The sequence below is a fragment of the Dyadobacter jiangsuensis genome (assembly GCF_003014695.1).
Taxonomy (GTDB): domain Bacteria; phylum Bacteroidota; class Bacteroidia; order Cytophagales; family Spirosomataceae; genus Dyadobacter; species Dyadobacter jiangsuensis.
This window is the reverse complement of the sequence record NZ_PYAS01000001.1, coordinates 57,672-115,342: the sequence shown is the minus strand read 5'-3', so window position 1 is coordinate 115,342 and position 57,671 is coordinate 57,672. Positions and strand designations below refer to the sequence as shown.

At 50.4% G+C, this 57,671-nt stretch carries 44 protein-coding genes (2 of these 44 cut by a window edge); 21 read left to right on the top strand and 23 right to left on the bottom strand.

Annotation, left to right across the window (positions count from 1 at the left end; genetic code table 11):
- The 3 genes in view from CLV60_RS00435 to CLV60_RS00425 are tightly spaced (at most 27 nt apart) and all read right to left on the bottom strand, a layout consistent with a single transcriptional unit that may run on beyond the window.
- Positions 1–1,059 carry the 5' portion of a Gfo/Idh/MocA family protein gene (locus tag CLV60_RS00435; RefSeq protein WP_106593421.1) on the bottom strand. The gene continues 255 nt to the left of window position 1, outside the view, so 1,059 of the gene's 1,314 nt are visible here — the first part of the coding sequence; its start codon is at positions 1,057–1,059; its stop codon lies off the left edge, out of view.
- A 15-nt stretch (positions 1,060–1,074) separates the two neighbouring features.
- On the bottom strand, positions 1,075–2,637 hold the full coding sequence (locus tag CLV60_RS00430; RefSeq protein WP_106593420.1) for a SusD/RagB family nutrient-binding outer membrane lipoprotein: 1,563 nt from the start codon (positions 2,635–2,637) through the stop codon (positions 1,075–1,077).
- Positions 2,638–2,664: 27 nt separating this feature from the next.
- Positions 2,665–5,850 (bottom strand): SusC/RagA family TonB-linked outer membrane protein, encoded by a 3,186-nt coding sequence (locus CLV60_RS00425; protein WP_106593419.1) that lies wholly within the window; start codon positions 5,848–5,850, stop codon positions 2,665–2,667.
- A 290-nt stretch (positions 5,851–6,140) separates the two neighbouring features.
- Between CLV60_RS00425 and CLV60_RS00420 the strand changes: the two genes are divergently transcribed.
- The 8 genes from CLV60_RS00420 (at position 6,141) to CLV60_RS00385 (ending at position 14,726) form a co-directional block, all read left to right on the top strand.
- Complete coding sequence (locus tag CLV60_RS00420; RefSeq protein WP_211302167.1) at positions 6,141–7,217, top strand: dihydrodipicolinate synthase family protein; 1,077 nt, start codon at positions 6,141–6,143, stop codon at positions 7,215–7,217.
- A gap of 86 nt (positions 7,218–7,303) precedes the next feature.
- A complete protein-coding gene (locus tag CLV60_RS00415; RefSeq protein ID WP_106593418.1) occupies positions 7,304–8,338 on the top strand; it encodes a thiamine-phosphate kinase in 1,035 nt (344 codons plus the stop codon).
- 89 nt (positions 8,339–8,427) lie between these two features.
- Positions 8,428–9,483, top strand: coding sequence for a DUF3419 family protein (locus CLV60_RS00410; protein WP_106593417.1), 1,056 nt, complete (start codon positions 8,428–8,430; stop codon positions 9,481–9,483).
- On the top strand, positions 9,480–10,427 hold the full coding sequence (locus CLV60_RS00405) for a hypothetical protein (protein WP_106593416.1): 948 nt from the start codon (positions 9,480–9,482) through the stop codon (positions 10,425–10,427). Before CLV60_RS00410 ends, CLV60_RS00405 begins: the two co-directional genes overlap by 4 nt.
- Before the next feature lie 11 nt (positions 10,428–10,438).
- On the top strand, positions 10,439–11,371 hold the full coding sequence (locus tag CLV60_RS00400) for a diacylglycerol/lipid kinase family protein (RefSeq protein ID WP_106593415.1): 933 nt from the start codon (positions 10,439–10,441) through the stop codon (positions 11,369–11,371).
- An 80-nt stretch (positions 11,372–11,451) separates the two neighbouring features.
- Positions 11,452–12,354 (top strand): UbiA family prenyltransferase, encoded by a 903-nt coding sequence (locus tag CLV60_RS00395; protein WP_170118670.1) that lies wholly within the window; start codon positions 11,452–11,454, stop codon positions 12,352–12,354.
- 353 nt (positions 12,355–12,707) lie between these two features.
- Positions 12,708–14,069, top strand: a complete 1,362-nt coding sequence (locus tag CLV60_RS00390; protein ID WP_211302166.1) for an aminotransferase-like domain-containing protein — start codon at positions 12,708–12,710, stop codon at positions 14,067–14,069.
- A 132-nt stretch (positions 14,070–14,201) separates the two neighbouring features.
- Positions 14,202–14,726: an N-acetyltransferase gene (locus tag CLV60_RS00385; protein WP_106593413.1), complete on the top strand. Its 525-nt coding sequence runs from the start codon at positions 14,202–14,204 to the stop codon at positions 14,724–14,726.
- Here the strand turns inward: CLV60_RS00385 and CLV60_RS00380 are convergent.
- The 6 genes from CLV60_RS00380 to CLV60_RS00355 form a co-directional block, all read right to left on the bottom strand.
- The gene (locus CLV60_RS00380) at positions 14,716–18,744 is read right to left on the bottom strand and encodes a choice-of-anchor Q domain-containing protein (RefSeq protein WP_106593412.1); all 4,029 of its coding nucleotides are present in this window, start codon (positions 18,742–18,744) and stop codon (positions 14,716–14,718) included. The two genes, CLV60_RS00385 and CLV60_RS00380, sit on opposite strands and share 11 nt — an antisense overlap.
- Positions 18,745–18,804: 60 nt before the next feature.
- Complete coding sequence (locus tag CLV60_RS00375; protein ID WP_106593411.1) at positions 18,805–19,425, bottom strand: response regulator; 621 nt, start codon at positions 19,423–19,425, stop codon at positions 18,805–18,807.
- Between the two features lie 30 nt (positions 19,426–19,455).
- A complete protein-coding gene (locus CLV60_RS00370) occupies positions 19,456–22,461 on the bottom strand; it encodes a ligand-binding sensor domain-containing protein (RefSeq protein ID WP_170118669.1) in 3,006 nt (1,001 codons plus the stop codon).
- A 109-nt stretch (positions 22,462–22,570) separates the two neighbouring features.
- Positions 22,571–22,969: a MauE/DoxX family redox-associated membrane protein gene (locus CLV60_RS00365; RefSeq protein WP_211302165.1), complete on the bottom strand. Its 399-nt coding sequence runs from the start codon at positions 22,967–22,969 to the stop codon at positions 22,571–22,573.
- A gap of 131 nt (positions 22,970–23,100) precedes the next feature.
- Complete coding sequence (locus CLV60_RS00360) at positions 23,101–24,180, bottom strand: calcium:cation antiporter (protein WP_106593409.1); 1,080 nt, start codon at positions 24,178–24,180, stop codon at positions 23,101–23,103.
- A 175-nt stretch (positions 24,181–24,355) separates the two neighbouring features.
- Positions 24,356–26,674: a hypothetical protein gene (locus CLV60_RS00355; RefSeq protein WP_229210754.1), complete on the bottom strand. Its 2,319-nt coding sequence runs from the start codon at positions 26,672–26,674 to the stop codon at positions 24,356–24,358.
- 248 nt (positions 26,675–26,922) lie between these two features.
- On the opposite strand from CLV60_RS00355, the gene CLV60_RS00350 reads away from it, so the two are divergent.
- The 5 genes from CLV60_RS00350 (at position 26,923) to CLV60_RS00330 (ending at position 32,756) form a co-directional block, all read left to right on the top strand.
- On the top strand, positions 26,923–29,304 hold the full coding sequence (locus CLV60_RS00350; RefSeq protein ID WP_106593408.1) for an ABC transporter permease: 2,382 nt from the start codon (positions 26,923–26,925) through the stop codon (positions 29,302–29,304).
- Positions 29,305–30,047: 743 nt separating this feature from the next.
- Complete coding sequence (locus CLV60_RS00345) at positions 30,048–30,677, top strand: hypothetical protein (RefSeq protein ID WP_146151495.1); 630 nt, start codon at positions 30,048–30,050, stop codon at positions 30,675–30,677.
- Between the two features lie 93 nt (positions 30,678–30,770).
- Positions 30,771–30,911 (top strand): exo-beta-N-acetylmuramidase NamZ domain-containing protein, encoded by a 141-nt coding sequence (locus CLV60_RS34950; protein WP_106593406.1) that lies wholly within the window; start codon positions 30,771–30,773, stop codon positions 30,909–30,911.
- 145 nt (positions 30,912–31,056) lie between these two features.
- Entirely contained in the window at positions 31,057–31,407 is a 351-nt protein-coding gene (locus CLV60_RS00335; protein WP_106593405.1) for a hypothetical protein, read from the top strand.
- Positions 31,408–31,526: 119 nt separating this feature from the next.
- Complete coding sequence (locus tag CLV60_RS00330; RefSeq protein WP_106593404.1) at positions 31,527–32,756, top strand: exo-beta-N-acetylmuramidase NamZ family protein; 1,230 nt, start codon at positions 31,527–31,529, stop codon at positions 32,754–32,756.
- A gap of 22 nt (positions 32,757–32,778) precedes the next feature.
- Here the strand turns inward: CLV60_RS00330 and CLV60_RS00325 are convergent, their stop codons facing one another.
- The gene (locus tag CLV60_RS00325; protein ID WP_106593403.1) at positions 32,779–33,372 is read right to left on the bottom strand and encodes a hypothetical protein; all 594 of its coding nucleotides are present in this window, start codon (positions 33,370–33,372) and stop codon (positions 32,779–32,781) included.
- Positions 33,373–33,610: 238 nt separating this feature from the next.
- Between CLV60_RS00325 and CLV60_RS00320 the strand changes: the two genes are divergently transcribed.
- On the top strand, positions 33,611–35,878 hold the full coding sequence (locus CLV60_RS00320; protein WP_106593402.1) for a T9SS type A sorting domain-containing protein: 2,268 nt from the start codon (positions 33,611–33,613) through the stop codon (positions 35,876–35,878).
- 88 nt (positions 35,879–35,966) lie between these two features.
- Positions 35,967–36,851 carry a DUF808 domain-containing protein gene (locus CLV60_RS00315; protein ID WP_106593401.1) on the top strand — a complete coding sequence of 295 codons (885 nt, stop codon included), beginning with the start codon at positions 35,967–35,969 and terminating at the stop codon, positions 36,849–36,851.
- A 145-nt stretch (positions 36,852–36,996) separates the two neighbouring features.
- Here CLV60_RS00315 and CLV60_RS00310 read toward each other — a convergent pair whose 3' ends face one another.
- From CLV60_RS00310 to CLV60_RS00285, 6 genes are all read right to left on the bottom strand, one after another.
- A complete protein-coding gene (locus tag CLV60_RS00310; protein ID WP_170118668.1) occupies positions 36,997–37,527 on the bottom strand; it encodes a discoidin domain-containing protein in 531 nt (176 codons plus the stop codon).
- 13 nt (positions 37,528–37,540) lie between these two features.
- Positions 37,541–38,836, bottom strand: coding sequence for a DUF3472 domain-containing protein (locus tag CLV60_RS00305; protein WP_170118667.1), 1,296 nt, complete (start codon positions 38,834–38,836; stop codon positions 37,541–37,543).
- 42 nt (positions 38,837–38,878) lie between these two features.
- On the bottom strand, positions 38,879–40,381 hold the full coding sequence (locus CLV60_RS00300) for a RagB/SusD family nutrient uptake outer membrane protein (RefSeq protein ID WP_106593399.1): 1,503 nt from the start codon (positions 40,379–40,381) through the stop codon (positions 38,879–38,881).
- A gap of 12 nt (positions 40,382–40,393) precedes the next feature.
- Positions 40,394–43,660: a SusC/RagA family TonB-linked outer membrane protein gene (locus CLV60_RS00295; protein ID WP_170118666.1), complete on the bottom strand. Its 3,267-nt coding sequence runs from the start codon at positions 43,658–43,660 to the stop codon at positions 40,394–40,396.
- Between the two features lie 242 nt (positions 43,661–43,902).
- Positions 43,903–45,012 carry a FecR family protein gene (locus CLV60_RS00290; protein WP_106593397.1) on the bottom strand — a complete coding sequence of 370 codons (1,110 nt, stop codon included), beginning with the start codon at positions 45,010–45,012 and terminating at the stop codon, positions 43,903–43,905.
- Between the two features lie 123 nt (positions 45,013–45,135).
- A complete protein-coding gene (locus tag CLV60_RS00285; protein WP_106593396.1) occupies positions 45,136–45,750 on the bottom strand; it encodes an RNA polymerase sigma factor in 615 nt (204 codons plus the stop codon).
- Between the two features lie 228 nt (positions 45,751–45,978).
- On the opposite strand from CLV60_RS00285, the gene CLV60_RS00280 reads away from it, so the two are divergent.
- The 3 genes from CLV60_RS00280 (at position 45,979) to CLV60_RS00270 (ending at position 47,696) form a co-directional block, all read left to right on the top strand.
- The gene (locus tag CLV60_RS00280) at positions 45,979–46,338 is read left to right on the top strand and encodes a SnoaL-like domain-containing protein (RefSeq protein ID WP_106593395.1); all 360 of its coding nucleotides are present in this window, start codon (positions 45,979–45,981) and stop codon (positions 46,336–46,338) included.
- Between the two features lie 13 nt (positions 46,339–46,351).
- Complete coding sequence (locus tag CLV60_RS00275) at positions 46,352–46,927, top strand: GNAT family N-acetyltransferase (RefSeq protein ID WP_106593394.1); 576 nt, start codon at positions 46,352–46,354, stop codon at positions 46,925–46,927.
- A gap of 388 nt (positions 46,928–47,315) precedes the next feature.
- The gene (locus tag CLV60_RS00270; protein WP_211302163.1) at positions 47,316–47,696 is read left to right on the top strand and encodes a nuclear transport factor 2 family protein; all 381 of its coding nucleotides are present in this window, start codon (positions 47,316–47,318) and stop codon (positions 47,694–47,696) included.
- 24 nt (positions 47,697–47,720) lie between these two features.
- Here CLV60_RS00270 and CLV60_RS34835 read toward each other — a convergent pair whose 3' ends face one another.
- From CLV60_RS34835 to CLV60_RS00235, 7 genes are all read right to left on the bottom strand, one after another.
- The gene (locus CLV60_RS34835) at positions 47,721–47,972 is read right to left on the bottom strand and encodes a serine hydrolase (protein WP_106593392.1); all 252 of its coding nucleotides are present in this window, start codon (positions 47,970–47,972) and stop codon (positions 47,721–47,723) included.
- A 20-nt stretch (positions 47,973–47,992) separates the two neighbouring features.
- Positions 47,993–48,751: a serine hydrolase domain-containing protein gene (locus CLV60_RS00260; protein ID WP_106593391.1), complete on the bottom strand. Its 759-nt coding sequence runs from the start codon at positions 48,749–48,751 to the stop codon at positions 47,993–47,995.
- Positions 48,752–48,789: 38 nt separating this feature from the next.
- Entirely contained in the window at positions 48,790–48,999 is a 210-nt protein-coding gene (locus CLV60_RS00255) for a PIG-L deacetylase family protein (protein ID WP_106593901.1), read from the bottom strand.
- 173 nt (positions 49,000–49,172) lie between these two features.
- Complete coding sequence (locus CLV60_RS00250) at positions 49,173–50,192, bottom strand: helix-turn-helix domain-containing protein (protein WP_146151493.1); 1,020 nt, start codon at positions 50,190–50,192, stop codon at positions 49,173–49,175.
- 174 nt (positions 50,193–50,366) lie between these two features.
- A complete protein-coding gene (locus tag CLV60_RS00245) occupies positions 50,367–51,020 on the bottom strand; it encodes a hypothetical protein (RefSeq protein WP_106593389.1) in 654 nt (217 codons plus the stop codon).
- Between the two features lie 15 nt (positions 51,021–51,035).
- Complete coding sequence (locus CLV60_RS00240) at positions 51,036–52,013, bottom strand: CHAT domain-containing protein (protein ID WP_106593388.1); 978 nt, start codon at positions 52,011–52,013, stop codon at positions 51,036–51,038.
- A 138-nt stretch (positions 52,014–52,151) separates the two neighbouring features.
- A complete protein-coding gene (locus CLV60_RS00235) occupies positions 52,152–52,781 on the bottom strand; it encodes a helix-turn-helix transcriptional regulator (protein ID WP_106593387.1) in 630 nt (209 codons plus the stop codon).
- Between the two features lie 203 nt (positions 52,782–52,984).
- On the opposite strand from CLV60_RS00235, the gene CLV60_RS00230 reads away from it, so the two are divergent.
- The 3 genes in view from CLV60_RS00230 to CLV60_RS00220 are tightly spaced (at most 7 nt apart) and all read left to right on the top strand, a layout consistent with a single transcriptional unit that may run on beyond the window.
- Positions 52,985–54,133, top strand: coding sequence for an efflux RND transporter periplasmic adaptor subunit (locus tag CLV60_RS00230; RefSeq protein WP_106593386.1), 1,149 nt, complete (start codon positions 52,985–52,987; stop codon positions 54,131–54,133).
- Complete coding sequence (locus tag CLV60_RS00225) at positions 54,123–57,272, top strand: efflux RND transporter permease subunit (protein ID WP_106593385.1); 3,150 nt, start codon at positions 54,123–54,125, stop codon at positions 57,270–57,272. Before CLV60_RS00230 ends, CLV60_RS00225 begins: the two co-directional genes overlap by 11 nt.
- 7 nt (positions 57,273–57,279) lie before the next feature.
- Positions 57,280–57,671: the 5' portion of a TolC family protein gene (locus CLV60_RS00220; RefSeq protein ID WP_106593384.1), read on the top strand. 991 nt of this gene lie beyond the right edge of the window; only the first 392 of its 1,383 coding nucleotides appear in the window; it begins with the start codon at positions 57,280–57,282; its stop codon lies beyond the right edge, outside the window.

Below are 57,671 nucleotides of genomic sequence, written 5' to 3'. Positions count from 1 at the left end.
GTTCTCGGGGGCTTCTATTTTGATCTGCTCTTTACCTTTTGTGATGACAACGCCCGCACGGCCGAACTCCATTTTTCCCTCCGTACCATATGCCACGTTACCGTTGTCGTGCCCTTCCAGCGTGTAGGGCGTCCACAGCCGCATTTCCCAGATGATCTGGGTGTCGTCGTATTCGAAAACGGTGGTCTGCGTATCCGGCGTCTGGTGGTCGTCATCGTAAAAATACTGACCGCCGGATGCGACCACCCGCCGGGGATATTTGTCGCCCAGGGCCCATACGGCCACGTCGATCTGGTGAACGCCGTCATTGGCTGCATCGCCATTGCCATAATCCCAGAACCAACGCCAGTTATAATGCCAGCGGTTTTTGGTAAAAGGGACTTTCGGCGCAGCGCCAAGCCACATATCGTAATCCACGCCGGTGGGTGGAGCCTCTGCCGGCGCCCTGCCAATGGCTTCGCGGTACTGGTGATCAATGGCCTTGATGGTGTGTACCTTTCCGATCACACCATTACGCAGCTGCCTGATACCTTCCATATGTGCGCCGTTGCTCCGGCGTTGGGTGCCGTGCTGCACGCACTTGTTGAATGCCCGGGATGCCTTCACGAGCAGGTTGACTTCCCTGACATTGTGTGCGCATGGTTTCTCCACATACACATGCTTACCCGCCATCATCGCCCATAAGGCCATGGGGGTATGCCAGTGATCGGGCGTGGCAATGGACACCGAGTCGATGGATTTGTCCTGCAACAATTCCCTGAAGTCGGCGTACTTTTTGATCTTCTCCGCATTCGGCAAGTCCTTGACAGCCTTGCCAAGCTGTTCGGGATCAACGTCGCAAACCGCCACCAGGCTGCATCCTTCCATTTTACCGAAAGTCCTGGTATGGTTTCGCCCCATGCCGCCCGTGCCGATTACCGCATGGCGGACCATGTCGCTGGGAGGCGTTTTTGCCCAGCCCGAAGTAATATAGGGTGCAACAAACATGCCCACACCCGCTGTTTTGATGAAATTGCGCCGGGTCACTTCCGGCGCAATTGTTTTTGTTTTACTGTCCATTATCCTGTTTTATGACTACTGTTTGTCCCACCAAACCCTTGTTTTGAAATTGTCCGTCCCCTGCCGGGCCACCGCCGCATTGTAGTTGGCGGCATTCAATACCGGCTCATCCTCGGGGTAGCGCAGCCTGCGCGGGTAGGTCCCGTCGGTTTCGTTGCTCGGATAATTGATGGGCGTCAGCTTGGGGTAGCCGGAGCGGCGAACATTGGCGTACGCTTCAAGACCATTCATGAAACAAGCCGCCCAATACTGGGTGTTGATCTGTTCGTACGCCTTTTCCTTGTCGGCAATACCTACAAAAGGGTTAGCCGTGAGATAGGCGTTGATTTCCGTGTCCGTAATGACCGCCGATGCGTCGTATTTTGCCAGGTTCTTCATGGCTCCGGCAACCCCGCTTTTGTAGAGCGCCTCGGCGTCACCGCTTACCCATCCGCGAATCGCCGCTTCGGCCATCATCAGCTGAACCTCGCCATAGGTAAGGCCCATGCGCGGGCCGTCGAGTTTAGCGTAGACATCACGGTTAATGCCCGAATACTGGTGCTGATCTTTCGTATTGTCCCAACTTGAATGGCTCTTGATCGTTACCAGGTTGAACCCGTTGGGCATCCCTTTCTGAACAGCGGGGTCCGTGTTTTTCGTTGATGCTTTGGAAGGGTCCGAATAAACGGCTACCATGTATTTCAGGCGCGGATCGTTGCGGCTTTTCATGTAGTCGAAGATCGTTGAACTGATCTTCCCCGGTGATACGCCTGATACCGACAACGTCCAGCTTTCCCCATTCACCAGTGATTGATTCGCGCCGGTCTTGTCCGGAAACCTGACGTACGTATTATCATCGACGGACGTAAATACACCACCGGCAATGGCCTTTTTCACCCAGGTTTCGGCAGTTGCCGGTTCCACTTTCTGCAACCGCATTCCGAGCCGCAGCATCAGGGAGTAACCGAATTTTTTCCACTTCACCACATCACCCCCGTAAACAATGTCGGCTGTGACTGCTCCCTTCGATGCGTCCAGCTTGGCCGTGGCATCTTCCAGTTCGCTGAGCATCGTGTAATAGATATCCTTCTGGGTATCATATTTGGGCTTGTAGTTCTGCGCCGAAAAACCCTGGTTGGCCTCCGAATAAGGCACATCTCCGTACAGGTCCGTGAGGCGATGGTATATCACCGTTTTCCAGATCCTGGCCATATTGTGGAGATTGCTCAGCTCCGGCTTGTCCTTCGATAATTGAATGGCGTCTTCCAGCAGCTTGCTACCACCGTTCACCGCATTGAATGTGTTCTTCCAAAGGCTCTCGCTTCCGCCTTTGTTATACACATATTTATCACCAAAGAAATCGAATGTGCCCGCGTCGCTCAGCGTCGCGAAATGCTGAACGAAAGGCTCGGTATAATGCAGCGAAGCCCCGTCGTCACCCCTCGACGAAAACAGCTGTGCGGAGGTGAACAGGTAAGCCGGGCTGAACCCCTCGGCGGTAGCTGCATTGGGGTCTTTATTGAGTTGTTCAAAGTCGCCGTCGCAGCCCGACAGGAGCACTGTGCCGACAGCCAATAGAACGTTTACTATTTTTTTCATTTTAAACAGGTTTGATCCGTTCCCGATTTAGAATTTCAAATTCACATTAAAGCCGTAGCTTCTGGTTGGAGGTAATTGCGTCGATTCGATCCCCTGGTCGTTGCCCGCCGACAAATTTGTCTCCGGGTCGATCCCCGGCGTGTGTTTCATCAGGGTCTGAAGGTTTCTGCCGACCAGCGATACACTGGCGCCCTTCACAAAGCCGATCTTTTCATACAATGCACGCGGCAGGTTGTACGTCAATGACACATACCGGAGCTTGATAAAACTTGCATTGTACAGATAGTCGTCCAACGCGTCGCGGCGCCTTACGATAATATCGCGGTTATTAACCTGGGCAGCCGTCACCAGCACTTTGTTCTCCTCTCCCGTCTCGGTCACCCCGGGCAGTACCACGCCATTCGCGCGCCCGAGCAGCGAGCGCGGGGACATGCCGCGGTGTTCCAGGTTGTAGTTGGTATTGGAGTAAATCAATCCCCCGAACTTGCCGTCAACCTGGGCCGACAGCGTAAATGACTTGTAGCTGAATGTGTTGGTAATACCGGAAGTATACCGCTGAATGCCGGAACCAAATGCCTTCACGTCCGTAGGCACGATAGGCAGGCCTTTGGCGTCCATCACATCCCTGCCATTGGCATCGCGTTTGATGGTACGCCCGACGATCTGCGAATACTCCTCTCCCACCACTTGTTTCAGGAAAACCTTCGTGGCTGTACCGAGCAGGAACTCGTTGGTCGAATTGGAGATTTTCAGGATCTTGCTCTTGTTGTAAGCCACATTGAGCGAAACATCCCAACTGAAATCCTTCGTAGTGACGGGCCGAACGGTAAAGAGCATTTCGACGCCCCGGTTGCGAAGCTCTCCCACCGTCACCACCGCGCCGTTATAACCGGTAACCGACGAGACGGTCTCCGTAGTAATGTCGTTTTTGGTAGACCTGTTGTAAGCTGCCACGTCGATGCCCAGTTTGCCATTGAACAGGCGCAGGTCCAGACCCGCCTCTAATTCGTTCACGCTCAGCGGGCGAAGGTTTTTGTTGGGAACCACAGCCTGGTTGATCGTCCCCAGCGGTTTGCCGTCGTAGCTGTAAGGCAGCACCCCGTACGTGAGATTGAGCTGGTAAGGGTCTGTGGCTCCGCCCACCGATGCATACGACACCCTGAATTTTCCGAAACTGATAGCCTTGGGCATTTCGAACGCATCCGAGAATACGTAACTCAGACTGGCGGACGGATAGAAGTAGTTATTCGATTCAGGACTGAGGGTTGAGAACCAATCGTTCCTGCCCGTTACATTCAGAAACAGGTAGTTTTTGTAGGCCAATTCGGCGGTACCGAACAAGGAATTGATCTTATTATCCAAAATGCTGGTGGTCGTGTTCCGGACAGATGTGTTGTTTATCACTTCCAGGCGGGGCGTGATAATCCCCGACCCGCTGATGTTGGTACCATTGCTGTGCTGCGCCATCAGGTTGCCTCCCGCATTGACCACCAGGTTAAAATCCTTGTTCAGCGCTTTGTTAAGGCCGATCATCCCTTCGAAATTTCGCTCATAAAAGTTGGTCGTGATCTGGTCGATCTGGCCATTAGGGCGATAACCGGTGCCCTCAGGGACAATTTTGTTGATTTGATAGGAAAACATATCCTGCCCGACCTTCCCCTGCACAAACAGCCAGTCGGTAATGTTCCACCTCGCATTAATCGCCGCTATGAAGCGGTCCTTCTGCGTATTGTTTTTGATCTGATTGAGGGCGTAATAAGGGTTGGTAGCACCCAGGTCGGTGCCCAGCACTTTCTCCTTGAATGTTACGGGGTCGTACCCGGGAGCCAGCGCGCTGGTGGGCATGTTGCTGTTTACGAATAAGATTGTCCCCGCACTGTTGGCATTGTTCGTTTCGAGCACGTAACGGTTATCTACTTTTTCATTGATATAGTCTACATTGGCGCTGATCGCGATGTTTTTGGTGGCGTTCTGATTGATGCTCAGACTGACATTATCCCTGCGCATTTTCGCATTCGGAATGATGCCTTTGTTGCGCATATCCGTCACCGCGAGCCGGAAATTCCCCTTATCGCCGCCCCCGGTAAAGGCGATATTGTTGGAGGAAGTAAAGCCGTTGCCGTAGAAATCCTTCAAAACCTGGTCTTTGACGTACGAATAGGGCCTTTCCACGCCGTCTAGCTGCACGACCATCGATCCGTCGTAAGGGGCACCCCAGTGATTTTGCCCGTGCGCGGCAGCAACGCCTACACCCGACGGTTTCACGCCATTGTAGCCCTGGCCGTATTCCTTTTGCAGATCCCATATAAAGTACGGTACCTCCACGGTATTGTTGGTATTGAATTCGATACCGATGCCCTTATTCCCCTTCCCCGATTTGGTGGTGATGATGATAGCACCGTTTTTGGCCCTCGACCCATACAATGCCGCGGCTGCCGCTCCTTTGAGGACAGTCATATCTTCCACGTCGTCGGGGTTGATACTGGATATATTATCCCCCCAATCGGGATTGTCGCCCTGGGTCTTTCCGAACTTTGTATTGTTCATAGGGATCCCGTTGATGATAAAAAGCGGTGCATTGTCGCCTGTGAGTGAAGTATTGCCCCGGATCGTGATCCGGCTTGACCCCGCCGGCCCTGTCGCCGCCGCTGAAACATTCACCCCTGCGACTTTGCCGGCCAGCGAGTTACCGATATTGGTTTCCCTTGTCTTTGTAAATGCACTTCCCTCTACCTTCGTCACCGAATATCCCACCGCCTTGACCTCCTTCTTGATACCCAATGCCGTCACCACCACTTCGTCGAGTGATTTGGTATCCACCGCCAGTTTCACTTCCAGTACGGAACTGCTGCCGACCGTGATTTCCCGGGGCTGATATCCCACAAATGAAAATACCAGAACGGCATCGGGCCCTGGTGCTTCGATCGTAAAGTTCCCGTTCGCATCACTGCTCGTCCCCTGCTGGGTTCCTTTTACCAAAACATTTACACCCGGCAGCCCGTCGCCCTTCTCATCGGTGACTTTCCCCTTCACCGTTTGGAGCATTAGCAGCCTGCCGCTACTCCTGTTGCTGATGATATTAACCCTTGTGGATTCAAATGGCCCGGCCGCGCGGGTGGAGATCGACAAGCCCGCAAGGGCGATTAACAGGCAGCACCGCTTACAACAACTTGTAAAGCGGGTGCCATGTTCTGGTAAAACTTTTTGTTCCATGGACTTAATTGGGTTAAAGTTTCGAAAGGATCCACAAGACGCTTAGCACCTAAGTAATAGGTGGATACAACTACATGTACGGTTGCACGTTGCAATCAGGCCTCCGACCAGTCCAATTTTTTAGAAATAAATTCCAAAATAATTTCAGCACGACATCCCGAAATAGATTTACAGGCAGAAGTTTGCTTTCGGTAGGTGCTGCCAAAAAAATAATTGGACAAAAAGACTACCCATTTTGATATTTTCAAGTACTCCTTACATCACTGATTCACCTAAACCCTTAACATCCCATGAAAACCGAGAATAAAGTGAGCAGAAGGGATTTCCTGGAAAAAATGGCCCCGGCAGCATTGGGAATCGTGGCTGGCGGCGGGATTGTGCCATCCGCCCGGACACATAGCCACAGAAAGGGCCTAATATCCCCCCGGACGTTCGCGGCTGACGACAAAAAATTCGTCCCTGTCATGATCACCCCGTTCGGTACCGACCTGAAAATCGATTACGGCAATGTTTCCAGGGTCATCGACTTCTACCTCGCTGCTGGTGCAAAGGGGTTCTTCGCCAATTGCCTGAGCAGTGAAATGTATTTCCTGAACGACCAGGAACGGATTGACCTCACCAGACATGTAGTGAAGCACGTAAAAGGGAAAGTACCGGTGGTATCAACGGGCTCTTTTGGCGATTCCCTTGCGAACAAAGCGCTATTTGCCCAAAAAATTGAAGATACCGGCGTCGACGGCATTATCCTGATATCCAGTCATTTTGCCACGCAAAACGAAAGTGACGCGGTGCTGATGGAAAATTTCGAGCGTTTTTTTGCGCTTACCGGAAATATGAAATTAGGCACCTACGAATGCCCCTCGCCGTACAAACGGATCATTTCCACCGAGGTATTCAAGTTCCTTGTTTCCAACAAAAACATGGTCTACCACAAGGATACGACGGAAGATATCGGCAAAATCGAACAAAAGCTGGCAGTGTCCCAAGGCACCCAAATGGAGCTCTATAATGCACATTCCGCCACTGCCCTGAAATCGCTGCAAAAGGGCGGAAAAGGGATGTCGCCTATTTCCGGGAATTTCTACCCCGAAATACATACATGGCTATGCCAAAATGCCGACAACCCGGCCAAATCAGAAGATGCGAACTGGATACAGGCCGAAATTACCAGGATGGAACCGCTGATCTCCAAATTCTATCCGTTAAGCTCAAAGTATTTCCTTAAAAAGCGTGGCGTGCCCATGGAGCTCACATGCAGGGCGAACAGCAAAGTAATCCCTCCCGGGCAACAGCAGGTGCTGGACACGGCACACAGCACATTCCTCGGCTGGTGCGATCGCCTGGGGATAACGGCGGTAAACGGTTAGACCGGGCTGTGATTTAGCCACAAAATACCTATTTTACGGCCGCCTTCCGCGAACGGATTGATGTAATCGGAAGCAGCAAAAAGAACATGACCACAATCACTAACAAGGAAGCCGATATCATTCGCAAGGTCGCCGGGAACTTTGCCAGGCACCCCTCGCAGGTGAACCAATTGATGGAAGCCGATGCGGAAATCATTCAACGCAATGGCGAATACCTGGTTCTTAAAACCGATGGCATCCATGAAGAGATCAAAACAAAACTCTATGAAGATCCATACCTGATCGGCTGGATGGCCGTAACGGCGCCGATCAGCGATATTGCCGCAGTGGGCGCCGTCCCGGAGGGCATTCTGCTGTCATTGCAGCTACCGCTCGATGGCAACGACGATTGGTTGAAGAACATGCAGGCGGGCATCGGCGATGCTTGCCTCCGTTACAATAGTTATGTGCTCGGCGGAGATACCAATTTTTCCGACTCCGTTTCAATAAGCACGACTGTCGTTGCGCATATCAGATCCGGCAGCCCGCTGCTTCGCACGGGTATGAAGCCGGGAGAATGCTTGTACACCACATCGTTGTTGGGAACCGGCAATGCATTTGCCTACTCCCGTTTCTTCAATCAGGCACTTGAAGTCCGATTTCATCCCGTTGCCAGATTGACGGAGTCTAAAACCATACGCACGTATGCAACCGCATGCATAGATACAAGCGACGGACTGTTTCCGGCGCTCGCCGTTTTGTCGGAGCTGAATGGCGTAGGCTTCCATCTTGAAACGCCTTTAATCAAATTGTTGTCAGAAGAAGCCCGGTCGATACACCACCACGACGGGCTCCCCGAATGGATGCTGCTGGCCGGCCCGCACGGTGAATACGAATTACTCTTTACCGTCCCTTATGAAAAGCAAAATGACTTTGAAAAGGAATGCGAATCCGAAGGCTGGAAGCCGGTTTATCTGGGCAAGGTTACCGCTACGCCCCAGATCGATTTCGTTTCAGGCTCATTGCCAATACGTTGCGATTCGCATAGGGTTGCGAATTTGTTTTATGAATCAAACGGCGATATTTTGGCCTATTTGCAATTGTTGAAACAACAACATGAAAGTTGGGTTTCAAACAATTAATCGGGTAACCATGAAGCCTACACTGACCAATCCACACACGATAGGACCATAAATGAGCGGGAAGAAATTATCAGAGCGGGTATCCTGATATGCTGTACTATACTAATGTCAACGAAGACAGCCGGGTAGAAAGAAACCTGTTGCAGTCAACGCATAGCAATACCGTTGTCGTCGTCGCAGGCAGCGGGGAGAGAGTGCTTGCATTGTTAGACAACGAATCGGTCGCGCACGTGCATGTCGTTGACGTGAATGAAGCAGCGCTGTTTCTTTTGCAGTTAAAACTAAGCGCGTTGAGCGTGCTGAGCGTCGATGATTACCTCAGATTTTGCGGACACAGTCCTGCAAAGACAGCTCAGCGAAAGGATTGGTTCGATCAATTGAAAAATGAGCTGCCTCCCGCATGCATGATGTACTGGCAAAATAACATAGCCTCCATCGAGAAAGGGATTGTCAACATGGGGCATTTCGAGAAATTCCTTCACAGAGTCAGGCCGTCCATCAATCTCATTCTTGGCAAAAACTTCCAAAACAGCTTCGGCAGCAATGGCTTACGCACAGCCTTCCCAAGGAAAAGGTGGGATTTCTTGCTGCGTATTTTCTCATTCCACCTTGTTTACCAATTGTGGGGGAATAGAGACGCCGCTTTTGTCAGTCCGGATGCCGTCGTGAAGCAAATTCCCTCAGCATTGAATCAGCTTGTCGATGACGGGGCTTTGCAGTCTTGCTTTATGGCTCATTTGATTTTCAAGGGGCATCTGCGCGAAATGATGCAGGCGGATTTTCCGCCGTCACTTCAGAAGGAGGTTCTCGAAAAAATCAAATCGAGAATAGCTTCCGCTTCACTGACCATTCATTACCATCATACCGACGTCCTGGATTTCATCCGCGCAAATGAGGCCGTCTTGCAGGGACCTGTTTTCTATTCATTATCGGACATCCTGAGTTTTGAGAATGTCGATTATTTGAAGCAGATATCAGAGCAACTAAAAGCGCCGGGAGATACGCTGGTATGGCGCACATTCCTGCGCAACCGGGTTGAAAAAGATCGCATTCACAATTTCCTGGATCACAACGATACCCGGGACCACACTGCTGATGAATGCACAAAAATGTATCAGGTATTTTCTTCACAAAATAAGATATGAACGATCCGGCATACGACGTGATATCCTATTCGGAAGAGCGGAACGATCAGCTTTTGCAATTCGAGAAAGGCATTGTACAAGGCGGCCAGATACAGCTGGAAATTGTAAAAGAACATTTTTTAAGCCGCGCAGTCGTTTTCAGCAATTTCGGGGTAATCATCGGGGTGGATGCACAAAACGATATTGCGGGTACCGCTATCGGTGCACAAACAACAATCGAAATCAACGGAGAACAGATCCAGGCCGGATTTGGTTTTGATGCCAAAGTATCTCCGCATCAAAGGAATAAGGGCCTGGGCAAAAATCTTGCAAAGGAAATGTACAGGCAATTCTTTAAACCGAATGGTCTGTCGCGAAACTTTATGACAGCTAAGATAAGTAATGCGCCCGTGTTGAAAATGATTTCCGGAATGCTTTCCAACGTGTGGATATATAACTTCACTTATCTCACCATTCCGACCTCCGCGAGGATGAAACCCGCCGATTTCTCCGGTTCAGCTCCCGATAATTTCGGCGTCCGGTTATTTGATCAGCAAAGCGTAAGCGATGATTATTATACATTTTTCGAAAATGGACTTGGTTGCTTTCACTCGCACAAAATGTATCAGCTAAAAATTAAAAAAGTAAAATCCGTTTATCGTGCAGCATTCTGGCTTTTAAGGAAATGCTACCCATCCAGGTATCAAAAGACTCCGAACGAAGGGGAAACAATGTCGTTCTCGATTCTTTATAATCATAGCATCGGCAACCTTGCGGGGATCAACCTGGTTTTGAAAGATCAGGAAAGCAAGGGCATCGGCTATTTGCTGGTATGCTGTAAAAAGCGGGGCGCAGTTTATCGGGCTTTGAAAAGCATTTCCATCAACAGTTACGATTACAATATCGTGTCGGATTTCCATTTGCAGGAGAACGACTCCGTAAACATAGATGTAAGGTGTTTATAAACCCCCAATCAATGAAAACACCGATATTCATCGTCATCAATCCGCACTGCCATCAGGGAGAAGGATGGAAAAGGTGGAAACACATACGCAGCCAGGTACTGGATCGATTGCCATCGGCAAAAGAAATTGTCACAGAAAATACGGAAGAACTTAGCCAGCAATTGGACGGCATTTTCAGCACCAACGAAGCCAGCTGCATTGTGTCTGCCGGCGGGGATGGCAGTGTTCATCTTGTAGCCAATGCGATTTTACAACACGAACAACCTTCCAGGCATGTACTGGGAGCGATCGGGCTTGGGTCGAGCAACGATTTTTTGAAGCCGTTCCAGTCTTTCATCCAAAAGCTACCGGTGCGGATCAACACCAGTTCCCACGTCCTTCGTGATGTCGGAGAAGTGCGCTACATCGACAAAAACGGTGTGAAGCAAAAGAAATATTTCATCATCAATGCCAGCATTGGCGTAACCGCCGAAGGTAACTGGAACTTCAACAATCCGGGAAAAACGTTGAAATGGTTAAAAAAAATAAATACCGGCGCCGCCATTACCTATACGGCCCTTTCAACCATATTCTCCTACCGGAACAAACCGGTTACAATCCGATTTAACGGCGAAGAAACAACTATGGCTGTCTCCAATATCAATATTTTGAAGATTCCATTTGTTTCAGGCAGTTTGCATTATCGGCAAAACATTCTACCGGACGACGGGCTTCTCGGCCTGAACATTTGTCGGGACATGAAAAGAATGGAGCTCATTCAGACATTAATGCAACTGGAAAAAGGGAAATTTGCAGTTAACGAAAAAAGGATATCTACATTCACCCAAAAAATTCAGATGCTTTCTCCTATCCCTGTTATTTTCGAATGTGACGGAGAAACAACCGAATCAACTGATATAGAAGTCAGCGTTAAGCAACAGGCCATCAACGTGCTCGACGCATGAAAACACCTGCAATGGAACAACACACGAAAAATTTTTATCCTATATTTTCAAGGTCATTTTGCCGGGCATACTTCATTCATATGCGCCCCTATTTGCTATTTATTTCCGGTGCGGCGGGGGCTATGGGAATTGCCATGGGTAAAACCACGGATACCGCCGAATGGAAATGCTGGCTTGCATTTGCGCCATTTTTCCTGGGCTACGGATTCGGTCAGGCGCTGACAGATTGCTTTCAGACCGACACCGATAAACTCTCGGCACCTTACCGCCCGTTGTCGCAGGAAGTAATTTCGATAAAGTCAGTATTAACGGTGAGCATTTCCGGCCTGCTGGCATCGGGCCTTCTAATGCTGTGGTTAAGTCCACTGGTTTTCGCACTCAGCATCGCGGCCGTAATCGGGTTAGCTACCTATTCATTTGTAAAAAAACACTTTTGGTTTGCCGGCCCGTTTTACAATGCCTGGATCGTAGCGCTGCTGCCGCTAATGGGTTATTTCATCACGCAACCACAAGGTGAATGGCAATTACCGGTTGATAATTACAGTTATATTCTCATTACCTTTTTCAGCTATGCCAATTTCGTACTAATAGGCTATTTGAAAGACATAGAGGCGGATAGGGCCACAAACTATCGAACCTTCCCTGTCGTATTAGGATGGAACAAGACGATGCTGACGGGCGATATTTTTGCCCTCGTCACACTCTTTCTGTTCTGGCAGCAAATCGCCATCAATGCATGGTCGCTGGCCTTTGGTATTGCCGGAAGTATCGTGACTGTCACTGGGCAAATTGCCGGTCACCTGACCAAAGAGGAAAACGAACGCGGGGCATTAGTCCCTATCACGTCAACCGTGAGAGGCTTTATTTTACTGCATATTGCCCTAATCCTCCGCTTTCAGCCAGATTGGTATTTGCTTGCATTGATTTACTATGCCCTGTTTGAATGGACACTTTTCAAGCGGCCTTCCAAATATCAGATTTAGGGCCGGGGCGACGGCACTGAATGGGTCTCATCCGCGAGAGCTTACCGAGCATTTTGATCCATCCCCGGCAGGCACCTGTCTTCCTGGCTTCCTCTTCTGATACGGTTGGGTAGTTTTCCGAAGTGTAAAATTTGGCCATTGTCAATTTGTTTAATTCTATTGATTGAGGATAAGTACATTAGCTGTTCGCAAGTAGCTAATTTTGATCAATAGCGATGGGCGAAAAAAATGTCGAAAGAGTAGGACTATCTTGCCAACCAGACTTATTGGCTATCAAGCGGTCTTTTACCCTTCAAAATGACGATATTGCTTGTAGCTGAATAGTAGATTAGTTGCCTGTTGGAAGCACAGCTATGAAGACATACAAGTTTGAAATATTTACGGATGTGATTGAGCGGAATATCCGTGAGGGAATTTTTAAGCCCGGTCAAAAACTTCCCTCTGTCCGGGCATTGAAACAGCAATATCAAACCAGCATCAGCACCATACAGAGCGGATACGAATACCTGATTATCCGTGGACTTGTGGAGAGTGTACCAAAATCGGGTTACTATGTCGCGGCCGGACCGACCATCACTGTTCCACAGGCTGGTGCCAGGCGCCAGCCTGTGGTGAGAGACCCAATTTTCAGGTGGCACCTTGCGTTAACTACCTCGCTCCGGGCGGGACCCAGTGTTTCGGAATTCAATGTAGCTGCTCCCGGAGATCTTTTGATCCCGCAGAAATTGCTGCTGCGTACCATGCAGCAGACTATCAGGGAACAGGGCGCCGGGCTGCTCAGGTATTATCCGCCGAATGGTTCTGCCGAACTTCGGAACCATATTATCCGGCACGCCGCAGTTCATAAAACCGCTATCAATCCCGACGAGCTGCTTGTTACGGACGGGGCCTTGCAGGCATTGTACATCGCATTGGCGTCTGTCTGTAATGCCGTTGACGTGGTGGCTGTCGAAAGCCCCTGCGTATTCTCCATGCTGGAAGTGATACGGGTACTTAACCTAAAAGTTGTGGAAGTTCCCGTCAATCCTTATGCCGGATTCGACATAGATTTCTTGCGGAAGGCTTGCCGTCATAACCGGGTTAAGGCGGTGGTGTTGACGCCCAACTTCCATAATCCGACGGGAACGGTGCTGAATGACGAGCAAAAACGCGCCCTGGTGGCTGTTGCGCAGGAATTCGGTGTGGCGATTATTGAGAACGACATTTACGGGGACCTGCACTTTCACGGTACCAGACCCTCCACCATCAGAAGTTTCGACGACAGCGGCACGGTAATGACTTACGCTTCCTATTCAAAAACGCTGGCAGCCGGGATACGGCTTGGTTGGTTGGCTGCCGGAAAATACATGCAGCGCGCCGAACAGATCAGGTTTGCATTGGGCAATACCGTTTCCCCTTTGTATCAGGAGACCGTCAACCGGCTTCTGAGCGACCACAGCTATGACCGCCATGTCCGGGCATTCAGAATGCAACTGGCCCGAAACGCCCATCAGGCCATTCAATTAATCTCGGAAAACTTCCCCGAAAAAACGCACGTGTTCACGCCCGCGGGCGGGTACAATGCATGGGTACAGATGCCGGACGGTACCGAGATGAATCAGTTTTACAGTCAATGCGAACAAATCGGAATCCGGTTTACGCCTGGCTATACATTCTCGTTTTCAGGCGTTCGACAAATACTTCCGGTTGGTTTACGCGGACAAATTCTCTCCTGACAGAATTGCGGCCGTCAAGCTGGCAGGGCAACGTTCACAGGCTAATCTGTACTGATCACTTTGTCAAAATGTGTATTGTGTATTGCCGCGGCCGTACATCTAAATTTGCCCCTGTACTATTGATACAGGAAAATGAATATTGTAACCAAATTCGTGATCGCGACGGATCAGGGAATAGAAACGCTTCTGACGCTCACCCGTCAACTGGCGATTGAGAAGTATTCGGCGGTCGTTGATCCGCAGACACTCGACCGCTACATTACTGAAAACTACCATAGGAAAGCGCTGATTGACGAACTTAACAGTATGTCCAATCAATGGCTCGTCGTATATGCGGATAACACACCGGCCGGATACGCGCGCATTACAACCCGCGGCAAAAAACCGCAATTGCTGGACGGCAAGCGATCCATTCGCATCGCAGATTTCGGAATCCTGAATGCATTCCCGGCGACGGCTGTGCGGGATTCCCTGCTTGAAAAATGCCTCACGGTCTGCCGGTCACACCAGGGTGTTCAAATCTGGCTCAACGAACACGTCGAAAGCCCCTGGATCCAAATGTTCGAAAACAACGGGTTTACCAGGATACAGGACGCCTGTACCCTGGATGAACTACCGTTGCAATCCGTATGTCTGATCGCGGAAATCAATTTTTAACCACTTTCATAACGGTACCATCATTGAACCGGATAAAGTAAATACCTGTGGGAAGGGAGTGGATGTCCACGTATTCCTTATCGGATTTGAAAGTCCATGTTCTGAGGTTCGCCCCCATCATGTCGACCAGGCTGGCAGTGGTTCCCGCAGCTCCCTGCCGTGCGATCCAGAGGCCGTGGGTAGCCGGGTTGGGATAAACGGATACAGGTTTCCGATTCTGAATTTTCAGGCTGACAATACGGCTAAAACTCTGTTTTCCATCACCCTCGGAGATCAGCAAACGGTAGTAAAGCAATGCACTACTCAACGGCGGATGATGACGGAACGTGTAGGTAGCCTCGGCTGCCTGGGTTGCAGGCACCGTTCCGGCCTGCTGGAAATCCCGCCCATTGGTGCTGTATTGAATATCATAGGCTGCAATATTCTCCTGTTCGACAACCCGCCAGTCCAGGCTGACGGCGTTCTCCGCATCGACCGCCCCTGTAAATGATACCAGCTTCACAGGCAATGGGCTGGCCACCGATCCGATAAAGAAACCGCTGAAACCGTCGACCGTGAAACTGACTTCCCACCGCTTTGCAGCCTCATGCCAGCGGATATTGGCGTCGTCCGGATCAATTATTGATGGGGAGCCCTGAAAATCGCCCGGCTTGCTGCCTGCCGCGCCCTCATATTGGAACACGCGTAAATTACTTTTGTTGACTTCGTCCGCGGCATTGCCGGGAAGGGGGCCGGAAGGGAGCTCCACATTGAATCGATCAAACTCATCTTGTGTAAAATAGAGCGTCATTCTGGCTGACCCGCCGGTAGGTCCATTGAAGAGGTAATGCCGCTGGACATAAGGTGAGCCTTTATGGAAGGCCACCTGGGCATCGATGTCTACCCGGACCGTCACGTTACCCGACAACGGGCTGCTGCCAATGGGCTCCAACCGGGTAACCAGCCGACAGGCTTCGTCGTTAGCCCAGAAATCGGTGACCGTGGTGACCATCCTGGCATTTTGGTCGCCATTTTTCGCCAGTGCATCGGCCGCTGTTAGCGGCGCCCCCTGGTACTCGAATGCTCCCAGGTCCACCGACAGGTTCGCTGCCCGTATGTCGCCGTTCGCATCATGCAATGCATTTTGTGGAATCAGCGCATTATTCCCTTTGTTCACCACGGGGCTGCATGCCTGCAACCGATAGTCGCCTACGCTGGTGGGCGCCAGGTCGTACCCGGCCGGAGCTGCAAAGCCGGGGTTAAGCGTTCCCGCCAGGTTACCCGACCCAACCGGCTGGCCCTGAACCAGGCTGTAAGTCAACGTAGGACTGCTACCGCCATAACTCCTGATGCCGGAGCGGTTCCCATAAACAATGCTGTTGTGAATGCCCGGCGAAGCATTGGTGTTGTTGAATATCCCGGCTCCATCGCCGGCCTCATTTCCTGCGATGGTACAATTGATGATCTGAGGCGAAGATCCGTTCCTGTTGAGCATCCCGCCCCCATTCTGTGCTGCGGCGTTACCGGTTATCTGGCAGTTGACCACCAACGGCGACGACTGCTCGTCGTTGAACATTCCCGCCGCGTAGTTGGCGTAGTTGTTCCGGATGATCAGGTTGGCAAACCTGAGCTTTGTGCCTGAACCATTTTGCTTACTGTAAATACCACCGCCATAATTTTGCGCCACATCAATGCCATTGTAGCCGGTGCTGCCGCCGCCGTCCGCATAGCCGTCCGTGATCACGAAACCATCGACTTCGATGCTATCCGCATCCGCCGGAATTCCCGCGATCACCATTATATGATAGCTGTTGTCATTCGGAGAGCCGGCATTCCCGATGGCCCCGCTCAGGGTCGTGCGATTGGCTGCCAGGTTTCGCTGGCCGGTAGCCGCATCGTATCCACCATAAATTTTGATCCCTCCCCGGGCGATGTGAAACGCATCTGCCCGGTTGGTACCCGAGGCGATGCCGGTGGGATAATATGTACCTTTTGCAACCAGAATCGTATCCACGTCGGTGTCGGTGTTCGCATGGGTCAATGCGTGCGACAAGGTTTTGAACGCTGTGCCCCAGGATGTACCATCGGCGCTATCGTCTCCTCCGGCTGCATCGACATGCAGAACCCGCATTACCGCTTGCGCCTGCTGGTTTTCATAAGCGCCCATGTCGATTGACGGGCCAAAGGACCGCGGATTGCCGGCGAGGTCCTTGTCATTGGTCAAATTTCCCCCGGCCGCAGTGTAGGCTGCATTGTTGCCGGCATCGCGCGCAGGGCTTGCATTGGTCAGATACAAAAAGTTGGCATCTGCGGGCAGGATCGAGGCAAAACCGGGATCAGTATCGATATTCCCGCCACCGTCTACGCCTCTCAGATCGTCCCAGTTATCGCTTCCGCCCCAATTGGCTATCAAACTGTTGGTAATTACCGGCAACGGGCTCCCCGAGCCGTAAATGGACGCTTCGGGACTGCTGTCTACCCCGATTGCCTCATTGTCCCAGATGATCGTGTTGCTCATTGTCAGCGGCGCCTGGAAGTTCACCAAAGCCCCGCCGCCAAACAGCGTGGAGACATTCCCCCAGAAGGTACAATTGGCTACAATCACAGATTCGCCCAGTCCGCTCATCATCCCCCCGGCCATCTGCGCCGTGTTTCCCGACACGACGCTGTTGATAACCGAAATGGAAGGGCAGCTTTCGTTGATGATTCCTCCGCCCTGGACAGAGTTGTTGCCCGTGATCCTGCTGTTCCTGATCGTCACGGTGGCGCGATCGTTCCGCATCGCCCCCCCACGCTGATCCGACCGGTTTCCTTCAAAAACGCATTTAGAAAAAGAAACCTGTGTCATGATATTGTGCAGCCCGCCGCCATCGGACTCGGCCGTATTTCTGAAAAATCCGCACCCGTTCAGCGTAATCAATCCGCCTCCGTTGCCCATCCCTCCGCCATTTCTGGCTTTGTTTTCTATGAAGTCACTATTCGTAATAGTGGGATTACTCTGGTTGTTCGCCATCCCTCCTCCTCCGTCAGCGGAGTTACCGGTGAAACTGCAGTCTACAAAAGAGGGGTTAGCCTGCATGTTACTGACTCCTCCCCCGCCGGTCGATGCTACATTATTTGAAAACACGCATTCATTGAATGTCGGGCCCGCAGCCCAGTTGATGGCGCCGGCACCTTCACTAGCCGAATTTGAATCGAATGTACACCGGGTAAACACGGGCTCCGAAGCCGAGCTCATAATCGTCGCGCCCCCTCCCAGGTCCCCCATATTCCGGTAAAACAGACAGTTTTTCACTGCTGGTGATGCGTTACTCAAATACATCCCGCCTCCCGAAGAAGAAAATACCAGCTGCCCGTTTACCGGAAGTGCGTCCTGCGCACCGTCCTCGGCGACGCCGCCTGATATCGTAAAGCCATCAATGGTTCCCGTCCCCACTATACCTCCCGCCAGAACCACATGATAGGCATTATCGTCATGATTTTCGAAATCGTCGGCATTGTCATTTCCCGACAGGTCACCGCTCAGTACCGTACCCTGTGCGGGCGAAGCGACGTTGGGCAGTATTCGTTCGTCATCGAGATCTTCAATTCCAGCGGCCGGGTCGAACCCGCCGTAGAGCTGCACATCGCGCACCATCACGAAGCCGTTGTTTCTGCCTCCATCGGTCGTGTAAAACCGGTCATCTGCATGATACGCCGGCAAATACTTCCCTTTGGCAACAAAAATACGAAGTGGGTTCGCACTACTCCATCCGTGACCGCCACCGGCATATTCCTCCCGGGCCCACTTGAGCGCGGCCGCCAGTTGCGGAACCGCATTGGCCCAGGAATTCCCGGCGCCCGTGTAGCCGCCGGCGCCGGTGTTGACATTAACGTCGACATACAAAATGTTGCCGGCGCCAGGCAAAATCCCCTGGCCGAATGCCGTTGTGTTGAAAAATACAATTCCCTGCCAACACAGAAGAATTGCCCATATGGCCGGGTGACGGTTCACCAAACGGTCGCGGCCTATCGATATAATTTGTAGAAGTTTTTCCATAGCATCGCAAAGTGAATCAATTCGCGGTTGCTACGGTACCCCTCTTTTGGGGGGGAGGAGCTATTTGTATTTCCGGCTTATGAGGGCGTGGCGGCTGTTCACCTGAAGTTTTTCGTAGATGTTTTTGATATGGTATTTGACTGTTTCCAGCGAAATGTCCATCCGGATGGCTACTTCCTTGTTGGTGAGTCCCTCTTCAATCGCCATCACAATCTGCGACTCGCGGGGCGTCAGGTTTTCCGATAGCTGTCCTGCATTTTTAGGATTGAAATACTCCACCACCTTCCGCGCGATGCCTGGCGACATGGGCGCACCACCCTCATACAAGGCTGTTACCGCCTCCTTGATCTGCGGCAAAGGGGTTTGTTTCAGTAAATACCCTGTTGCGCCATTGCACAGCGCCTGGAAGATCCGGTTGGCATCATCGTAAACCGTGAGCATCATTACGCTGCATTTGGGCGCCCGCCGTTTGATACGCGAAATACCCTTGATGCCCGACTCCCCCGGCAGCCCGATATCGGATAACACGATATCCAGGTAGATCGTCTCATTCCAATGTTCAAAAAACGACTCTACCGATGGCGCGGATAACAAAACGGAAATCCCCGGCTGGTTTCCGAAATAATGGTCCAGCATGTTTCTGATTTCATCGTCGTCTTCAATAATGCCCAGTCGTATCATTACGCAAAATTAGTCCGCACCTCTTTTAGTTTACATCCCTCTTTTGGGTGGTATTTCAAAAACAATGCGGAAAATACCTTCCGAATCGCTTACCGAAAGCTTTCCACCCACTTTCCCGGCGCGCAGCTCCATATTTTCAAGGCCTCGTCCGCCCTGGCGATCGCCGAATGAAACCAGCTTCGCGGGATAGCGGTTGGACACTACAAGCCTGATCATCGGGTCCACATGCAATGAAATGAGGATCTCCGCCCCGTCGCCGTATTTGATCGCATTGATGAGGGCTTCTTTGAAAATCAGGAAGAGGTTTTGGCGGACGGCCTGGGAAACTCTGCCGGATTCCACTTCCGCACCTTCGTCAAACCGGTAGCTGAAATCCAGCTCTTCCCTGAGCCGGTACGCGTAATCTTTCATCCGGATAACCAGGTCTTTCATGGTATCAAACCGTGAGTCGATAGACCATACCATATCACTCATAGTCAATAGCGCCTGCTTGCTCGTGTCGGCGATCAATTCCAATTGCCTGCTTTGTCTTCCTTCCTCCGGGTTAACCTCTTCCGGTACTTTCGCAGCCGGAGCGCCCGCCAGAGCGCTCGCCTGGAAAAAAATTCTCGTCAGAGAACTGCCCACTTCGTCGTGCAGGTCCGCCGCAATGCGGTTACGGATATCCTGCTCGCGGCGGATCTTGGCAATACGGCTTCGGTACCATAGCACCACGATTGCAGCGGCACACAGAGCCAGCATTCCCCGGAACCACCAGGTCTGCGAAAAGTGAGGTTTCTTGATCACCGTCACCAGGTTCAGCCTGTTTTCCAATCCGAAGCTCCGGGTGCGCAAACTGAGCTTGTATTGTCCCGGCGAAGCTTGGATGAGTGAAATAAATTGCCCTCGGACCAATGGCTCCCAATCGCCCGCATTGAGGGAGTATGCCACCTCGCTGTTGGCGCGGTAGTTCCCGGGCGTGCCCACATACAATGCCGTCAGGCTTTGGTTATAACCGAGCGTCAGCTGCTTCTCCTCACGATAGGGCCAGGTATAATCCCTGACTCTTTGCCCCGCTTTGCCGGTGGAGGTATGAATTTCCGTCACATAGCTTTCCAGTTGATCGTTCCGGTCGAACCAATTCTGATTCATGTCCAAAACAGTGTAACCTGACAACCCTCCCACATATACGCGCCTTCGCGCCTTGTCCACGAACGACGCGCCCGAATTGAACTCCGACTGACTCAATCCTTCTGCCCTGCCGATACGCCGCACGCGGTGTTGCGCGTCTACGAGATTCAGCCCGTCGGCCGTACCGAGAACCATTACGCCATCGACGCGTTCAAGACTGTATATCAGATTATTACTCAATCCATTATCCGTAGTTACACGGGCTGCCTCACTGCCATCGCTGCCCATCGCCACCAACCCGGCACCTTGCGTCGCGATCCACCATTTACTGCCGTCGACGATGACTTTGTATACTCCCATATTCCCGGATTTCGGGTATTTTTTTGTCAGCTTTCCCTGGTTAAGTTCAAACAGGCCAAGACTAGTACTCAGCAGCAACCGGTCGTCGCGGAGCCGCTCCATGTGCCTGATCTGCAAATCAAGTGCGTGCGGCGAACCGCCGGCAAGTTCGTAGCGATCGAGCTCCCGGCTCTTTTTATTCAGCAGCCAGAGCCCGTTCATTCCTCCGATCAGAAAATCGTCCGGCGTTTCGGCGAAGCACATGACATAGATCGGGAGATGCGCCAGGTATTTGGCCCGCGCATTCGGTGAAAGGCTATATTTTAACGGTTCAATCCTTCGGGTCCGCCGATCGAATACTTTCAAAAACCCGCCTTCCGTGCCGATCAGCAACTCGTTATCGTTCATCGGCAGCATGGTATAGGCGTGCTTCAATTCGGGAAATACAACAGCCTTTCCGCCGGCCTCGGCATACCCGGCCCCGCTGTATGTACCATAGAAAAGGGAGCCATCGGGGTAGACGTGGATGCCTCTTGTGCTGGTATTGGGACCAGGATTGGTATTCATCAGCTCCGAAAGCCCCTTTGTTTTGGGATAAGCTACAAATATCCCTTCCTCCGTTCCCAGAAAAATCTCCTGCTTTGAGATCCCCACGGACACGGTCCTGAACTTGCGTTTGGTCGGAATGCTAAGCTTCTGCCGCAGGCGCAATGCAGTGTCCATGATGTATAATGCGTCGTCTTCGGCGTACACGTGCATATCGGTCCCCTGCTTCACCACAAAATACTTATCATCGGACAGTTTAAAGCCTTTCGGGCGCATTTGCCGCACAAATCCGTCCTCCAACCGCAGACTGATATGCCCGGGGACGTCCACAAACAGTGTATCGGCATAACCTATCAAAGTTCTTACATAGCTATCCTCCCCGGACAACTTCCTGATCTGGGCGCGGTATCCCCGTGCAGGATCGATAGAGAGCAGGCTGCCGCCGGTGGTACCGACCCAGATTTTGTTTTTCCAGACCGTCATGTCACGGGGAGACAATTTGTTGCTGGCTTTCTTCCCAAGCTCAAAAAGATCGTCGATGCGATGAAACTCATCCCCATTCACCAGCAGCAGATGCCCGTTTTCGTAGGCAATGACGATGGTCGCATCGGGCAGCTCCGTGATCGAAAACACCGCGCGGTCCTCAACGGGCGGAAGCAGTACCGAAGCTACCGGATGCACCTTCCAGGTCCTGAGATCGAGGTAACTGAGGTTCGCATTACCCGCCATCCAAAGCCTGTCGTGGCGATCGATGAGAATATGCTGCGGCATATCGGCTGTTTGAGCCTGATCGGAGATTGTTCGCAGGACATCGAGCGCCCGGTAGCCGTCGTACCGGTAAATCTCGCCGTTGGTCAGGAACCAGACAAATCCTTTGCTGTCCGTAGCCACATCCTTGATCAGCACTTCGTCGCGGTCGGGAAAGAGTTTAAGTTTGGTGATGGTGTAATCCTGCGCTATCGCCGGTTTGCACCAACTTGCTATCCCTATACTGAGAAGAAAAATCACTAAACGCAGCCACTTTACTCCGAAAGTACTCATATGGTAATGACCCATGAAATTGTAACTTTCGGTTAATCTAGATAATTCCGCCAACTTTTAACCAATTATCGGGACATCTTTTGTGACTACGCCAAATTCTCAGATAAAACTAGCTTTTGCTTTGACTCGCGACTAAAAAAGCGGCGGCGCTTCCAACCCAGACCGAATAGTCTAACGGTGCCTTGATCCCCAAAGAAACGCTCATAGCCAATGCAAAAATGAGCAGTAAACAACCCGTGGCTATCGATGTCAGTTTCGTTTTGAAACCCAAAACCAGCATCAATGAAAGCACTATTTCCAGAAAGGTAGCAGCATATGCTGAAATTTTACTTAGTATTTCGGGAAGGAAAAACGTCAGCTGGCGCGTGTACCGCTCGAAATTCTGCCAGTTTCCCCAGGCAGCGTTGTCACCCCAGAAGCCGAATCTATCTGCCACGGCGGATAGCATTGTTACAGCCAGCGCCATCCTCACGAAGATCCGGGCGTAGCGTTCATTGTTATTGACCATTGTTCCATTTGCTTTTTACGGCACAAAATTGCGGGAACTATGCCATCAAAAACTTAAACCAGTTTAAGAAACACACAACGAGGTGCCCGCTCTGAGGGACTTGATAAGTTTCCGCCCGATGGCCCTTTTGGTCAAGGAACGATTGTCGTGAACAGGTAAACCGCAAACAATACCAGCAACACAACTCCCTGCATAATCGTCGTTCGACCCGTTGTAAATGCCAGAGCAACAGTAAACAGCGAAAGGACCAGCAAAACCGTCGATTTTGTATCAATACCCAATGAAATGGTCATATCGGTCATCAGTGAAACGATGGCGACAGCAGGAATCGTCAGCCCGATACTCGCCAGGGCCGAGCCCAGTGCCAGATTCAGGCTGATTTGCAGATGGTTCTTTTTGGCTGCCCGATAAGCGGCCAGGCCTTCCGGAAGCAGGATAACGAGTGCAACGATCACGCCCACTACGGACTCCGGCGCTCCCATTGCTACTACCTGCTCTTCTATAACCGGCGCCAGCTTTTTGGCAAGCAGTACCACCGCCAGCAGGCAAACCAGCAATAGCAAAAGGCTTATCAAAGTCGTTTGAACGGAGGGCTTTTCGCTCACCGGCTGATCTTCGTTTATCATGTCGTCAGGCAGGAAATAGGAACGGTGCCTGACGGTTTGCACCATGATAAACGTTCCGTAAAGCACCAGTGAGACCACCGCGACAAATATCAACTGGCTCAGATTATACACAGGGCCGGGAATACTTGTCGTATAATTGGGCAGGATCAATGTAAGAACCGAAATGGCGGTCAATGTCACCAGGGCGGCGCTCGTACCATGCCTGCCGAAATGCTGTTCCTTATACCTTACTCCACCGGCCAGCAGGCAAAGGCCGATGATACCCGTCAAAATAATCATGATTGCGGCAAATACCGTGTCGCGAGCTAGTGTGTGCGTATCGCTTCCGCCCGTAAGCATCAACGATACAATCAACGCCACTTCGATGACGGTAATGGCGATGGCAAGCACGAGGGTTCCTGCCGGCTCGCCCACGCGGTGCGCGATTACTTCCGCATGATGCACAGCTGCCAGCACAACGGCGATCAATGCTGCGGCCATCAACAAGTCGTAGCCACCAGCAAAACCAGCTGATTTTCCATAATAAACAATCCAGGCAAACGGGGGCAGCAGGATAGCCCAGTGTTTAGTGAACTTTGCTAACATATTATTTCAATTCAACAGCTGTTTAGCGTACGCAGTGCCTAATATTGGACAACTTCCTTACTTATCCAATAATTCTGAAACATGGAGTGAATTTTATGAGACGTAACATATCGCCAATAATGACAAATTAAGGCACGCTATATTTCCGGCCGATCAGCGGAAAACCCATCGCGCATTACCACATGCTTCGCAGCTCCGGAAGCCAGTGATCCAGCAGGTCGCGGCAGTTGATCACTTTCTCGGCCAGGTCGTTACACACGTAGAAATAATGGTTGGAAGCTTCAAATCCGAGCCGGCTATCACCGCCCTGCAATTGTGCCATTCGTTTGGCCAGGGTGATTTCGTTGCGAAGAACACCTTCGATTGCCGCGATAAGCTCCATCGCCTTTCTTTGATCTTTTTCAATTGCGAGCTTGTCCCGCGCCACCACAAACGAAGCCTGATTAGCGACACTGCCGTAATGTATCGCGATCGTTTCGGCCACGCCGCATTCGTCCGTCAATGCCTTCCGGAGTTCTGCCGGCAATTTCAAACCGGCCGTTTCGCGTCTTAGCTCCGCCTGCGCATGTTCGAAGCGGCGGGCCACCTTCTGCATTTGGGAAATGAAAATTTCAACGGGATAATTCGCACGCCAGCTATTCACGTCGTCATAAGGCAACCCCACCATACTCGCCTTATAACCCGTAGGCTTCGACCACAGCAAATTCGATGGGCCTGCCTGCAATGGCGCCGAGTAAACCACGCCGATATGGTACGGAAACTCGCTGAAACCCTCACTGTATTGCTGCCATGCTTTGGTTACCGCATCACCAGCCGCGCCATACCGGCGTCTGGCGACTTTCAGCATGGCTTCCTTGCCGGTGATGGTTTTACTGTTACCCATTTCGGCCACGACTTCCAGGTTGGGCGATGGATAACCGCCCAGCGTCCAGCCCAGCATCAGGCCATCTACACGGGCATTACGCAAGTTTTCGGCATGCTGTGCGACGTTCTCCAGCGCCGGAATATAGGGCACCGCCGCTATCTCCCAGGTGCAACCGGCCTGGATCTTCGCGATGGTTTTCAGGCCATTTTTCCGGGCGATATCCCAATGCTTCGTCGCCCGTGGCCCTGGCCCTACGGACGAGATCGAATATTCACCCACCTTGTTTTGTACCCCTCCCCTGGTGATTTCAAGGTCCCATTCACTGACGCTCATCAGCGCCGCACTTTTGGGTAATGCCGGAATGATCTCCTCTGCCCAGCCGTCCTGCCAGCCCCAGTCCCAGCAAATGAGTCCGGGGCCTCTTTCCACTTTGGCCACGACCAATCCCTGGCTGATACCTTTCAGATAGAGTTGGTTCAGCTCGGCGATCACTGCCGACGGCCCTCTTTTGGAGCAGCGCGGACATTCCGCGCCCTTTCCATGCGACCAGCAATGGGTATGGTTTTCCGAGGCGGTAATTGAAAAGAAGCCGGCCAGGCCGGGCACGCGTGATGTGATCATGGCCATCGAGTCGACCAGGTATTTCTGTACGTCGGGATGGCTGGTACACAATGCTGCCTGCTCGCCGATTTGTACCCCTTTCAGCTCCGGATGTTTCTCAAAGAATGCCAGCGGCATAAACCGTGGTTCATTGAGGTACAGATAGATCCCTATTCCGTGCTTTCCCGCCCTTTCGACCAATTTCCCAAGATTTTCCAGCCGCTGTTCCCAATGTTCACTAACAGACGGGTCCCAGGGGAACGGGGTGAGCTTGGAGAGGACAATATGCAGCCAGGTACCGTCCATCCCCGAGGCCGACATTTGAGCCAGGTACCCATCGGGATACGGATCAATGTCCTGCTGCAAGAGCGGGTCACCGAAAAGGGCAAAGTAGGCATAGCCGAACCTGGGGGAAAAACCGGACGAGCCTTGTCGCTCCGCTTTCTTTTCCTGCGCCCTGGACAATTCCTTCACAAACTGGAAAAGCGGTTCCTTGTGCTGCGGGAACCCCGTCGCGAACTCCTCCCGGACGACGCCGGAAAGCCATTTCTCCCGCTTGCGCACCTCCTCCGAAGATGCGCCGAACCTGACGGGCTCGCATTCGGGCTTCATACTCCCCAACTTGATGTAGAAAAAGTCGTCTTCCTGTAATGTAAAGGTCAGCTGCTCGTCGGTCCAGCCCAGCAATTCAAGCATTTGCTCTCTGGGAAGCAGGTGCCAGTTCCGCCTGATCACCGTCAGGTAGCTCCGTTGTTTCTGATCCGGCGAGACCTCTTTTACCGCGGGCAGCCCCATTACAGCCGCGAGTGTGTATATATCCGCAGGCTTGGCTCCGGTTACTGCCGCAAGTCGGTCGACAGTCACCAACCCCCAGTTTCGCCATAAAAACGCATGCATCCTGTCCGGGAAATGGGACAATGCAAGAGCCTGTTTTCCGATGGAACGAAATGCGAAAGACGAAGGTACGGCAAGCAAACCGGCCGTGGCCAGCGTGGCCGTTCTCAAAAATTCTTTTCGGGTGAAAGTCATTGATTTGATGAATTAACATTTCCGGGCTTGAACAAGATAAAACAGGAATACTGAATTGGAGTTTAAACGGGCTCACGCATTGTCCTGAAACGAACGCCAGATCGTTCAATTCCGAACAGCACCTTTCTCAAAACCGCCCTTTCCTGCATCGATTCCTCCTTTAACCAAATGGCAAAGTATTTGTCAGACAATTATGTAACTGATAGGAAAATATAAAGGGAAGTCACTATTCCCCCCGCTATACCTGTATGTTAAAAAACTACATCAAAATCACCTTCCGCAACCTGGCAAAAAACCGGACTTACTCGGCAATCAACCTATTTGGATTGTCCATTGGTATGACCACCGCCATTTTGATCGGCCTTTGGGTTTGGGACGAAGTTTCCTACAACAAGTCTCACAAGCACTACGGCCGCATCGCGCGCGTCATGCAGCATCAGACCTACAACGGTGTAACCAACACGACCGTTGCCAGTCCGTTACCCATGCGGGCGGCGTTGCAGAGCGAGCACGCCAGCGACTTCACCTATATCGCTTCCTCCTCATGGACAAGAGATTACGTGCTGTCATTCGGAGAAAAGAAGATTTCCAGAAAAGGGAATTGTGTCGAGCCGGATTTCCCTTTGATGCTTTCCCTCAAAATGCTCCGGGGCACTGCCAATAGTCTCGCAAGTCCCACATCGGCATTGCTCTCGGAGTCGGTCGCCAGGGCCTTGTTCGGTGATGACGATCCCATGGACAAAATCATCCGGGTCGATAACAAAAATCATTTCAAGGTTGCCGGTGTGTATGAGGATCTGCCACATTCCACCGAATTCCGCGATGTTTCGTTTCTGCTGCCATGGCGTTTTTTTCTGGAAGAAGAGCCCTGGGTAAAACGGTCCGAAACCAATTGGGGAAACAACTCTTTCTTATTGCTGGTACAAATTGCTCCAAACACCAGTTTTGAACAGGTAAGTGCCAAAATAGCGAATATCAAGGCCCGGCATGCCAAAGAAGAAGCGCGATTTAATCCAAAAGCTTTCCTTCATCCGATGAGCCGCTGGCATTTGTATTCGGAGTGGGAAAACGGCCTGCCTGTACGCGGGCGGATCCAGTATGTATGGCTGTTCGGCATTATCGGTGGCTTTGTTCTGGTATTGGCCTGCATCAATTTTATGAACCTGGCCACAGCCCGTTCTCAGAAGCGTGCCAAAGAGGTCGGTGTTCGCAAGGTCGTCGGATCGGTACGGAGCCAATTGATCACGCAATTTTTTTGCGAAACAATCTTAGTGGCCGCCATTGCATTTATTCTCGCAGTGAGCCTGGTGCAGGTGTCGTTACCCCTGTTTAACCAAATCGCCGACAAGCAAATCGTCTTCCCTTGGTACCATACCGAGAGCTGGCTACTGGGTGCCGGTTTTACGCTCCTCACCGGACTACTGGCAGGCAGCTACCCTGCATTGTATTTGTCGGGATTCCGGCCGATCAGTGTGCTGAGAGGCACTTTGCGCGCCGGCCGGTTTGCGGTTTTGCCGCGCCAGGCATTGGTCGTGTTCCAGTTCACGGTATCCGTTACCCTGGTCATCGGCACCCTCGTTGTGCTTCGCCAGATCCGGCACGCCAAGGACAGGCCGGTCGGCTTCGACCGGGCGGGGTTATTGTCCGTGGCGATCAACACGTCAGATCTTCAAAATCACGCTGACGCGCTATTCCAGGATTTACGGCAATCCGGTATGGTAATGCATGCGAGCAAATCGTCCAGCCCAACCGCTGAGGTTTGGAGCAGCGATGCCGGTTTCAGCTGGCCGGGAAAAGATCCCGATCAACTGGGCGATCTGGGAACGGTGGGCATAACGCATGGATATGGGAAAACGGTGGGCTGGCAGTTAAAGCAGGGCCGTGATTTTTCACGTGACTTCTCCACCGATAATCTTGGAATGGTGATTAACGAAAGCGCGGCCAAATTCATGGGCCTGAAAGAAGCCGTGGGAAAAAGGGTCGATTGGAACAACGAGCATTATACCATCATCGGGGTTATCAGCGATGTAATAACGGGCTCACCTTTCATGCCCATTCAACCGACCGTTTTCATGCTGAAAGAAGATTGGGCCTCTTTCATCCACATCAGGCTTAATCCAATGCTGAATTCCCAACAGGCAATCGGCAAGCTCGAAGGAATATTCAAAAAACATAACCCGGGCAGCCCATTTGAATACAAGTTTGCCAGCCTGGAATACGATTTGAAATTCAGTACGGAAGAACGGATAGGAACGCTTTCGACAATGTTTTCCTCCCTGGCTATTTTTATCAGCTGCCTTGGTCTTTTCGGGCTAACGTTATTTCTAGCCGAACAGCGGCAAAAGGAGATCGGTATACGCAAAGTATTAGGTGCTTCAATCGGAAGCATATGGGCAATACTTTCCCGGGACTTCGTGATACTCACCGCTATCGCCTGCGTTATTGCCATACCCGTCGCTTTCATAATCATGCGTGACTGGCTGGAACAATACACCTACCGGACTACGCTTTCATGGTCGATTTTCGCCGCCGCTATGATCGGCGCCCTGGTTCTCACGTTGGTTACCGTGAGCTTCCAGGCCATTAAAGCCTCGCTTCTAAATCCTGTAAAGTCTTTGCATGACAATTAGGATGTAGCAGCGCAGTCCGTTTAGAAAGAATGACAATGTTCTGTCAATGACTAAAATACAACCAAGTCCAAAGCACACCGCTCAGGAATGCCAGCCCTCCTGCAAGCAACCTGTTTTTAGCCGGTCGGGGAACATCCTTGATTGATCTATGCTCACTGTACGCAACCCATCTTTGGCTCAGAAAAGGCCATAGATGAGTCAGCAAAAGACAACAGTATACCAATACTATCAGGCCGTACATTGTTTTGTCACTTAACATAGGCGAAGGATTATGTTGTTGTTCAATATTCAAGTTACGAATTTTCCCGGAATTTTGACAGGGTCCTGCCGGGTATTCAGACGATTATAATCAGCGTTTTCTGCACGTATCTCAAATAGCCTCTTTTAGCTATTTGGGATACGTTACACCCTGATTACAAAGCACTTTAATATTTGAATTAACACAAAAAAACCGGGTTAAAATGATTAATTTATAATTACATTTAAAATAACTATTTATGGGTCAATTCGGGCAGCTATATTTGCGAAAACCAATATCACAAACTCGTTATATGAAACACTTTCCGAAGTTAGCTCTTCTCTTTTTTCTCTCCACTTTTCTATTTTCCTGCCAGGATCACTTGGGTGTTCCGACGGAAGGTGGCAAACGGGTTAGATTAAAACGTTTTTATGTGAGTACCGTCATGGTTCCCTCCCGTGCATACAATAGTTATTACGATTTTTTCTATGACGAATTGGGACGTATGAATTCCATTCCCCACTTCACGATCGACAAAAACGGAACGCCTGTAATGGACGAGCATACCATTCTCTATTACGATTCGAAAGGACGCGTCGAGCGCGAAAGAACCGACGGAATGGAATCACGCTCTACGCGCTACGGTTACGACTCCCTCAACAGGGTGGAGAATATCTGGATCAATATCGACGGATCGACCGGCGTCAGCGGCTTTCACTTCCTATATGACGGCCAGGGCCTGCCGTGGGAAAGACTTTTCTATGCTTTGAACGCCAATGGCGATTCCACCACAATTTCGAGGGAACGGTACAATTTTGATGTAAACGGGAACCTGGAAAGCCTTGTTCAGAAATATTCATCTAACGTTTCTCCGCCATTCACGAGAACTACTACGTATCAATATGACGATAAACCTAATCCGTGGCTACAAATTCCTGCCCATATTTTCAGGACTTCCGCCTTTTCGTACAGCCGCAACAACGCCATATCGTTCGCTACTCAAGAAGTCTATTCTCCGCCTACCGCGCCTTATTCATTCTCGCATCAATTCAATAATAAGTATAACAACGGATTGCTGGAAGAAACCGAATTTGATCAGCAATATGCATTGAAAATCTTGTACGAAACTTATTAAGAAATCAGAATAAATGGCTAATATTCGCCGCAATGCTCCCCGGGATAGGGATGCATTGCGGCTAGTTTTTTTTGAGCTGATGGCCGGTCGCGCATTCCAATACCAACGAAAGAACAATTGGCGGACATCGACCTTCTTGTTTTTGATATTCAGGACGTAGGCTGCCGCTATTACATCAATATTTTCCCTAATTCCGGTAATCTGTTCCAAGTTGATCCCGATAATCAGAGTTAGCATTCCCGCATTTTCTTCCAGGCAAGCTTGCTGTACATTTATTTTTGCATTTCAATTTCCAACGAATTTCCTTTCAAAAGTGCCTGTAAAATAACAGACTTGACGTTCTGTCTGTATTGATTACTTACCTTAAATACAAAAGGATATGATGCGTAATTTAATGTTTCTGGCGTTTGTGTTGGCTTTAACAAGCTGTAAGGAAGAGCAACTAAATCGTTCGGCATTCGAATGTTATTCTGAATTGAAAGGGTTAAGACGTTGGCATTATGTAGTCGATGCACCCGTCATGGTTCAAATGAGTGGCGGACTAATTATTGGCACGCAATTAAAACCACAAAATAGCGACGTGAAATGGGGAGCGTGCAATCTCCCGGGTCAGTTTATGCGAGACAGCCTGGCCATTTACGTAACCGGATATTTTCTGACGTCGGACGATCTGGCGGTAATGAACTTGACTCCCCTGCCATTTGAAGTAACGTCTGCGAAGCTAAGGTAGTTGAGGGCGACTGATTTATGTTCAGTTAAATAATGTCCTTCTCTTTACATACCCATTGTCGCTTCGTAACTTCCTGGCCGGTCACGCATGGCAATAACCCCGATTATAACCCTTAAAAAATGACGAAACTTATTTCTATCCTTTTCCTGACAATCCTGGCGGTCGGCACCATTGAATGTATCGCACAAAATGCGTTATCAAACCAGCAAATATCCGGCAAGCAGAAAATTATCACAGGCGCAGATCAGACCGAAAAATATTTGCCGCTTCTGAAAGGAAAACGAATAGGCCTGGTAGCAAATCAGAGTTCCATTATTGGCACAAAGAGCAGCGTCGATAGCTTGTTAAGCCTTGGTATTAAGGTTGTTAAAGTATTCGGACCTGAACATGGTTTCCGTGGTAACGCCAGTAATGGCGCCGCCGTAAATAATGAGACAGACGCCAAAACCGGGCTTCCGATCATCTCTTTATATGGCAAAAACCAGAAGCCAACGAAAGAACAACTGGCGGACATCGACCTTCTTGTTTTTGATATTCAGGACGTAGGCTGCCGCTATTACACCAATATCAATACCCTTGAATATGTAATGGAAGCCTGCGGGGAAAACGATAAAGAACTGCTCATTTTGGACAGGCCGAATCCAAACGGATATGTAGTCGACGGGCCGGTGATGACGGATGATCGATTTAAATCTGCCATAGGAATCCATTATACACCCATGACACACGGTATGACGATCGGCGAATTTGCCCAATACCTTAATGGGGAAGGCTATTTACCAAAACAATGCAAAATAAAGATCATCAAAGTAGCCAATTATGATCACGATATGGAGTACGTATTGCCGATCAATCCCTCGCCTAATTTGAATACCCAGCAAGCCGTCGTGCTTTTTCCCAGCTTATGTATGTTTGAAGGAACCGCTATCAACGAAGGGCGCGGAACCTATATGCCATTTACTATTCTGGGGGCGCCTGCATTGAAAGGCAAGTATTCATTTTCCTACAAACCGGTCGGCATTCCCGGCATGAGCGAGCGGCCCAATCACAAAGATTCCGTTTGTTACGGGCTCGACCTCCGGGAATACGATATTGCCGGTCTTCGCAAGAGCCGCCAGATCAATTTAGCCTGGCTCATCGAGTTGTACAATGCATATCCGGACAAAGCCCATTTCTTTACACCTGGAAGGGCCAACCAGCACATTTCCGCCTTTGACCTGCGAATTGGAACTGATCAATTGAGGCAACAGATCATAGCGGGCGTATCGGAAGCGGACATCCGAAAAAGCTGGGAGCCCGGATTGCAGCAATTTAAGGCAATCAGAAAGAAGTATCTCCTATATCCCTGAGCCAGGAGAATGTTCGCTGTCTTTATTCTTCGTCAGCGCTCGCTGCAATAGATTTGAGGCATTTATAAACCGCCTGCCGAAGTGTGTACCGGTAGATCTTCTCCATTTTTTCCTGGTCCGCGTCCATGGATTCCACACCGAAATCAGCCAGGGATTCGCAGGAAACGAGCTGTTTTTGAGTCGCCAGATCATACAAAACCACCTCCATCCTGACGTGCCCCCTTTCTCTTTCAGACATTGCCGTGGCGGAAAACTCCTTGTAAGCATCAACCAAAATAACGATCGCCTGTACGGACGGACCGGCGCCTTTGATGTTATACTTGAAAAAAGCCTCTATCTCGTGCCGGTGTTCGGGTGTGATGGCAGGCGAATGTTTAGTGTAGCTTTTCGGAGTCGAAATTGTCGGGATTTTCATTTCACCTCCTGAAACATTTTTCCTGTTGTCGACGATCTCGATATGCTGAACCTCGTAGGCCAGGTTTACATTCGGGACATCCTCGTCCAGTATTTTCGGTGTTTGTTTGATTGGAACACAACTGATAATCAGAGAGCAGACTGTTGCAATAGAGAGGAAGGAAATGAAACGTTCAATTACGCCATTAAAAGGAATACACATTTTGTTGGTAATTACACCTTATCGAAAGACTGTCAATGAATCCCCACCAGGGCTTTTTAGATTTTATCTGAGACAGCAACCCTTCGGATAATGCTATTGATTAATTTAGGTTAGATAAACTTTTTGCAGCGCAAATGTAGCCAGGAAACGTTTAGGATGGCATTTCTTTTTAGCAGTTATATTTTTATGCCTTTAAATGAGGTAAATAGCATTTTAATTAACACCTCCCGCTTCAACGATGACTAAAACCAATACACAATTGTTTATTGTCAGGCTGGTATTACCCATGATTCTGACCATTTTGTTTACTTCAGTTAAATCAAAAGCTTTTGCCAAAAATTCAGATATCACGGCTGTAACCCGGTTGTATGTCGCCGAAGGTGCGACAGGCGATGGATCGTCCTGGACCAATGCAATGGGGGATCTCAGCACGGCGCTCAACACAGCCCTGCTTGACAAAGCAATCACCGAAATTTGGGTTAAAGCAGGAACGTATAAACCCAGTGGGCAGCCTTACAACCTCAACCTGGGCGATGCACGGCATAATGCATTTTATCTGATTGATGGTGTTGCATTGCTGGGCGGTTTTGCCGGAAATGAAACGAATGCTTTCGATCGGAATCTGGGTATGAACCCGACGATTCTTTCGGGTGAAATCGGCGCGCCGGGCGACGCGGATAATTGTTATCATACAGTTGTTTACGTAAACAATGCGGCAACGGCATCGATGGGGAGTTTTATTATCCGGGACGGCAACGCCAACGGAACGGGCATTAACACGACTATCTCCGGAGTAGCTGTCGATGCCTCATCGGGTGGAGGCATTGTTCAGTATTCCTCCTCGGCGGGGATACACACTTGTACTTTTACCGCCAACAAAGCGCTGCTCGGAGGTGCCATTTTTCTTTCCGGCGCTAACACAACACCCAGAATCACCCAATGTGTGATCGCAGGCAACACGGGTGTTAATGGGGCTGGCGGCATTTATAACGGGATTAACTCCACCGCGTACATCCGGATAAGCACAATCGCAGGCAACAGTTCGACCGGCCAGGGCGCTGGGATACTCAATGTACAGTCTGCCCCGAGCATGGAAGATATTATTGTCTGGGGGAACAACGGACCGGGCCTCGCTGGCATTGCGGATGTAAATGCTAATCCCTATCTAAATGCGTCGGTAGTTCAGGGCGGACATGCGGGAACGAATGTGTTAACTGTTGATCCATTATTGGCTAACCTACCAGATCCCGATGGCCCCGATGATCAGTGGATGACAGCCGACGACGGGCTTCGGCCATTGCCTTGCAGTCCGGTGATCAACAAGGCCTATGATATTGATTTCAAGCCGGCGACGGATGTTACCAACGGAATCAGGGTGTTCGACACGGCGATGGATATGGGTGCATATGAACTGCAATCGTGGCGTGATGGCACGAGCCTTGGACAAAATGGAGATGAGAGCTTCATGTCTGTTCCGGGCGGACGCGGTGCCGTATCCAGGGGTATTGGTTTTGTAGTCGAAGATTGTCGGGTTATCGCAAAATTAGAGCCAGTGACGATTCCGGGAACGACTGACAACGTGCGGGCGAAGGTTATGGTGGCAGAAAACGTCATTGCTACAAGCGGGTTCCATTTTGTCCCGCGGTATTATGACATCAAATCCACCCTACTTCAAGTCTACGACGTGACGACTACCCTGTTTTACACCCAAACGGAATTCGATGCCTTTAACGCTGTGGCTGGGGATACGAAGCTACCCACATCGCCAACCGATGCCATCGGCAAGGCCAACCTGCTTTTATTCGAATACCCCAGCAACAGCACGGATCTCCCGATCATGCCCGAGGATGGCACCCAACCCAAAATGATCGACCCGGACGATAGCAAAATCATATGGAATGCGAAGCTTAGCCGCTGGGAAGTTTCCTTCGTATCCAGCTTGTACAGCAGGTTTTTTGTCACGAATGGCCAAAAGTTCCCGTTGAAGTTGGTCGACTTTACCGCCAAAGTAGAGGAACATACTACAAAACTCGAATGGCTAACGGCCGAAGAAGTCAATACAAGCTATTTCGAAATTCATCGGAGCATGGATGCACATAGCTGGGAGGTGTTGTCGGTGCGGCCGCCCGCAACCGGCAGCGGAGGGCATCGTTACAGCGCGACCGACGATGAGCCGCTTGCTGGTTTGACCTATTACCGGCTCAAAATGATTGATCTCGACGGCTCGTTTGCATTCAGCCGGATCATCACAGCCGACTACCGTTTTGGATTTCAGGCGCGGGTATTCCCGAACCCGGCCAGCACGCGTGTGGAAATTGAATTCGCCAACCAACCCGGAACCGGCAGCAAAGCCGAACTCGTGAACCTTGCAGGAACAGTAGTTTGGAAAGGCTGGGTCACCGGCGGCAAAACGAGTATTGAAGTTGGTCGGCTTTCCAAAGGCATTTACCTGCTACGCCTGCAAGACGCTGCAGGTACGAAAACACGTAGAGTAGTGATTGAATAGCGTAAATATCGAAATCAATTTCAACTTCTTTTATTTACTTTGGGTTTCCTGCGCTTGCAGGCTTTAAATTGGTAATAAATTATATTGAATGGCATCAGGATTTTTCGCAATACTCGACGATATAGCTGCATTAATGGACGATGTTGCGTTGGCTACCAAAATGGCGACACGCAAAACAGCAGGAATTTTAGGTGACGACCTGGCGGTCAACGCAGAAAAAGCAACCGGATTTCTGGCAGAAAGAGAGCTACCCATCCTCTGGGCAATTACCAAAGGGTCATTGATAAACAAACTGATTATCGTCCCGATCGCGCTGTTGCTCAACGCGTTCGTCCCGGTAGCAATTACTTACATACTCATTTTCGGAGGGTGTTATCTGGCTTACGAAGGGGCAGAAAAAATCATAGAATTTTTCACTAAATCCAAACATGAGCCGTCCGGAGCGGCAACGCAGGAGGAACAGCCGGTGCCTGTTACGATACAGGAGGAATCGAAAATTAAATCAGCGATAACAACGGACTTTATCCTCTCGGTCGAAATCGTCATCATCGCACTTGGGGCCGTTTCAACCCAACAGTCGATGATACAAATCATCACCGTGTCCGCGGTTGCATTGATCGCCACAGTCGGAGTTTACGGCATTGTAGCACTCATTGTCAGGATGGATGACCTCGGATATGGCCTGATTCGCCGGACGAAAAACGCAGGTCCGCTTGCAAAGGTTGGGAATTTGCTCGTTGCTGCGTTACCGGTTGTTATCCGTCTCCTGGGGATTGTGGGTACTTTCGCGCTGCTACTTGTTGCAGGCGGAATATTTACGCATAACATCCATTTCTTGCACGACTTATACCCCGGTCTGCCGGGCATCATCAAGGAGTTTGTACTTGGATTGGTCGCCGGCTTACTCGTTGCCGCGGTTGTAACGCTGGCCAAACGAATAGTGGGACTCTTTAACAAACCGCAAACAACCTAGCAGGTATCATCCGGGCGCGGGTTCCGATCTATTCGCGAGCCTGGGTAGATCTTGTGTCAAAAAAAGAGGGTAACAAGCAGCCAAATATGCTGTTTGTTACCCTCTTTTTAATTTTTACGTTTGAATTCCGGGTTATAACCGTGGTTTACTCATTCACAAATACCTCCATTTCGGCCAGGAACGTATGTATGGCGAGCCCTTCCAATGCCGTAAATTTAAGATACTGGTATCCGACCGCCGAGGAAACCGGAAAACTCTGCGGCGTGATGGTTGCCGGGACGAATTTGAATTCTCCGAGATTTGTCCATGATTCGCCATTGGCGCTTCCTTCCAATTTGAACCTGGTGAAACCATTCTTGTTGTTTTGGCGCGCCGTCAGATCTACTGAAATCATCTTGTTGGCCTTCTTCATATCCACGACAAACCAATGCGGATACGCCGGGTGTTCGGGATCATATTGGGTGTGCCAGATGGTGTTCACATCCCCGTCCAGCACGGCCGAAGCCAAGCCTGTATTCTCGGAGCCGTCTCCCTGCTCGCTGGACACCGCACTAATGGCCCAGTTCGAACGATCAGCTTTGGCAGCCAGGGGATAGTCTATCCGATCATCAGAGCAACCTAAAAATGAAGTGGTTACTACCAATGCCATCATGAGTTGAAATATATTCTTTTTCATTTTTTCTCCATTTTTAAGGTAAACTTTCGATATCAACTTGTGGCTGCTGCCCTCCTGCGGGACGTGTGAAGGGCGTTCCCGCCTCCACATAGGTATTAAAGAAACCACCGTTCCTGAGGAAAAACCGGCCGTTTTCCACACCTCCCCCGAAATCCATCCTCTGTTTGTTTTTGCCAGTGGCATCCACACCCATCTTGAATGCAGTTACCTCGGTCCATTTGCCATTCACGTCCCTCACCCACTGGTTGCCCCAGGTGCCCTTGCGTTCCAGATAGCCTTGTTCGGGAATGAAGTTTTCCAGGAATGAATGTATTCTGGCCAGATAGGTGGTCGTCAGTGGGCGCTTCCAGGTGGCCATAAATTGCCATTGATTGTGCTCCGGGCCTCGGAACCACGCCGAATAGAGCGTGTTTCCGGCACCATCCGGTTTGCCCTTTGTCAGGAATTTATACGTACTACCGGCTTTCCAGTTATAAACAAAATAGCTCTGCCCTCCTTCACCTTCGCCGCCGAAACGCTTGGTTACCACGCCCTCTCCCGATTTAACGGGTACGGTTGTCCCGCCGTCAGGGTCCCAGACCGAAAACAAAACCCAGCGCTCCGACTCCGATTTCACCTGTACACCGAAATACCCGTGAGCGAATCCGTTACACATGAAAAAGGAACCAATCTGATCCTCCTTTTCCGGTACGACCAGCTCATTGTAAAAGTATTCGATATCACCGGCCGGGATGGTATAATTGACGTGCGTCGACGGCCCGCGTCTTGACCAATAGAAGTTCTCGGGGTCGTTGGCGTAAATCGCGCCGTTGGCTGCGACCCCGCCGATCTGAACATCGGACACATCGGCAAACGAGGAGCCGGATTTGCTGACGCCTTCCAGATCCACTTTCACATAACCCGCTGCCGCGATATTCACTTTCCCGGCGTAGTAGGTCTTTGCTTCCGCTCCGGTCAACCCCACCTCAAAAGGAACTCCGTTCGCACTCACCTTCACTTTGCTTGTTCCACCGCCGGTAATACCGGCTTTTAGAAACACCGTGAGCTCTCCCGCCTGCGCCGCACGGAACCAGATGCTTGTCACAACGCCGGGTGTGGCCCAGTTGACCAGCCCCTCGCTGGTGATCTTTTCAGTTTGCCCGGCTACCCCTTTGGTGATATAGGCATTCCCGGCTAAGGGAATACTCACTTTGGGTGTCGGATCAGGTTGTACCTCTTCTTTTGGGTCAGTATCAGCACCATCGGTGCAACCATAACTGCACGTCAGCGTGGCTAAAAACAGGGCAGTAATCAACCAAAATTTATTCATAGTAACAGATATTGGCGTCCGTTTAAAATCATGCATGGCAGTTTACGGATTTTGGGTCAGTTTGCTGTTCTTATCTATTTCGGACTGCGGTATAAAAAATATCACGCGGGCATCGGTAGCCGGTACCGTCTGATTGACATTTGTCGTCGGGGTGTTGTTGAGCGAATGCGTTCCCGGATAATTCCGGGTCATCGGACGGTTGTTGCGGAAAAGATCGTAGGAACGGTGCCCTTCGAACGCCAATTCCATCCAACGCTCTTCCAATACGATATCCAGCGCCGTTTTACCGGTCGGCAGCGACGTGTAAAGCGCGTCACTCAGCCCCGCCCTTGTTCTGATGATGTTCACATCGGCAAGCGCGGCGGTGGTTTTACCCAGCTTGGCATTGGCCTCGGCACGGTTCAGATACATTTCTGCGAGGCGCAAATACACCGGCGAGCTGAGATTGATAATGCTCTCCTGAAGGTTGTATTTGTTGACATAATACATGGGCGTCTGCGGGGTCAGTTTCAGGTTCTTCTGCTGTACGCCATTTAACACATAAGGCGTAATGAAACTTTTCCGCAGGTCCTTCGGATGCAATGCATACTGGTTAACCAGCTTTTCGGAAGCATATATTTCGCCCCAACCGCTGACGCCCTGTCCGGCCGGGTTGCCGGCCACATCGCCGCTGAAATACATCGATCCAATCGCCGAGAAATCCTGGTTTTGAACTTTGGTATGGCGGATGCACATGATCGTTTCAGGATTTGTCTCAGGGTCCATTTTGAAATATCCCTGATAATTGGTGCCATCGACCAGCGAATACCGTCCGGACTCGATCACCAAATCGGCATATTTAACCGCATTCTCATTATCCTCCTTGTACAGATACACCCGCGACAGGAGCGCGTATGCCACCTCTTTGGAAGCGAAGGAGTTACCCTTCTCAACCGACATGAGGTCAGCCGCTTTCAAAAGGTCTGCGATCACGAAGTCGTATACTTCCTTCACAGAACTTCTGGAAAGGCCCGTTGTTTCTTCATCCGAAAGACCGTCCCGCAATATGGGCACGCCTGGCCCCGCGCCGCTGCCCTGCGGGTATGGCCGCCCGAAAACGCGCACCAGATTGTAATGCATCATCGCGCGCAGGTACAAATTCTCTCCTTTCAGCTGTTTCAAATCCGCCGATGCGTCGTCCGGCACATAGGCAATGATCTTGTTCGCTGCGGCAATTACCTTGTAGGCCTGCCCCCAGAAGTTGGTACAATGCGAGGAGGTGTTGATGTGGGTATACCGGTAAGCCCGCGTAAGGTCGTCGGAAGAGGACTGTCCCTGAGCCACCTCGTCGCTGGGGAACTCGGTCAGGAAGTGGACGCTTCGCACGTAGGACGGATTGCGTAGTACCGCATAGGTACCGATGGTGGCCGTTTCGACATCCCCCGCGTTGGTGAGCGCCGAGGTTTCTTCGATGGCCGTGGAAGGAGCAAAAGTTTCCTCACAGGCCGATGCTCCCAATATCAATACGCCTGACAGGATATATTTATAAAGATCGTTCGCTTTCATCGCGTATCTGATTTAGAATGAAATATTTACTCCGCACAGAAATTTCTTACTGATCGGATATTTGAAACTGGAAACCCCGGAGCTGAGATCGGTTTGGGTAAAAGATACTTCCGGATCCGGGCCTGAGAATTTGGTTGCGGTCCAGAGGTTATCCCCGCTCAGGAAGATATTCAGATTAGAGATCCCGCTTTTACCCAGCCAGGCTGCCGGCAAGGCATAACTCAGTTTGATATTTCTCAAACGGATATAGCTTCCATCTTCCAGGTATCTCGACGACGACTGGTTGGAGTCGTGATTTCCGCCGACGATCGGTTTCGGATGCGTGGCGATATCACCGGGTTTCTCCCATCTGCTCCATCCTTTGGCCAAAACCATCGCATTGTAGCTTTCGTACAAACCGTCGTTATCGAAATATGCCCGGCTGTTGTTATAAATCTCATTGCCGTATACGAAATTGAAAAACGTGCTCAGGGTTATGCCTTTGTAGGAAAAGGTGTTGCTCAACCCGCCCGTAAATTTCGGAGCTGCCGAGGTACCCGTAAACTGCCGCGATTGCGCTGTGGCTACCGAGCTGTAAGAGTTGGTCAACACTTTGTATTTCGCGCCGTCTGCGTCGGTCACGATTTTCTCCCACAACGGATCTCCGTTTTGGGGATCCACACCGGCCCAGATGGGCAGGTTCCATTCGTCCATATTGTGCCCGACAGCAATCGGCTGACGTGCACCGGAGTTAAACACCGTCGCTCCGTCGCTAAGCTCCAAAACCTTGTTGCGGTTAAACGACACATTCAGGTTCGTTTCCCAGTTAAAGGTACCTACGATATTCTTCGAAGTGGCGCTGAACTCCATACCACGGTTTCTGACGGCCCCTGCATTGACCCAGCGATAGCTGTATCCGGTGGTAGCCTGCAAAGGTTGTTTGTACAAAAGAGCGCTTGATTTTTTCTCGTAAGCGTCGACGGTCAGATCGAGCCGGTTGTTGAACAAGCCGATTTCGGCACCGATATTAGCCGTTTTCATTTTCTCCCACGACAAATCCGGGTTGCCCTTCTGTGAGGGGGCCGCTCCGGGGAGTCCGGCATAGCTGGCGTCCTGCGAGATACTGTATAGCCCTAATGCCGCGTAATTGGATATACCATCGGCATTCCCCACCGTTCCGTAGCTGGCGCGGAGTTTCAGGAAGCTGATGGTTTTCCACTGCTTCATGAAGTTTTCATTGCTGACGATCCACGAGCCGCCCAGCTGATAAAAGTTACCCGCCGGATTATTGCTTCCGAATTTGGAAGAATATTCATGCACAAAAGACGCGATCGCGAAATAACGGTTGTCGAAATTATAGTCGGCCTGCGCAAGGTATTTGCTGAAACTGTATTGGTCGTTGCCGCCCGTCGGGTTATTGATGATGTCCGTAGCCACCGACATCACATCCCTGCCCGGAGGAAGGCCTTTGCCCGAAATTGCGGCATCGTCGTAATAATTGCGCTCCGCTTCGCCTACTGCGAGAACAGCCAGGTTATGCAATCCGAAACTCTCCTCGTACCGCAACCGGTTCGACGTCAGTATGCGGCTGGTATAAGACCGGGAATTGTACAATTCGCCCCCGTTCGCACCGCCCTGCTTGGTTCTTTTATCGTAATAACTGGCGTCTTTATAGTCGAAAAAGCGAACGCGGTTGTAAGTCGAGAATGTCAGCTTGGGCGTGATGGCATAATCCAGGTTGACGTCCGTATTGACATTCAGACTTCTTGCTTTGGAATAATTGTATGGTAGGGAATGCAAAAAGTTTTCGCGGTCCCTCCCCTGCCAGTTTGCAGCAGTCCGGCCGTCGATGGGACTTCCGTCCGCACCATATGCTGCATCGAAAGGCATATTTACATAAGCATCATAAAGCGTGCCGCTGTTTTCGTAATTGTCCTGCGTGAAAATACCATTGAACAAAACGCTCAATTTCAATTTTTTGGTCAATTGAGAAGTGATATTGGACCGGAAGTTATACCCCGTTTTATCGTTTTCCAACACGGTTCCCTGCTCCTTGTAATAGTTACCGGAAACATAAAACTGGGTCTTGTCCGAACCTCCCGACGCCGACAAGGTGTAGCTATTCACGAAACCCTTTCTGAATGCGAGGTCCCACCAATTGGTATTCGTATTCACGATGGACGGATCGCGGTCGTAAAACGTCTTCTGATAATCGTACAACTGCTGGGAATTCATCAGCTTGAAATTTCCGGTTGTCGCCTCGGCAAAGCCCAAAGTGGTACTGAAATCGATTTTGGTCTTACCGGCTTTTCCCATCTTGGTCGTGATGATGATCACCCCATTTGCGGCGCGGGATCCATAGAGACCGGTAGCGGCAGCATCTTTCAAAACGGTAACCGACTCGATATCGGTAGGATTATAGGAACCGCCGATATTCCCATCCACAATGATCAGCGGGGCTGTGCTGGCCGAAATGGTACCTGCCCCACGGATCAGGATATTCGACCCGCTGGTTGGATCTCCCGAGCTGGTGGATACCACTACGCCAGGGGCCTTACCCTGCAAAAGGCTCGACAGCTCATTCGAAGTGACATCCCGTAATTTCTCGTTCGGTATCACCGCCACAGAACTGGAAAGGTACTTCGCCTTTTTCGACCCATAGCCCGTTACGACCACCTGCTCCAACAGGTTTACAGACGGCTGCAAGGTAATGTCAAAAGTCGTTTGCCCGCTGGCCGGAACTTCGGTGGACTGGTATCCCACGAAACTAAAAACCAGTACGGCGGTATTCACATCGGTATCCGACATATTGAGCGAGAAACTCCCTGCCGCATCCGTCACAGTGCCCTGGTTCGACCCTTTCACCATGATCGTAACGCCCGCCAACAGATCCCCTTTTTCGTCTTTCACGGTCCCTTTGATCTGCTTGTCCAGCAATGTGGAGTTGTTTGCTCCGTCCGTCGTCGGCCCCGGCTCACTTTCTTCCTTCTTCAAAATCACTTGCTGACCGTCCACCTGGTAGATGACTTCCAGAGGTGTAAGCAGCTCATCTAAAACCTCTCCCAGCGACTTGTTGCTTACCTGAACATTGACCCGATGCCGGGCCGGAAAGATCGACGGCGCATAGGTAAAATGTACGTCGCAAATCTTATCAAGTTCTTTCAGAACACTTTTAATCTCCTGATTTTTAACATGAATGGACACCTTTTGCTTCAAAAGCTCCTGCGCACCCGCGGTGTTCGCGAACGAAACCCCCGCGAACAGACCGGCCAGTAAAAGTTGGTAAAATGAAATTCTCATTGCTATCAGTAACAGCTGAGTTCTTTGTCGACGTTTTTTCATACTTTTGAATGATTTGTTCTTTTCAGAATCGGACAAATTGGTCCCGTGTCCTTTTTGCGAAGGACGCTTGCATAGCTCCGGGAAAAAATGGAAGTCAGTAGTGGGGCAAACACTGCTGGCTTTTTTTGTGAATAATACTAATTCATAGGCAGGAAAGCGGTTTAGAGATTACGATATAGTTAGGTAGTTGATTCGCGTTTTTATTTGCAGCCTTTGGCTAAATGCACGGTAACTTTCTCACCCTTCACGCTATACGTTGCTCCGATGGCCGTGCACGTTGCATGTAACCTTTGTTTCAATCCCTCTTCCCTGAAAACCGTCGATACGACACAGGAAGCCAGCCGGGTCTCATCATAGTCAATTTCAATCCCGTATTTCTTTTCAATGCTGTCAAAAACCTCGGAAACCGGCCGTTCTTCGAAAACGACGTCCGATTCATCCGGCAAGCTTTCGAGTATCGTCAGGTCGCGGATTACCTCCTTCTCGTTCTTTTTGGCTTTTGCACTAAAAACGACTCCTTCATTGGGTGTCAACACAACGCTTGCGGCCGAGTCGGAGCCATCATTTCTGAACTCATTTTGATTGTAAACCGACACTTTTCCGGTTTTCACCGCCACCAGCACGCCGCCATCCTCTTTGTTGGTTCTAACCCGGAAGCTGGTACCCAGAACTTTGGTTACTGTCTGGCCTGCGAAGACCAGAAATGGCTTTTGTGCATCCTTGGTCACATCAAAAAATGCATCCCCTTTCAGATACACCGCCCGATTCTTCCCCGAAAATTCAGCCGGGTAGATCAATTCTCCTCCCTTTTCGAGCATAACCACGGAGCCATCGCTCAACAGGACTGTTAATGTCTGATCCTCGCTATTCAGCTTTGTGAGCCACTCCGTATTTTTCGAGCCCGTGTAAGTCTGCACGATAACCGGCACCCGGGTCCTCTTCATTTGCGCATACCACAATCCCAGACTTCCCAGGAGAATCAACGATGCAGCGATCCGCCAGAAGTAACCTCTTCTCCAAATGCTGCGTGAACCCGACATGACGGACGTCCGGGTGTCCTTGTTTTTCACCCGATCGACCAATTTCCGGATGTCTTCCTGTGCTATTTGCTCATCGGTGATTTCTCCAAACTGTTCTTCCAGAGCCAGGACAAACAACCTCGCCTTTTCCACTGTTTCACGCCTGCCTTCATTCTCTTTCATCCAGCCTTCCCAAAAGGACGCAGAAGGGTCCGCCGGATTTAAAACCCACTTGCGAAATGCGTGGTTACCCGCTAACTCTTCCAATCCGATATTACTTTCATTGCTCATAAATGGTGGCTGTACAGGGTTAAAATGTGCACGAACACACTCCTTTGGTATGATTATCCGCGATTCACCGATTTATCACCATTATTTTTCAAAAAAATTTCAAAAAGGCCATTAAAACACTCTCTAATGCCCTTTTGACCAAAGAAAATAGCAGCAAAAAAACCAAAGATAAGCGCCCCATTGTTCGCGCATTTCACGCAGGGTTTTGGACAGGAGATTGGCCACACCCGGCTTGCCGATATCCATAATTTCGGCTATCTCATCGTTCCCGAGCCCTTGATAATACCGGAGATAGACCACTTCGCGCTGCCTTTTGGAAAGCCCGGAAATGATCCGATTCAGCCTGTACAATTCCCGATTCTGAAGTTCATCCTCAATCAGACTGCTCTCGATCGTCCCGGAAGAATCCTCGGGCTCGAACAGCAGTTCTGATGACTCTCCAAGGCGTTTCAGGCGAATACTCTCCTTGAAGATTTTATTACGTAACGATTTGAAGAGGTAAGGTTTGACCACGGTATCCTCGGCGAGGAAAAGCTTTCTTTCCCATAACTGGAGATAAACGTCCTGGATACAATCGCGGATAAATTCCAGGTCACGGGAGAATTTCGTCCCGTAGTTCAGCAGGCTCCGGTAATGAATATCAGCCAGCTGGCCCAAAGCATCAGGATTACCGGCTTTGAATTGACTCCAAAGCTCGTCACTAATCTCCCGTTCCTGCGTGGCGTAGATAGAATCCATTTGTAAGTGCTTCCCGTGTTTCCCGATGTAAATTAACAAATTCTTTTCAGGCCGTCCGCGGCTGCGGGTAAATCATTCAGCGCCCTGTGGCCGCATAGCTTCGGCCCAACAAAAAAACTAGTTATACCCATTGCAGAATGTCACCCTCAAGGAACACTTTTTGCACACCGATTTGAAAAGGAAAATTTGTTATTCGAATCCAACTGTTTTCACGAATCTCCAATAGCTATGACTGTCGATCAGGTTGCAACACATTTGGCAGATTATTGCCGCAAAGAACAATTTACGCAAGCGCTTAAAGAGCTGTACGCAGAAAATGCGGTGAGCATTGAACCGGTTGAATTTCCCGGCTTTGACAAGGAAACCAAGCGACTGGCCGCCATGATGGAAAAAGACAGGAAATTCAGTGCCATGGTGGAATCCCGGCATGGTACTACGGTTTCAGATCCATTGATTGCAGGAAATTCGTTTTGTTTTGTGTTGACGATGGACATGAAAATGAAAGGCCGGGACCGGGAGAAACTGACGGAACTATGCGTGTACGTTGTGGAAGATGGAAAGATTATTTCGGAGCAATTCTTCATGTAAAAACGAGTTCAACATGGCAACACGAATAGCTTTGAGCAATGATCAGACCATCGTCATCGGCGTATTGACTTTGGCGTTTAGTACCGACCCAATGGCCAGATGGTCTTTTTCGGATCCTGCCAGGTATCTGGAAACTTTCCCTTCGCTTGCGCGGGCATTTGGCGGAGGCGCGTTCGAAAACGGAACGGCTTATATTACCGATGGTTATACCGGCGCTGCCCTCTGGCTGCCTCCTGGCGTTTCATCGGACGAAGAGTCCCTGAAGGAGATATTCGAGAATGCCACCAGCGACGACATTAAAGAAGACATGCAGGTAATCTTTGAACAAATGGAAAAGTTTCATCCAACCCAGCCGCACTGGTATCTGCCGATGATCGGGGTGGACCCGGTTTGTCAGGGATCCGGCATAGGTTCGGCATTAATGACCGAGGCACTCAAAGTCGTCGACCGCGATGGAATAATGGCCTATCTGGAATCGTCCAATCCTAAGAATGTCCCCCTTTATCAGCGTTATGGCTTCGAAGTGATAGCTGAAATTCAATCTGGCAGCTCGCCGATACTACGCCCCATGTTGCGCAAGGCGCGTTAATTCAAGCCATCAGCATCACTGCAAATGGAGCGAGGCCCCGACTACCGTGGCGCCAACCCGAGTGATTTCCGGTAGCGTATAGCTCCTTTACGAGTGATTAATGCATTAGGTACCAGTTCTTTATTTACAAATTACGCTGCTGCCAAACGATCAATTGCCGGCCCTTCCCCGAACCTACCTTGTTTTCTCAAGCAAATCACATATAATCTCAGTTTTACCGACAACCACTTATTAGCAAGCCGATCTACTTTTGCTTCGCGAGCAACGATACAATGCCAAATGGATTCTCCCGGTTTTTATAGCCGGGCAGTGCTCCATGGTACCGAATGTGAATTGTCTCGATCCGGAATGACACGGAAAGCCTCACAGAAAAAGCAGGAACATAAATATGGAAAAAATAGGAATGACCAAACAAGACGTTATTGAGGCTGAAAACAAACTTTTTTCGGCTCAACTTGTGAGCAACGTGGACGTTCTTGATCAACTGCTACATAATGATTTAATCGCAGTTGCGCCGACAGGGCAAGTCCTGACTAAACAAATGGACCTGGATTCACACAAGGCAAAAACAATGATCATTGAAGACGCTTCAACGATCATTGATGAGATTAAAATAGCTGGCGACACCGCACTTTCAATCGTTACTATGACAGCGAAAGGAAAAATGATGGGGACACCACTGGAAGGGAAATTCAGATATTTCAGGGTTTGGAAACGCTTTGATGATGAGTTAAAAGTGATCGGTGCCAGTTTTATGCAATTACAATAGGATTTGCGCGTCGATTGAGTAAGGTTATTGGGCACGCTCAATTATTTCATCACCAAGATCCAGTGACTGACTCAAAATATTCTTAATCAGAGACATACCGTTATCGCTGTTGGTGAATAGGACGATCCCCCGCTGCGAGTTCGGCAATAGTATGATGATAGTCCGTACACCGGGATCGGCACCTGAATGCGTTATCGCAAATTCATCGTTTTTCAGGCCTTTAAAGAGCTGCCATCCCAATCCATATGTCTGCTTTTTATCCTGAAATGTGATCATTTCGCGATATGTACGATCATCTAAACCCTTTTATTCAAGACATTAGCCCCAAATCGGGTGTAGTCGGCAATAGTGGTCATCAGCAGATCCGCGGCGGACGGCTCCGTATATTTCCTAACCGGAAGCGGTTCACCATCACGATCATGTGCTACCGCAAACCGGCTCTCGTCCATATCCTTATCCCAGTAAAATCGGGTGTCGATCATTTTGTCGGGTTTGAGAAGATATTTCGCGACAATTTCGTCAAATGGCAAGTTGAACTTTTCTACCAATGCACGTTTCAAATATTCCAGCCCTTCACCGGAATATTGCGTTTGCATTCCAGGTTCAAAATCAAAGGTCAGCTTGCCGCTCTTATGCAACCATCTCCAATTCACAAATCCCGTTTGATGCGAGATCACATGCCTGGTAGTAAGTTGCTTATGACGCGGATCGTCAGCTACCTGGGGATCTGTCCAATAATGGAACAGCGGTTCATCCAAATCCCACAGCCCTTTGCTGACCAGCCGTAAAGTTGTCATTTCGGTAACAGGCTTCGTGAGTGAGGCTACCTGAAAAATAGCGTTTTGAGGGGCGGGCATTTCCTTCCTGAGCTCGCCAAGCACTTTCACCTGGGAGACCTGGTTATTCTCAATCACTCCAATCGCCAACGCCGGAACCTTATACGCATGCATAAGCCTTTTGAGCGTCGAATCTGCCGGAATGTTAACTTTCCGGTATTGAGAAAAAGCTTCTTGAAAGACAAACAGAAATGCAAAAACAAAAACAATCTTCTTCATGGCTAGTTGGGATAAACGGTTTTAAAACAATGAATTTTTCAATGATTCTGTCGATGCCCCAACGCGCCGTTTGTTGCCACTACCACATGGACCTTCACACCCTTGGCGGTATAGTGGCTCAATAAAGCTCCCATCAGCAGCTCATCGTCCGGGTGGGCCACTACGGCCATTAGGACATTACCCGGTTTCTTCTCTGTGACTGTTGTGGTGTGGTTGTCCTGATTGTAAATGCCTGCACTTAATAGCATAAATAGCGAGGCGCATAAAAGTTGGTTCATATGTTAACATGATTTGCCGCCGGGCAAATGCGCCCTACCGGATTTTCGGTAAAACAAGGGAACTGAGCACAATGAAACCTCTCAAAATGAAATTTGAGAGGTCAAAAAAGCTGTTTTGTTTTCGCAAAATGTAAGTTGAGCGCCTAGCGGGGCTGCTCCTGGAACTCCTTCGGGGAGCGGTGGGTATGTTTTTTAAAGACCCGGTAAAAGCTCGCTTCGGAGTTAAAACCCGAATCCAATGCAATTCCCAGAATCGACAGATGGGATAAATGACCGCTGGCGAGCTTGTCTTTTACTTCCTCCACCCGGTATTCATTGATAAGATCGCGAAAGTTCTTTTCGTAAGATTTGCTGATTGTGAAAGACAACACATTAGCCGACACATCCAATCGCCGGGCCATTTCTGCCAGCGTAATCGTCGGATTTCGATAGATCTTCTCTTTTTCCAGCAACACCTCAATCGCCGTCCGTACTTGCAGCAGTTTCTCCGGTGACACCGGCGCGACCGGGTCAGTTTTCCCGGTAATGACGGCTGCCGGTAAAGATAAGGTTGTTTGTTTGCTTGCCTGAAAACCGATGTAATAGACGATCACCGTCATCAGGAAATAAAACAACTGCCAATGGAAAAAATTGGCTTGCCCGTAGTTCATCCCGTAATCGAGCGTAATGTTAGCGAGCAATAGTATTGTCAATCCGCTCATCAGCAACAACAGATTTCTCAACCAACCGTAGGTCGGATATGAGCTGTCGGATATCGTATCATACAACCAGGATCTGTACATTTTCAAGTGCCTGATGCTGAGAAATAGATACACACCAAAGGAGAGAACCGATAAATAGTCTTCGATTTCTTTGACTGGGTTATAGGCAAGGGCCGCTGCTACCTTGCTTTTCTCTGATAAGTCGTCGAGCGGCAGCACGCGAACATAGACCAGTAATGCATGCCCCATTAACAAGAAAGAAGGCAAAAGATGGAGTATGACCGGCCGCCGGAGTTTGGGGAGGGACCCGGTAATTGAAACTACATACAAATACAACAACGGTTGGATCGTCAGATCAACAGCCAGCGGGAAATAACGAAAAAAACGGGTGTTCCACAGGCCCAGCGTGTGCAGCAATATCTTGCAGTTTAACAGGACAGTCGTAAGTAAAATCCAGGCCAACAACTTGTCCGCGTTTCGCCGGCTATTGAAAAAGAGCTGGACACTTGCAATGAGGCCTTGAAGTATCCCAATCAAGACAATGACATCAAACAAGGAGAATTGCACAGCCAGGATTTCTTTAAAATTTTAGTTGACGAACCGAAGGACCTCTCCGATGGTTCAATGGCCATTATTTCATTTATCAATCCAGATTTCGAATTGGCCAATCGGCACTTTGTCGTTGGCCAGATAGCGGACCGGCACCCTGGCCTGGATTGCCTTTCTGCCAAGAATTTGGTCCAGTTGACTTTTCAGGGTTTCCGCAGTCTCACTTTCATTTGGATGGAAGTATTTCACCGCATTGCCAAACCGCATCGAATTGCCGATATGCTGAATGGAAGGGACAATCGCGCCTTTTGCGAGCAGCGCAGCTTTCAATGTATCCGAAACCTGGCTACCCTTGCGATCATGGATGTAAACGATCAGGCCGAGAAAGGGTTTGGGCGGCTCGGCTACCACAATCGGCACCGCTATCTCATGCCCTGCCGAAATATGCGGTCGGGATGGTTTGACAGCTTCCTTGGGTTTCTCGATCTCCTTCGTGATCAGCGAAACGCGCCAGGTATTCAACTGTTTGTTAAGATCCTGGATACTGTCGTTCATTACTTTAAGCCTGTCTTCGGAAATTTTAAGTTGTTTATTCGCGTGCTTCACCTGGACGATCAAAACGATGGTCGAGATAATGAAAACGACGGCCAAAGCCAGCGCGAGCACGCTTTGCTTTTTCAGGGAGGTAATTTCCCGGCTCAGGCGGCTTTGCGCATGTTCAAATTCTTGAAGAGTGCTCATAGGGTTTGAAGGGGATTACAAGAGCCGGAGTTTTTTACGCATGGCTTCATCTACCAGCTCGGGGTTTAGTTCGGCCGTCACGTAACGCTGCTGGTTTTTAAAACCAAAAATTCCAACACAGCAGGAAGCAACACCGATGCCTGCGACCTTGATGTCATTTTGAAAGAAAATGCCGTAAGCGATAATGGCCAGCCCAAGCGTGAAGAGCAGCGCTGAAAGCCATATTTGTCCACGATCCCAGAACGAGCCGCCCGATATCAATTCTTTCCGTCCGGGTGTGATGACGCCTATTTTCCACCAGTCCCTGCTGTCAAGGTCAGAAAAGCCTTCTTTGACAAACAACTCCCACCGGTCCTTCTCGTCGCTGCTGTCTTTGGCAATGCCGCGCCAGCTGATCAATGCCGTCGAAGTTTCCGGTGCAATGCGTCCGTCCTTGATCATGGTATTGACTGCGTGTTCAAACGCTTCGCGGATCGTGTAATCGGTTGAAGAGGCGGCCTCATAAAAGGTTTCCGAGAAGTCCCTGGCAACCCCGTCATTGACCTTTCCACGGGTAGCGATCACAGCCTTCACGTTCTTCTCAAACAGGAGGTTAACCTGATCGTGGGTCGCGCAGCCGTTCAGAAAGACGACTTTCAGGTTTTGTGCTTCACCGAGCAACCCGGCGAGTCCTTTGGCATGAGCCGAACCATCTTTGAAAAGCAACAGCTGCGAACCGGCGTGTCCGCTGAAATGAAAAAGAATGATCCGGTGCTTGAATGCCCGGATATCGTCGTCGATCTGCTTTACATCCGCGGCGCCACGCGCCGGATACAACACATTAATGCTTTTTGGTGAAGCTGTTTGCTGATACTTCTCCCACGAATCGGTGATGGCGCGGTACTCGTCCTGTAAAAAATCCAGGTAAGGATCGTTCGGATCCCCGCTTTGGGAAAAGTAGGACAACACTACGGGCGTGTTAATGGGACTGCTGTTAGATGCACTGGCGGACATACTGGTTACAGACTGATTTCTTCTTTCATAAATATAGTCTCAATTTATTGTATCACAGTAAGTTTAAAGAATATACACCTTACCAGACATACTTTCGCACATATCAGGCCGCGGGGAGTGCCATGGGAAGCTCTCCGGTTACTTCTCGCTGATGCGGTATGCGCAGCGGCGCGCGCCCGCCAGTATGTGGTCCACGCGTTTGATGTCCACACCGTCGCCCAGCACCGTCTGGAACGTTTTCAATTCGTAACGGCAAAAATCCTGGCAGGCAGTCGCGGCCGCACAGATCGGGCAATGGTTTTCGATGAGCAGGTAACCTTCCTCATCTTTCACATATTCAACCATATAACCCTCCTGGTCGCGGATACCGGCTAACCGGGCAATGCGGTCTTCGAGATCGGTGGCCCCGCCTGTTTCGCTTATGTATTTACGCAGGCCGTTCTGGCTGTTCGCCTCGATCACCGCGTTCAATGCGTCCTGCCCTAGGGTTTCACGGATGGTACTGATCAGTTTTACGGTAAGCTCCGCGTGCGCATCCGGAAAACGCCCCTCTCCTTCTTTCGTCAATGCCCAGATCTGCTGCGGGCGCCCCCGTCCCTTCGACACCGTCGAGGATTGCACAAGCCCCTCTCCCGCCAGCTTCAGAAGCTGGAACCGCGCACCTTCCGTGGTGATGTTCAATTCAGCCGCGATGGCCGTCAAAGGCTGCGGACCGGCCGTTTTAAGCATCCAAATCACTCTATCAGAGCCGGAAGCGGTATTTTTCATAATAAACAAAGTATTTATTTGGTTTAATAAACAAAGATAGTACTTTTGTCACGAAAACAAACTGTCCGAGCCATGACACTTCGCTGCCCAATCTGTTCCTCCTAAATTGCCGGTTATCCATTAGCAAGGCAATTTAATCATTCCTACTGATCCGTTTCATCAAACGGTGCACAGGAAAACTACGCTCAAATTAACATCATACCATGAAGAAGATCCTGTTCCGGACGGCCATATTCATCGCCGTGCCGATCATTCTCTCATCCTGCAATACCAATCCCACCCAGGCCGTAGCAACCGAAAAACCACAGGAGTATCCGGTTATCACGATCCGCCCTGAAAGCGCGGTGTTGCATATCGACTACCCCGCCCGGCTGGAAGGCAGGCAAAACATCGAAATACGGCCGAAAGTCGATGGTTTCATTGATAAAATATACATCGAAGAGGGTGCCGTCGTCCGTAAAGGGCAGCTGTTGTTCTCCATTCATGCCCCGCAATACGAGCAGGAAGTAAAAACAGCTACCGCGGCGATCAAGAGCGCCGAAGCGGAAGTGAACCTGGCCCGCATGCAGGTCGAAAAAACGCGACCGCTTGAAAAAGAAGGCATTATCAGCAGCTATGAATTAAAATCAGCCGAATATACACTGCATGCACGGGAAGCTGCGCTGGCCCAGACCAGGGCCAGCCTGGCAAATGCGAAAAACAATGTGGGTTATACGCGCATTACCAGCCCCGTCGACGGCGTCATCGGACTCATACCCTACAAAACGGGAAGCCTGGTGAGCAGTACATCGCCCCAGGCGCTAACGACCGTCTCCGACATCGGGGAAATGATCGCCTATTTCTCCTGGGACGAAAAGCAGTATCTCGACTTTACGTATAACCATGATGGTTCGAAGCTCGGTACAAAGCTGAAATCCATTCCGCCGGTGCAGCTGATCCTCGCCAATAAACGGGAATATCCGCTGAAAGGCCAGATCGAATCGGTGGGCGGGCTCATCAATACCAGCACCGGTTCCATTCCCGTCCGGGCGTCGTTCCAAAACCCCGCGCGGTTGCTCCGCACCGGCGCCAGCGGGCTCGTCCGCATTCCTACCCAACTGAAAGAAGCCATTCTAATACCGGCAAAGGCGACATTTGAATTACAGGAAAAGACTTTTGTATATACCGTAAAAAAGGACGGAACAATACAAAGCATTGAAATTCAAATACAAAGTACAACACCCGACGGCCGTTACGTGGTAGGCAAAGGACTCACAGGTGGCGAGAAGGTGGTCACGGAAGGACTCCCTACACTTAAAGACGGCATGCGGATCAGACCGATGGAAACAAACATTACTTACCATGTTGAATAAATTTATCGAAAACCCGGTCCTGTCGACAGTTATATCGATTATGATCGTCATCCTGGGCCTGCTGGGGCTGTTTTCACTGCCCATATCGCAATATCCCGACATTGCGCCGCCGGCCGTAGAGGTGAATACCACCTACCAGGGCGCGAGCGCCGCCGTAGTGATGAAAACAGTGATTACGCCATTGGAAGAAGAACTCAACGGCGTGGAGAACATGACCTACATGACTTCCAAAGCCAGCAACGACGGCAGCGCCACCATCACCATTAATTTCAAGCAGGGAACCGACCCCGATATGGCGGCGATCAATGTGCAAAACCGCATTACGAAGGCTACCAGTCTGCTCCCCGCCGAAGTAATCAAAGTGGGAATCACGACAAGCAAGCGACTCAACAGCGAGGTATTCAGTTTCCTGTTGTACAGCCAGGACGGAAAGTACGACCAGAAATTCCTGGACAATTACCTTAAAATCAATGTCATGCCGCAGATCAAACGTATTCCCGGCATTGGTTCCGCGCAGGTATACGGCAGCATGGATTACAGCATGCGGGTCTGGCTAAAACCCGATGTGATGGCCGTATATGGCCTTGTACCCCAGGACATTATCCGTGCGCTTGCAGAGCAGAACATCGAAGCCGCACCAGGAAAAGTGGGCGAAAACAGCAATCAGGTTTTCCAGTATACCCTCAAATATACCGGACGACTGGAAAAGCCGGAGCAATTTGAAAACATCATCCTTCGATCCACCGGAAACGGACAGCTGCTTACTTTGAAGGACGTCGCCAGCCTTGAAATGGGCTCTTACACCTACGCGAGCACCATCACCGCGCAGGGGCGGCAGGCGCCCTACGTGGCCATTACCCAAATGGCAGGCTCCAATGCGCATGAGATCATCCAGGAATGCGAAAGGATCCTGGGCGAAGCTTCAAAATCTTTCCCGGAAGGTATACGGTACAGCGTATTCTCCAATGCCAACGAGTTTCTGGATGCATCGATTTCCAAGCTGATATGGACATTGGCAGAAGCATTTGCGCTGGTTTTCATCGTCGTTTTCCTCTTTTTACAGGATTTCCGCTCAACGCTCATCCCGGCCATTGCCGTGCCTGTCGCAATCATCGGTACGTTTTTCTTCCTGAAAATATTCGGTTTCACGATCAATCTCCTGACGCTCTTCGCGCTGGTACTCGCAATCGGGATCGTGGTAGATGACGCCATTGTAGTGGTAGAAGCCGTGCACGCTAAGCTTGACCACCGTTACCGCTCGGCCAAAAAGGCGACGATCGACGCCATGAGTGAAATCAGTACGGCCATTGTCTCCATTACGCTCATTATGGCGGCCGTATTTGTGCCGGTCACATTCGTAACGGGCTCCGTGGGGATATTCTACAAGCAATTCGGGCTGACACTCGCCGTGGCGATTGTCATATCGGCCATCAATGCGCTCACACTCAGCCCGGCATTGTGCGCCCTGCTCCTGAAACCGCACAGCGATGCGCACCAGGCCGGCAATGGTTTCCTGCCACGTTTTTACCGCGGTTTCAATGCCTCTTTCGAGGCTATGACCGGGCGGTACAAGCGATCGGTCCGCTTGCTGATCCATAAAAAGTGGATCGCAGTCGGGGGAATTGCCGCATTCAGCGCATTGCTTTGGTTCCTGATCAGTACTACACCTACCGGGTTTGTGCCCAACGAAGACAGCGGCTCGATCTATGGAAACGTCATTCTGGCCCCCGCCACGTCACTGGAACGGACCGAGGTCATCGCTAACCAGATCGACAGCATTGCCCGGACGATCCCGGAAATCGAGCTGGTATCTCGGCTGGCGGGAATGGACCTGATGAGCGGGGTCGGCAGCTCGTATGCCGCCATTTTCATCCGCCTCAAACCATGGAGCCAGCGAACGCAGAAGGGACAGGATATCAAGAGCATTGTAGGTACCCTGTTTGCCAAAACAGCCGGCATCAGGGATGCCAGTATCATCTTCTTCGCCGCTCCCACCTTGCAGGGATTTGGAAACAACGACGGTTTCGAATTCCAGTTGCAGGACAAAACCGGCGGCAGTTACCAGGCATTTGATCGCGTGATCGGCCAATTTATGGGCGAGCTCAACCAGCGCCCCGAGGTGCTGTACGCGGCTACATCCTATAACACCAACTTCCCTCAGTACGAGGTGCAGGTAAACGTGGCCAAATGCATGGAAGCAGGCATCCCGGTTAATGCCGTATTGAGCACATTGCAAGGCTATTTCGGCGGGATTTACGCTTCGGATTTCAACCGGTTCGGCAAGCAGTACAAGGTCATGATACAGGCCGAGGCGGGGCAGCGTTCGGGAACGGACGCGATCAACAAGATTTTCGTGCGCAATGAGCACGGTACCATGGCGCCGATCTCCGAGTTTGTGACTTTGAAAAAAGTGTACGGCCCCGAGTTTATCAACCGGTTCAACCTGTTTACAGCCGCCGCAGTGAATGGGGCTCCCAAACCAGGTTATAGCTCCGGCGACGCGATCAGGGCCATCCGCGAGGTGGCTGCGAAAACATTACCGCAGGGCTATGCCTATGAATTTTCGGGATTGAGCCTCGAAGAAATTTCAAGCGGCAACCAGACGCTGCTCATTTTCCTGCTCAGCCTGGTATTCATTTACTTCTTGCTCAGTGCCCAGTACAAAAGCTACATCCTGCCGTTTTCGGTGCTGCTTTCGCTGCCTGTGGGATTGGCCGGAGCCTTCCTTTTCGCGCGAATTTTCGGTCTCGACAACAATATCTTCCTGCAAATCAGCCTCATTATGCTCATTGGCCTGTTAGCCAAAAACGCGATCCTGATCGTCGAGTTTGCGTTGATGCACCGCCTCAGCGGCGAAAGCATCGTTCGCTCGGCGGTCGCAGGTGCCGTAACCCGGTTAAGACCGATCCTGATGACCTCTTTCGCATTCGTTTTCGGGCTGTTGCCTTTGATGCTTGCCACGGGAGCAGGCGCATTGAGCAACCGGTCCATCGGTACGGCTGCGGTCGGCGGTATGCTGATCGGGACGCTTTTTGGGGTATTCATCATTCCCGTGCTCTTCGTGCTGTTTCAGACACTGCACGAAAAAGTGAGCGGCAGCGTCAGAAAACCCGCGGAAGAAGAACAACTTATCTATTAATGTATCCATGAAAAATAAATATATCGGTGCGGTCATTTTAACGATCCTGGCAGCTTCCTGCCAGGTGACCAAACCTTACAAACGGCCCGAACTGAATACACAGGGCCTCTACCGGGGACAAATCTCCCAGGACACGACCAGCATGGCAGGTATTTCGTGGAAACAGTTTTTTTCCGATACCACGCTAACCGCACTGATCGCCCAGGGCCTGGAACGGAATCCCGATCTCCGCATTGCCATGCAGCATATCGTGGCCGCAAAAGCATCTCTGCAACTCAGTAAATCGGCCTTCCTGCCTGATCTGAGCGGGACTTTATCGCTAAAACAATCCAAACTGGCATTTCCGCAGGGTTATGGCATCATCAGCTCCACCACGCAATACGATCTGGGACTGGGATC

What these genes read in the sequence shown, in the direction of transcription:
- CLV60_RS00430 (WP_106593420.1), bottom strand. Translation starts at nt 2,637, where the DNA reads ATGAAAAAAATAGTAAACGTTCTATTGGCTGTCGGCACAGTGCTCCTG.
- CLV60_RS00425 (WP_106593419.1), bottom strand. Translation starts at nt 5,850, where the DNA reads ATGGAACAAAAAGTTTTACCAGAACATGGCACCCGCTTTACAAGTTGT.
- CLV60_RS00420 (WP_211302167.1), top strand. Translation starts at nt 6,141, where the DNA reads ATGAAAACCGAGAATAAAGTGAGCAGAAGGGATTTCCTGGAAAAAATG.
- CLV60_RS00415 (WP_106593418.1), top strand. Translation starts at nt 7,304, where the DNA reads ATGACCACAATCACTAACAAGGAAGCCGATATCATTCGCAAGGTCGCC.
- CLV60_RS00410 (WP_106593417.1), top strand. Translation starts at nt 8,428, where the DNA reads ATGCTGTACTATACTAATGTCAACGAAGACAGCCGGGTAGAAAGAAAC.
- CLV60_RS00405 (WP_106593416.1), top strand. Translation starts at nt 9,480, where the DNA reads ATGAACGATCCGGCATACGACGTGATATCCTATTCGGAAGAGCGGAAC.
- CLV60_RS00400 (WP_106593415.1), top strand. Translation starts at nt 10,439, where the DNA reads ATGAAAACACCGATATTCATCGTCATCAATCCGCACTGCCATCAGGGA.
- CLV60_RS00395 (WP_170118670.1), top strand. Translation starts at nt 11,452, where the DNA reads ATGCGCCCCTATTTGCTATTTATTTCCGGTGCGGCGGGGGCTATGGGA.
- CLV60_RS00390 (WP_211302166.1), top strand. Translation starts at nt 12,708, where the DNA reads ATGAAGACATACAAGTTTGAAATATTTACGGATGTGATTGAGCGGAAT.
- CLV60_RS00385 (WP_106593413.1), top strand. Translation starts at nt 14,202, where the DNA reads ATGAATATTGTAACCAAATTCGTGATCGCGACGGATCAGGGAATAGAA.
- CLV60_RS00380 (WP_106593412.1), bottom strand. Translation starts at nt 18,744, where the DNA reads ATGGAAAAACTTCTACAAATTATATCGATAGGCCGCGACCGTTTGGTG.
- CLV60_RS00375 (WP_106593411.1), bottom strand. Translation starts at nt 19,425, where the DNA reads ATGATACGACTGGGCATTATTGAAGACGACGATGAAATCAGAAACATG.
- CLV60_RS00370 (WP_170118669.1), bottom strand. Translation starts at nt 22,461, where the DNA reads ATGAGTACTTTCGGAGTAAAGTGGCTGCGTTTAGTGATTTTTCTTCTC.
- CLV60_RS00365 (WP_211302165.1), bottom strand. Translation starts at nt 22,969, where the DNA reads ATGGTCAATAACAATGAACGCTACGCCCGGATCTTCGTGAGGATGGCG.
- CLV60_RS00360 (WP_106593409.1), bottom strand. Translation starts at nt 24,180, where the DNA reads ATGTTAGCAAAGTTCACTAAACACTGGGCTATCCTGCTGCCCCCGTTT.
- CLV60_RS00355 (WP_229210754.1), bottom strand. Translation starts at nt 26,674, where the DNA reads ATGACTTTCACCCGAAAAGAATTTTTGAGAACGGCCACGCTGGCCACG.
- CLV60_RS00350 (WP_106593408.1), top strand. Translation starts at nt 26,923, where the DNA reads ATGTTAAAAAACTACATCAAAATCACCTTCCGCAACCTGGCAAAAAAC.
- CLV60_RS00345 (WP_146151495.1), top strand. Translation starts at nt 30,048, where the DNA reads ATGAATTCCATTCCCCACTTCACGATCGACAAAAACGGAACGCCTGTA.
- CLV60_RS00335 (WP_106593405.1), top strand. Translation starts at nt 31,057, where the DNA reads ATGATGCGTAATTTAATGTTTCTGGCGTTTGTGTTGGCTTTAACAAGC.
- CLV60_RS00330 (WP_106593404.1), top strand. Translation starts at nt 31,527, where the DNA reads ATGACGAAACTTATTTCTATCCTTTTCCTGACAATCCTGGCGGTCGGC.
- CLV60_RS00325 (WP_106593403.1), bottom strand. Translation starts at nt 33,372, where the DNA reads ATGTGTATTCCTTTTAATGGCGTAATTGAACGTTTCATTTCCTTCCTC.
- CLV60_RS00320 (WP_106593402.1), top strand. Translation starts at nt 33,611, where the DNA reads ATGACTAAAACCAATACACAATTGTTTATTGTCAGGCTGGTATTACCC.
- CLV60_RS00315 (WP_106593401.1), top strand. Translation starts at nt 35,967, where the DNA reads ATGGCATCAGGATTTTTCGCAATACTCGACGATATAGCTGCATTAATG.
- CLV60_RS00310 (WP_170118668.1), bottom strand. Translation starts at nt 37,527, where the DNA reads ATGAAAAAGAATATATTTCAACTCATGATGGCATTGGTAGTAACCACT.
- CLV60_RS00305 (WP_170118667.1), bottom strand. Translation starts at nt 38,836, where the DNA reads ATGAATAAATTTTGGTTGATTACTGCCCTGTTTTTAGCCACGCTGACG.
- CLV60_RS00300 (WP_106593399.1), bottom strand. Translation starts at nt 40,381, where the DNA reads ATGAAAGCGAACGATCTTTATAAATATATCCTGTCAGGCGTATTGATA.
- CLV60_RS00295 (WP_170118666.1), bottom strand. Translation starts at nt 43,660, where the DNA reads ATGAGAATTTCATTTTACCAACTTTTACTGGCCGGTCTGTTCGCGGGG.
- CLV60_RS00290 (WP_106593397.1), bottom strand. Translation starts at nt 45,012, where the DNA reads ATGAGCAATGAAAGTAATATCGGATTGGAAGAGTTAGCGGGTAACCAC.
- CLV60_RS00285 (WP_106593396.1), bottom strand. Translation starts at nt 45,750, where the DNA reads ATGGATTCTATCTACGCCACGCAGGAACGGGAGATTAGTGACGAGCTT.
- CLV60_RS00280 (WP_106593395.1), top strand. Translation starts at nt 45,979, where the DNA reads ATGACTGTCGATCAGGTTGCAACACATTTGGCAGATTATTGCCGCAAA.
- CLV60_RS00275 (WP_106593394.1), top strand. Translation starts at nt 46,352, where the DNA reads ATGGCAACACGAATAGCTTTGAGCAATGATCAGACCATCGTCATCGGC.
- CLV60_RS00270 (WP_211302163.1), top strand. Translation starts at nt 47,316, where the DNA reads ATGGAAAAAATAGGAATGACCAAACAAGACGTTATTGAGGCTGAAAAC.
- CLV60_RS34835 (WP_106593392.1), bottom strand. Translation starts at nt 47,972, where the DNA reads ATGATCACATTTCAGGATAAAAAGCAGACATATGGATTGGGATGGCAG.
- CLV60_RS00260 (WP_106593391.1), bottom strand. Translation starts at nt 48,751, where the DNA reads ATGAAGAAGATTGTTTTTGTTTTTGCATTTCTGTTTGTCTTTCAAGAA.
- CLV60_RS00255 (WP_106593901.1), bottom strand. Translation starts at nt 48,999, where the DNA reads ATGCTATTAAGTGCAGGCATTTACAATCAGGACAACCACACCACAACA.
- CLV60_RS00245 (WP_106593389.1), bottom strand. Translation starts at nt 51,020, where the DNA reads ATGAGCACTCTTCAAGAATTTGAACATGCGCAAAGCCGCCTGAGCCGG.
- CLV60_RS00240 (WP_106593388.1), bottom strand. Translation starts at nt 52,013, where the DNA reads ATGTCCGCCAGTGCATCTAACAGCAGTCCCATTAACACGCCCGTAGTG.
- CLV60_RS00235 (WP_106593387.1), bottom strand. Translation starts at nt 52,781, where the DNA reads ATGAAAAATACCGCTTCCGGCTCTGATAGAGTGATTTGGATGCTTAAA.
- CLV60_RS00230 (WP_106593386.1), top strand. Translation starts at nt 52,985, where the DNA reads ATGAAGAAGATCCTGTTCCGGACGGCCATATTCATCGCCGTGCCGATC.
- CLV60_RS00225 (WP_106593385.1), top strand. Translation starts at nt 54,123, where the DNA reads ATGTTGAATAAATTTATCGAAAACCCGGTCCTGTCGACAGTTATATCG.